The following is a 57,671-nucleotide window of genomic DNA, read 5'->3' as shown; positions in this document are numbered from 1 at the left end:
GGGCTGCCTGGCCAGCGCTGCAGCGCTTGCCGGCTTTGCGAGCGCTGCCGCTGCTGGGCGCCCTGTGGGGCGGCCTGCTGCTGGTCGGTGCGGCGGCCGGTGGCGATGACCTCTGGCAACCCTTGCGTCCGTTCACTGGCGGGGCAACGCCGGTGGCCATGCAACCTGCCGAAGACACCTTCACCACGGTCAGCAGCCCTGAAGCGCTGCAACGTGAGCTGGACGCCGCCAAGGCCCGTGGCCAGTGGGTGATGCTCGATTACTATGCCGATTGGTGCGTCTCGTGCAAGGTCATGGAGAAGCACGTGTTCGCCCGCAGTGAGGTACAGGCCAGTCTTGCTGATGTGCACCTGCTGCGCCTGGACGTGACCGCCGACTCGCCTGCCAGCCGCGCTCTGTTGCAGCGCTACCAGGTGCCCGGCCCGCCCAGCATCATCTGGCTGGGCCCGGAGGGTGAAGAACGCCGCGCCCGGCGTATCACCGGCGAGGTGGATGCGGCCGCATTCCTGCAACACTGGGCCCTGACCAGGAGCCAAGGCTGATGCTGACGGTAACCCTCGGGCCATTGACCATGGCCCTCAATCACCTGTTGATGCTGGCCGCGCTGGGCATCGCCAGCCTGGTCGGCTGGTGGGTTGCCCGCCGTGGCGGTGAAAGCCCGGAGTCGGCGCTGTTCAACCTGTTCCTGGTCGGCCTGCTGTGCGCTCGGCTGGGCTTCGTCCTGGCCTACTGGTCGATGTACCGCGATGACTTGCTGCAGGTCATCGACATCCGCGACGGTGGCTTCCTGCTCTGGTCGGGCCTTGTCGGCATCGTGCTCGCCACCCTGTGGCAGGGTTGGCGCCACCCCGGGCTACGCCGCCCGCTAGGCTGGGCACTCTTCAGTGGCGCCCTGTTCTGGGGCCTGGCCAGCCTGGGCAGCCATCTTTACAGCAAAGGTACCGAGCTGCCCGAGCTGAGCCTGCGCAATGCCAGCGGGCAATCGGTCGCGCTGCACAGCTACCGGGGCAAGCCGCTGGTCATCAACATCTGGGCCACCTGGTGCCCACCGTGCCGACGGGAAATGCCCGTGTTGCAACAGGCTCAGGGCGAGTACCCGCACGTGACCTTCCTGTTCGTCAACCAGGGCGAAACCCCTGAAAACGTGAGCACGTTCCTCGCCACCACCGGGTTGAGCCTGACCCATGTGCTGTTCGACGGTACCGGCCTGCTGGCCCAGCGGGTCGGGTCGATGGCCCTGCCCACCACACTGTTCTACGACGCCGAAGGGCGGCTGATCGGCAGCCACCTGGGCGAGCTGTCCCGGGCCAGCCTGCGCCACGCCCTGGAACCTTTCCAACGGGCCGCCGCGCCCGCCCCTGCCGCACAAGGAAACTGACATGCGATTGACTGCCCTGCTGCCCCTGTCCCTGGCCCTGCTGGCCGCCCCGCTGGTGCAAGCCGATGAGCTGCCCAAGGCGATCCAGCAACTGCAAGCCAAGGGCGCCGTGATCAAGGGCAGTTTCGATGCGCCCAACGGCCTGCGCGGCTATGCCGCCGAGTACCAGAACAACGGCATCGCCCTGTACCTCACGCCTGATGGCAAACATGTGCTGGTCGGCAGCCTGTTCGATGAACAAGGCCAGGACCTCAGTGCCGAGCCGCTGGAAAAGCTGGTGTACGGCCCCATGTCCAAGGCCATCTGGGCGAAACTGGAAAAGACCAGCTGGATCGCTGACGGCAAAGCCGATGCATCGCGCAAGGTCTACCTGTTCAGCGACCCCAACTGCCCGTACTGCAACATGTTCTGGCAGCAGGCGCGGCCGTGGGTAGAGTCGGGCAAGGTGCAGCTGCGCCATATCATGGTCGGCATCATCCGCGAGGACAGCCCGGGCAAGTCGGCGGCACTGCTGGCCGCCAAGGACCCAGCCAAAGCGCTGGAACAGCATGAGAAAGCCGGCAAGGCCAGTACCCTGAAAGCGCTGGACAAAGTGCCAGAGGCGGTGCAGCAGAAACTGGCGGCGAACCTGGCCTTGATGGAAGAAATGGGCTTGCAGGCCACGCCGGCGATCTTCTATCAGGATGAGCAAGGTAACCTGCAAAGCCAGCAAGGGGCGCCGCGGCCGGAGATGTTGGGGAAGATTCTCGGTAAGCGCTGAATGATCAGCCGGCTATATCGGCCTCATCGCCGGCAAGCCGGCTCCCACAGGTATTCCACTGCGCCCATGAGCCGTGTTGTACCTGTGGGCCGGCTTGCCGACGAAATGGGCGCCCAGCGCCCCCGTTTTCCTACATCCCTTCGAGTTCGGCCATAAGGTCACTGAGCCGCTCGACCTTGCCCTCATCCAGCGCAGTGCCCTGCAGCCCACGCACATACTCAGCCAGCTCTTCGACCGTACCGCACTCGAACATCGCCCGCCGTGGGACGTTGAACTGCAAATCGTTGCATCCGCGATGCAATCTGCACGGCAACAGCAAATGCGTGTTTCTTAACTCTCGGCATCTCCTACACATCTCGAAGCACTCATCTTGTGCCTCCTGCCATTAAACGCCGCCTCGCCCCAGCAATCATTTAAAATCAAAACCAAAACACCAAAGAAACTTCTTAAATCAAAGAAATCTTTTTCACATCTAAGAAAAAGAAATTTATTACATGAAATTCAGAAATAACACCACAAAAATAAAGCCTCAGACCTAAGCAAGAAAAGAGTTAAGAACCGTCCTACAGCAATACATTCAATTAAACAAACAAGAAAATCGTAAAGTACTCATCCACCCCCAACAACTCATTGACACAGGTCCGCCAACCTTCTACACCTCTACACGCCCGCACATTTCGGCAACTATAAAAACAAGGAAATATCATGGAAATTCATGGAGGCGGGTGTAATGAGGGTAGTGGTGGCTCCGGTGGTAGCGAAGGTGACGCTATTGACTCCAACGCTTCAGCGACCCTTTAACTAAAACGCGGGCGTGTGGGCGATCTGTTCACGGGCGCCCGCCCCTTGCAGTTGGGGCAACATGAAAACAGTCAGAATTTGCAACTACGAAACTCTCAACTTAGAAGCAGAACCCTTATACATCTGCAAGTATTTATCACCCAACCTGTTCCTCCACATGAATAACGCACATTATCTAAATCTGGAAAGCAGGTACTCCATGCTTTTCCGCAATGACGTTATTGCCAGCCAATTATCTCACATGGTGCCATTCCCATGAAAATGCACTTAACCATCCTCTCACTCAACCCAAGAATAGTAGTCAACATCACAAGAATATTGATCACAGAACACGCAAGGGAACCCACAGCACTTTTATGGTCAGCCATTGCGCCGTGCATACTATTCGTGATCACAACGCAGCAACATCATGCGCCTGGCGCGCCCCCTCCATCTTATACCGGCTCGGCCGCATGGTTCTTTTCATACATTTCCGCAAGCGTCGCTTTTTTTGGGTTCAGCTTTTACTTGATCGGCCGAAGAGAAAGTGGCTTTATTCGATCATTCATTTATCAGCGCGATGCAATTAGGCGTTTCCTGATCGCACACTTCTGCAGCTACTCAATAATTAGCGTTGGCTATGCCTTCCTTTTCTACCTCGCAACCAAACCTCTATACGGCCACTACTCACTGATCGAGCTATCGCGTTTATTGGCATCTTTTTACACTAGCTACCTCTTCTTTACCTGCATCGGACTCGGCATCGCTGCATTGCCAATTAAATTCAGCACTTCCAGCACACTATTTTCGCTGATGTCATTTCTTATGTTGATTTCTGGATATACAGGCGCAGTGCAAGGTCCGGCTACCCCGCACTCGCTGACGCTGCTCAATCCGCTGTACTTGAGCACCAAGCTATTTAACAACGAACTCTCATTGCTCAACAGTTTTTCGGCAGCGCTGGTGTCGGCACTGATCGCACTCTACCTCACAGGACGATATTTCAGAGTCCAGCCCATATGGAGCCGCTATTAAATGACCCTCTTAAAAATAGAAAACCTGAGCTTTCGCCATGACAACAAAACCATCATTGACAACCTGACACTCTCTATCAGAAAGGGCGAAATGCTAGGCCTATTAGGTTGCAACGGTGCCGGCAAAACAACACTCTTCGATCTCATTTGCGGAATAAAAAACGCCACGCACGGCAACATTATCAACCGTTCCCAGCGACCCGCCTATCTCACCCAAATTATTACGCCCCCACCTTTACTACGAATGGGCGAAATCGGCCAACTCATCTGCAACCTTAACTCAAACACACCACCCACTCACTCCGAAATAGTTGCAAGATTAAATCAATGGTCGCCATCACTGTCCAAGCGATATGCTGACATCTCCCCCAAAAAAGCCTCCACGTGCAGTTATGGAGAAATACGCAGCTTTTTTGCCTTAACATTGCTGCTTCTGAACAACGACTTGATCATTCTCGATGAGCCCACCGCGGGCTTAGACCCTGAATTTCGACATTACATATGGCTGGGCATCAACCATGCATGCCTAGAAGGTGCAAGCGTCCTCATTTCTTCGCATTACACAGAAGAGATCACAACCAATTGCCACCGCTTTTACATGCTGGCTAACAGACAAGTCGAAGCATTCAGCAGTGGAGAAGCGTTCATGGCTCGCCACCGCGCTACGTCGCTTGATGAAGCGTTCGTCAATGCCTCATTGTGATAACGTCAACCGCGAAAAGGGGCGCTAAGCGCCCCCGTACCCGTCACAACCCCTCCAGCTCCGCCATCAGATCACTCAGCCGCTCGACCTTGCCCTCATCCAGCGCAGTGCCCTGCAGCCCGCGCACATACTCAGCCAGCTCTTCGACCGTACCGCACTCGAACATCGCCCGCAGGGGCACGTTCAGCCGCAGCTGTTTCTGCACCCGCGAGGCAATCTGCGTTGCCAGAAGCGAATGCCCGCCCAGCTCGAAGAAGTTGTCGTGCACCCCTACCCGCTCGGCTTTGAGCACGTCGGCCCAGATACCGGCAAGCACGCCCTCCAGTTCGTCGCGCGGCGCCAGGTATGCCTGACTGTGCTGGCCGCCGATCTCAATGACCGGCAGGGCCTTGCGGTCTAGCTTGCCGTTGGCATTGTGCGGCAGGCTGTCGAACCAGGCCCAGTGCAGCGGCACCATGTAGTCCGGCAGGTCGGCGCGCAGGCGTTGCTTGACCTGCTCCAGCAGCACGGCGTCAGCCACGACACCCTGATGGGCGACCAGGTAACCGACCAGATGCTTGCCGTTGACCCCGTCCTGCACGCCAACCGCGGCATCGCGGATTTCGACCTGCTCGTGCAGGCGGGCTTCGATTTCACCCAGCTCGATGCGGTAGCCGCGGATCTTCACCTGGTGGTCGATACGGCCGACATATTCGAGCACACCGTCCGGGCGCTGACGTGCCAGGTCGCCGGTTCGGTACAGACGCTCGCCCGGCGCGCCGTGCGGGTGCGGGATGAACGCCAGCGCAGTGCGCACCGGGTCACCGACGTAGCCACGGCCCACCCCGGTACCGGCAACACACAGCTCGCCCACCGCGCCCAACGGCACCAGCGCTTGATCCTCGCCATAGAGGTACAGGCGGTTGTTGTCGGTTGGTGTACCAATCGGCAGGTAGCTGCCCCGGGTCGAGGCAAGGTCGACGCGGAAGAACGCCACATCATCGGAACACTCTGCCGGGCCATAGGCGTTGACCAGGCCGATGTGCGGGTAGCGCTGCAGCCATTGCGCAGCGAGTTCCGGCGGCATGGCTTCGCCAGTTGGCAGCATCCAGCGCAGGCCATCGAGCGCCTGGTGATCGCTGGCCAGCATGCCCTGGATCAGCGACGGTACGCTTTCCAGCACAGTGATGCCAGTGGCCTGCACATGGGCCAGCAAGCCCTGCGGATCGTGCGCGATGGCGTTGGGTACGATCTCGACCCTGCCCCCGAACAAGGGCGCAGCGAGGAACTGCCATACCGAGATATCGAAGCTCTGCGAGGCGGTCTGGGCGATCACATCATGCTCGCTCAGTGCCAGGTAAGGCACCTTGCTCAGCTGGTTGTTGAGCATGCCGCGCTGCTCGACCATTACCCCTTTGGGCAACCCGGTGGAGCCTGAGGTGTAGATGACATAGGCGAGGTTGCCCGGCCCACTGTGGATGCCGGGGTTGTGGCTGGCACTATTGCTCGCCTGGATGTCCTCCCACACCAACAGGTGCGGCCGCGCCACGCCCGTCAGTGTGTCGAGCAACTGGCGGGCTTGCTCGGCACAGGCTGCGCTGCACACCAGAACGGGTGTGCGGCTGAGCTCGACGATGCGCTGCAGGCGCGCCGATGGCAGGCCTGGGTCCAGCGGCAGGTAGCCCGCGCCCGCCTTGAAACTGCCAACGATCATGCCAAGCAGCGGCAGGCCGCGCTCGGCCAGCAGCGCGACCGGCTGATCGATGGCGACCCCCGCTGCGACCAGCGCATGGCCCAGGCGGTTGGCCGCCAGGTTCAGCCCGGCGTAGTCGTAGCTCGCCTCCAGGCAACGGGCCACGGTGCGTTCAGGGTGCGCAGCCACCTGCGCCTCGAACTGCGCAACGTAGCTCTGCTCCAGCGCGTAGGCATGCTCGGTGCGGTTGCAGTCCTCGAGCAGGAAGCGCTGTTCATCGTCACCCAGCAGTGGCAGCTCGCTTACCTGCCCTTCAAAACCCTGCACCAGGGCCAGCAGCAAGCGCTTGAACTCGGCCAGCAGACGTTCGACGGTGGGGAAGTCGAAGTAGCGCTGGTCGAACGACAGGTGCAGCCCCAGGTCGTCGCCTGGGTAGCACACCGCGGTCAACGGGAAGTTAGTGTGGGTACGGCCCGAATCGGAGCTGGCGTTCAGGTGCTGGGCATGGTCGAGCACGGCGGTTTCCACCGGTGCGTTCTCGAACACGAACAAGCTGTTGAACAGCGGCTGGCCCTTGGGCAGTTCGCTGCACGCCTGGATCGTCACCAGTGGCAGGTACTCGTACTCGCGCAGCTCCATGTTGCGCTCCAGCAGGCTTTGCAGCCACTGGCGCACACTGCATCGCTGGCCTGGTTCGGGCAGTTGTACCCGCAGGGCGATACTGTTGATGAACAGGCCCACGGTGCGTTGCATCTGCGGCATGCTCACCGGGCGCCCAGCCACGGTGACGCCGAAGGCCACGTCGCGATCACCGCTGTAGCGCGCCAGCACCAGCGCCCAAGCCGCCTGGGCAAAGGTATTGATGGTCAACTGGTGAGCCTGGGCCAGCTCGCGCAGGCGTACGCCGTCGCTGACCGCCAGGCGTGTGTGGCAGTCGCCGACCACCATGCCGTCACCGGCATGATCGTTGCGCAACGGGCGGTCGCTGGGCAGCGCCGTGGCGCGTTCGAAACCGGCGAGGTTGGCCTGCCACCAGCCACGGGCATCATCCAGGTCCTGGCGTTGCAGCCAGCCGATGTAGTCGCGGTAGCGCGGTGGCACCGGCAACTGGGCCTGACGCCCGTCGCCCAACGCCTGGTAGATCTCGAAGAAGTCGTTCATCAGCAGCGAGCGGCACCAGGCATCGATGAGGATGTGGTGGTTGCTCATCATGAACCAGTAGCGTTGCTCGTCGACCCGTACCAGGCGCAGGTGGAACGGTGCTTCGCGCAGCAGTTCGAAACCGGCCTCGCGCTCCTGCTTGTGCAGCGCTTGCAGGCGCTGTTCCTGGGTCGTCTCGTCAAGGCCGCGCCAGTCCTGATAGTCCACCGGCGTATGGCCCGGTTTGTGGATGATCTGCAGCATTGCTTCGCCCGCGTTCCAGCAGAACGACGCGCGCAGCGCCTCATGGCGCGCGACCACGGCCTGCCAGGCCACGGCGAAGCGCTGCGGGTCAAGGGCGCTGTTGATGCGGTAGCGGTCCTGCATGTAATAGATGCCAGTGCCCGGCTCCAGCAACGTGTGCAACAACAGGCCCTCCTGCATCGGCGTCAGCGGATACACGTCCTCGATGTGGGCGGCGGGAACCGGCAGCGCGTCGATCTGCTCCTGGCTCAGGTGAGCCAACGGGAAGTCAGACGGGGTAAAGCTGCCGTTGCCATCGACCAGGCAGTGAGCGACCACGGCCAGCAGCTCCTGGCGATACGCTTCGGCCAATCGTGCAATGGTCTGCTCGTCGAAGCGCTCGGTGCTGTAGGTCCAGCGCAGCTGCAACGCCCCGCCGTAAACCTGGCCGTCGACGCTGAGCCAGTTTGGCAGCGGCGCTTCCAGGTCATGGGCCAGGCCCGCAGGTGCGTCCAGTGGCTGGAACAAGGCAGCGGCGTCGAACTGCTGGTCGAACTGGCCCAGGTAGTTGAAGGTAATCCGCGCCTGCGGCAGTGCCGCCATGCGTTCACGCCCGGTTTCGTCAGCCAGGTAGCGCAGCACGCCATAGCCCTGCCCCTTGTGGGGGACCTGACGCAGTTGTTCCTTGATCCGCTTGATAGACGTGGCACGCGCGCCCTCGTCCTGGCCCGTGTGCGGGCTCAAGCGTACTGGGTAGGCGCTGGTGAACCAGCCGACACTGCGGGTCAGGTCCATATCCTCGAACAGGCCGTCGCGGCCATGGCCTTCGAGCTGCACCAACACTTCATCGTCGCCGGTCCAGCGGCACAGGGTGCGCGCCAGGGCGGTCAGCAGCAGATCGTTGACCTGGGTGTGGTAGGCCGCCGGAGCCTGCTGCAGCAACTGGCGGGTCTGGTCCACGTCCAGGCCGATGGTCAGGGTATTGGCATGCCGGTGCAGGTTGCCACCTTGCGTGTGATCACAGGGCAGTTCGTGGCGCACGTTGCCCAGTTGCCCCTCCCACCAGCTGAGCTCGTCACGCAGCGAATCGCTGCCGGCATAGCTGGCCAGGCGCGCGGCCCAGTCGGCCAGGGCATGGGTCTTGGCTGCCAGCGGCTGGCCACGGTACAGCGCCTGCAGGTCTTCGAGCAGTACACGCCAGGACACGCCGTCGACCACCAGGTGATGAATCGCCAACAACAGGCGCTGGGCGCCTTCGCCGTCACTGACCAGCAAGGCACGCAGCAACGGGCCGCGCTCCAGGTCGAGGCTACGTTGTACGTCGGTGTACAGCGCCTGGCAGTCATCGAGGTCGGCCACCGTGGCGGTCCACAGCAACTGCTCGCTGGCGGGTGCGGCGAAGTCGCCCTGCCAGCGGCCATTGGCCTGGGTGAAACGCAGGCGCAGGCTGTCATGGTGCGCCACCAATGCGGCCAGAGCCGGTTCCAGGGTGGCTGCAGCCAGCGGCTGGCGTGCCTCCAGCAGCACAGCCTGGTTCCAGTGCTGGGGGTGGGTGACGTCACTGTCGAAGAACCAGTGCTGGATCGGCGTCAGGCCGCTGTGCCCCTGACGCAGGCCTTGTTCGATGGCGCTCGGTGCCTCGCTACGGCTGACCACGGCAGCCAGGGTCTGGATGGTCTGGTGCTGGAACAGGTCACGTGGGGTGAACTGCAGGCCAAGCTGACGGGCCCGGCTGACCACCTGGATGGACAAAATCGAATCGCCACCCAGCTCGAAGAAATTGTCCTGCACGCCCACCTGGGAAACGTTGAGCACATCGCGCCATACCTGCGCCAGTTGCACCTCCAGGGGGTTGCCCGGCGCCTGGTAGTGTTGGCGCGCCTGCTCAAGATCCGGCAGCGGCAAGGCCCGGCGATCGAGCTTGCCGTTGCCCATCAGCGGCAGGCTGCCCAACAGCACCAGGTGTGCCGGCACCATGTAGTCCGGCAGGTGCTGGCGGGCATCGGCCTTGACCGCTTCACGCAGGCGGGCCTGGGCCTGGCTGTCGGCGCCGGCCTGTTTGCACACCAGGTAACCCACCAGTTGCTTGCCACCGGGCAGGTCCAGGGCCAGCACCACCGCCTCGTCGACATCGGCATGTTCCTGCAGGCGGCTTTCGATTTCGCCCAGTTCGATGCGGAAGCCGCGGATCTTCACCTGCTGGTCGGCACGGCCGACGTACTCCACCAAGCCGTCGGCGCGCAGGCGCACCAGGTCGCCGGTACGGTACAGGCGCCCACCGTCGTGGCTGAACGGGTCGGCGACAAAGCGTTCGGCACTTAACCCGGGGCGGTCGTGGTAACCCTGAGCCAGGCCGGCACCGCCGACATACAATTCACCGATGCCACCTTGCGGCAGCAAGGCCAGGTCGTCGTCGAGGATATAGGCGCTGCGCGCCCCGATCACCCTGCCGATCGGCACACTGCCCGCGTCGCCGGGCAAGGTGTCCGGGGCCTGGCAGGCCAGTGGCATGACCACCGTCTCGGTCGGGCCATAGGCGTTGAAGCACTGCTGCGGGGCAAAGGCCTGTCGGATCCGTTGCAGGTGCTCGCCCGTCAGCGCTTCACCGCCAGTGATCACCAAGCGCACTGGCAACTGCTGGCCTTGCCCTGCCAGGTACTGGGCCAGCTGGCTGCCGTAGCTTGGGGTGAAGCCCAGGATGCTCACCCGTTGCTCGCGCACCAGTTGGCAGATGTCCTCGGCGCCCCATTGGCCCTGGGCACGCAATACCACGCGGGCACCACAGAGCAAGGGCACCAGCAAGCGTTCGCTGGCAGCGTCGAAGTTGATCGAATAGAAATGCAGTTCGCAGTCGTCACTGCGCATGCCGAAGGACGCAATCACCGCCTGGCAATGCATGGCGATTTCACCGTGGCTGACCACCACGCCCTTGGGTTTGCCGGTGGACCCGGAGGTATAGATCAGGTAGGCCTGGTGCTGCGGCAGGTTGAGGTTGTCCAGCGGTGCATCGCTGTACGCCGACAGGCTGTTGGCATCGTCCTCCAGGCTCCAGCGCGCCACTCCCTCGGGCAGTTCGCCGAGTGTGTCGAGCAACGTGCGCTGGCTAAGCAGCAGGCCGATGCGGCTGTCCTCGATCATGTAGCGCAGGCGATCGAGTGGGTATTCCGGGTCCAGTGGCACGTAGGCGCCACCGGCCTTGAGAATGGCCAGCAGGCCGACGACCATTTCCAGCGAGCGCTCCAGGGCCAGGCCCACCCGCACCTGCGGGCCCACACCGCGCTCGCGCAAGGCACGGGCCAGGCGGTTGGCCTGTTGATCAAGCTCGGCGTAGCTCAGGTGCTGGCCTGCAAAGGTCAATGCACCGGCGTGCGGCGTGCGCGCGGCCTGGGCGGCAAACAGGCCATGCAGGGTGTGGTCGAGGGCGACGTTGTGCTCGCCCTGCAACTGGCTGACCAATGCCTGCTGTTCGGCGTCGGCCAGCATCGGCAGTTCACACAGGCGTTGCTGCGGGTCGTCGAGCAGGCCCGCCAGCAACTGCTGCCAATGCTCGGCCATACGCGCGATACGCGGCTCGTCGAACAGGTCGCGGCTGTAGGTCAGGCAGCACCCCAGGCGGCCGTCGAGGTCGGTCACCTCCAGGTACAGGTCGAACTTGGTGGCGCTGGCATCGTTGACCAGGTAATCCACCTGCATGCCGGCCAGTTCACGGCTTTGCTGGAAGGCCCAGCGCTGAACGTTGCACATTACCTGGAACAACGGGTTGTAAGCGCTGCTGCGGGGCGGTTGCAGGGCCTCGACCAGCTGGTCGAACGGCAGGTCCTGATGCGACTGAGCTTCGATGGCAGCCTGGCGTACCTGCTCGAGCAAGGTGGCAGCGGTCATCTGTCCGTCCAGCTCGCAGCGCAGGACCTGGGTGTTGAGGAAGGCGCCGATCAGCCCTTCGCTTTCCGGGCGGATGCGGTTGGCCACCGGCGCGCCGATGCGCAGGTCGCGCTGGCCGCTGTAGCGGTGCAGCAACGCGGCCAGGGTGGCGGTCATGGTCATGAACAGGGTCAGCCCGCGCTGGCTGTTGAACGCGTGCACGCGGGCGGCCAGTGCCGGGTCGAGGTCGAAACGGAACAACTCGCCCCGGTGGCTCTGAACGGCCGGGCGTGGACGGTCAGCGGGCAGGGCCAGCACCGGGTGTTCATCGCCCAGGCGAGCCTTCCAGTAGGCCAGCTGTCGCGCGCCCTCGCCGCTTTCCAACCACTGCCGTTGCCATACGCTGTAGTCCAGGTACTGCACCGGCAGCGGTGCCAACGGTGACTCACGGTCGTCGACGAAGGCTTCGTACAGCTCCCCCAGTTCGCGGGCGAAGATATCCATCGCCCAGCCTTCGGTAACAATGTGGTGCAGGGTCAGCACGAAGTAATGTTCGCGCTCCTGGGCCTTGACCAGGCAGGCGCGCAGCAGCGGGCCGCGCTCCAGGTCGAACGGCTGGTGCGCCTGCGCATCAGCCAACTGCTGCAGGCGCTGCTGGCGGCTATCGGCTGGCAAGGCGCTGAAGTCCTGCCAGTCCAGCTGCACGGTACTGTCGTCGGCCACGCACTGGTACGGCACACCGTCGATGGCAGGGAACGTAGTACGCAGGGTTTCGTGGCGCACGATCAAGGCTTGAAGCGCGCGTTCGAAGGCATCCACGTGCAACGTGCCGCGCAGGCGCGCCATGCCGCCGACATTGTAGGCCGGGCTGTCCGGCTCCATCTGCCAGAGGAACCACATGCGCTGCTGCGAATACGACAGGGGGACTGCCTGGCGGCGGTCGACCCGGGCGATCTCGCCTTGCAGGTTGTGCTCACCGGCCTCGCGGATGCGTGCGATCTCGGCACAGAAGGCGGCCAGTTCACTGGCCTCGAACAGCACCTTCAACGGCAGCTCGACATCGCACGCCTGGCGGGTACGCGAAACGATCTGGGTGGCCAGCAGCGAGTGGCCGCCCAAGGCGAAAAAGTCGTCGTGCAGGCCCACGCGCGGCAGGTTGAGTACCTCCCGCCAGATGGCCGCAACCTGCTGCTGCAGCGCAGTCTGTGGCTCGATATGCTCACGCTGGTGCCAGACCGGCGCAGGCAGCGCCTTGCGATCGACCTTGCCGCTGGGCCCCAGGGGCATGTGGGCCAGAGCAATCAACTGCGCCGGTACCATATAAGCGGGCAGCCGCTCGGTCAGGTTGGCCAGCAGCGTATCGGCCTGCGCGGGGCCGCTGTAGTAGCCGACCAGTTGCGCTCCGACGCCATCCTGGTGGATCAGCACCAGCGCCTGCTCGACACCCGGCTGGCCAAGCAGGCAGGCCTGGACCTCTTCAGGTTCGACACGGAAACCACGCACTTTCACCTGCTGGTCGAGGCGACCCAGGTATTCCAGGGCTTCGGCCTGCACGTGCCAGCGCGCGCGATCGCCACTGCGGTACAGGCGTTCGCCATTACCGTCCGGCTGGGGCACGAAGCGCTCAGCGGTGAGGCCTGGGCGGCCCAGGTAGCCACGGGCCAGGCCCGCACCGCCCAGGTACAACTCACCCGGCACGCCGGGGGCGGCCAGCGCCAGCTCGGTGTCGAGCACTCGACAGGTCACGTTGCCCAGCGGGCGGCCGATCGGCGAACGCACGCCGTCCTCGGCCCGGCAGTGCCAATGGGTGACGTTGATGGCGGTTTCGGTCGGGCCATAGCGGTTATGCAACTGCACCTGCGGCAGCCGTTGCAGCACACGGTCGCGCAGGCTGGCCGACAGGGCCTCGCCACCCGAGAACAGCCTTCGCAAGCTGGTGCAGCCGGCGCAAAGGGGCTCTTGCACGAATACCTGCAACAGCGGCGGCACGAAGTGCAGCGTGGTCACCCCATGCGCTTGCACCAGCGCGGCGATACGCTGCGGGTCGCGGTGTTCGCCGGCGCCGGCCAGCACCAGCTTACAGCCGGTGATCAACGGCCAGAAGCACTCCCACACCGACACGTCGAAGCTGATCGGCGCCTTCTGCATCAATACATCGCTGTCATCCAGCGCATAGGTGGCCTGCATCCACTGCAGGCGCTCGGCCAGGGCCGCGTGGGTATTGCCCACGCCCTTGGGCTGGCCGGTAGAGCCGGAGGTGTAGATCACGTAGGCCAGGTTGTCACCGTGCAGGTGCAGGCCGGGTGCGTGGCTGGGCCAGCTGTCCAGGTGCAACTGGTCAAGGGCAATGGCGCTGACACCCTCAACCTGCGGCAAGGCGGCGAGGTTGCTGCTGTTGCTCAGCAGCAGGCCGGCTTGGCAATCGCGCAGCATATAGGTCAGGCGCTCGGCCGGGTAGTCAACGTCCAGCGGCACATAGGCGCCACCGGCCTTGAGAATGGCCAGCAGGCCGATCAGCAACTGCGGCGAGCGCTCTACGGCGATGGCCACGCACGTGTCGGGGCCGACACCTTTGTCTCGCAGGTAATGAGCCAGGCGATTGGCCTGCTGGTGCAATTCGGCGTAATCGAGGCTGCCGCCGTCCCATGCCAGGGCGATGCGCGCTGGCGTCTGCCGTGCCTGTTCGTTGAGTTGCTCGACCACCAGGCGCTGCGGTCTTGGCGCAGGGGCCTGCCCCCAGGCCACCAGGTGCCGACGGCCTTGCTCATCGAGCAAATCAACATCGCCCAGGGCCAGCTGTGGTTGCACGCACACCTGTTCGAGCAAGGCCAGCAAGTGCTGGGCCAGGCGCTTGACGGTGCTGCCTTCGAACAGCTCGGCCGCATAGTCGAACGCCAGGCTCAGGCGGCCCTGGTGGTCTTCTTCGCTGTGCAACTGCAGGTCGAACTTGGCTTCCCGGCTGTGCCATGGCAGCTCCTCGGCGAGCAAGCCCGGCAGGCGGCGCAGGGCCGAAAGGTCGCGTTGCTGGTGGTTGAACATGACCTGGAACAGGCCCTGTTCGCGTGCACCGGGCAACGCTTCGAGCAGTTGTTCGAAAGGCAAGTCCTGGTTGGCCTGGGCCTCAAGAGTGGCCTGGCGTACCTGGGCCAGCAGGTGCGCGAACGGCAGGCGGCCATTGACGTGCGCACGCAGCACCTGGGTGTTGATGAAGAAACCGACCATGCCTTGGGTTTCCTGGCGCGGGCGGTTGGCGTTGGGCACACCGACGCGGATGTCGGCCTGCCCGGTGTAACGGTGCAGCAAGCCTTGCCAGGCCGCCAGCAACACCATGAACAGGCTGGCATTTTGCTCGCCCGCCAGGCCATTGAGGGCCTCGGTCAATGTGGCCGGTACTTTCACGGTCAACCGTGCGGCGCGGTTTTCATGCTGGCTGGAACGCGGGTGATCAGGGTGCAGGTCGAGCACCGGCAGGTCATCGCCCAGGCGGCCTGTCCAGTACGCCAGTTGCCGTGCGCTTTCGCCTTCGGTCAGCCACTGGCGCTGCCAGGCACCATAGTCGGCATAGCCCAGCGGCAGCGCCGCAAGAGACGCCTGGAGGCCTTGGCATCGGGCGGCATATAGCTTGGCGAACTCATCGAGCAAAATGTTCAGCGACCAGCCATCAGCCACGATGTGGTGCAACGTCACCCACAACTGGTGGTCATCGTCATCCAGGCGCACCAGGGTCACCCTCAGCAGCGGGCCTTGGGTCAGGTCGAACGGTTGCTGTGCGTGCGCTTCGCGGCGGGCGGCGACGTCGGTGGCTGGCACTCCTTCCAGGTCCAGACGGTGCAGGGTGAACGGCAGTGCGGGCAGAATGCGCTGCAGGGCCTGGCCGTCATCTTCGCTGAACACCGTGCGCAGCGACTCGTGGCGTGCTACCAGCGCCTGGAACGCGGCGTCCAGCGCCGCCGGGTCCAGCTCGCCGCGCAGGTGCAGGCCGGCAGGAATGTTATAGGCCGCCGATTGCGGCTCCAGTTGCCACAGCAGCCAGAGGCGGTTCTGCGCCAGCGACTGAGGCAACGCCTGGCCACGGCCAAGCGAAGCGATTGCAGTGCTCTGGCCCCCGCCTTGGGCGGTGATTGCCGCCACAGCGGCACTGTATTCGGCCAAGGTCGGTGCTTCGAACAAGGTGCGCAGGCTCAGGTTGATACCCAGTTCATCTGCCAGGCGTGCGGTGACCTGGGTGGCGGCGATGGAGTTGCCGCCCAGCAGCAGGAAGTGGTCGTGCGCGGCAACCGATTCGGCCTTGAGTACTTCGCGCCAGACGGCGGCGATGCGGGCCTGCAGGCCATCGCCCACACCGGTGGCATCGGCCGGCTCAGCGGCTGTGGGAAAACGCGCGCAGCAATCCAGGCTGCCATCGTTCATCCGCAGGCGGCAGGCCGAGCGCTGCAACTTGCCGCTGGAGGTCTTGGGCAATGCGCCCGGGTTGAGCAACAGGACTACCGCCGGCGCCTGGCGGCAGGCATCAGCGATGACTTGGCGCAGGGTCTTGATCAGCGCCTCGGGCTGGACCGTCTTCTGCACGTTGCGGCTGATTTCCACCGCAACCCCAATCCCCTCCTCGCCCTGATCGTCGACAGCAAATACTGCCACACGGCCTTTGCGTAGCAGCTCGACTTCACGCTCCAGGGTTTTTTCCAGGTCTTGGGGGTAGAGGTTCTGACCGCGCACGATCAGCATGTCCTTCAGGCGCCCGGTAACGAACACCTCGCCTTCGCGCATGAAGCCCAAGTCCCCCGTCCGCAGCCAGGTCTGACCTTCCATCTCGACGAACGTCTGCGCGCTGGCCTCTGGGTTACGCCAGTAACCCAGGGCGATGCTCGGCCCGGCGGCCCAGATCTCGCCCACCTGGTTATCCCCCAGCACCTGCCGATGCTGCGGTTCGACAATACGTACCGCATGCCCCGGCTGGGGGAAGCCGCAGCTCATCAGCACACTGCCCTTGCCGGCTTCTGCGCGGTTGGCGGCGAAGGCTTCGCCGTCCAGCTCCAGCGCACCGATGCCCTGGCCTCGGCGGCTGCCGCTGACGAACAGGGTGGCTTCGGCCAGGCCATAGCTGGCGAAGAAACTGCTGGGTGCAAAGCCGCAGGCGGCAAATTTTTCGGCGAAGGTGTCGAGGCTGTCCTGGCGGATCGGTTCGGAGCCGGAATAGGCCACGCGCCAGTGGCTCAGATCAAGGCCCGCCAAGGCTGCCTCACTGACCCGCTCGCTGCACAGGCGATAGGCAAAATCTGGCCCGCCGCTGATGGTGCCGCCATACTCGCTGATCGCCTGCAGCCAGCGCAGGGGCCGGGCGAGGAAGTAGCCTGGCGACATCAGCACGCACGGCACACCGCTGAAAATCGGCTGAAGCAGCCCGCCGATCAGCCCCATGTCGTGGTACAGGGGGAGCCAGCTGACGATGACGTCATCGGGATTGAGATCGATACCGAATCCGTGCCGGATCAACTGCTCGTTGGCAACCAGGTTGCCGTGGCTGACTTGCACGCCTTTGGGCAACGCGGTGGAGCCGGAGGTGTACTGCAAGAAGGCAATGTCATCGCCCGCCAGGGCAGGCTCCTGCCAGGCACTGGCCAACGCCAGGTCAAGGCCATCGACCGCCAGCAGTTCGGGGGCGCTTTCGCGGGCCAGGGCTTCCAGGCCCTGCAAGCTGTCGTGCAGCGCCGACACCGTCAGCAGCAGGCGCGGTTCGGCGTCGTCGATGATCGACAACAGGCGCTCCTGGTGATGCTGGCGCGAGGACTCTGGCGGATAGGCCGGCACGGCTATGACACCGGCATACAGGCAACCGAAGAATGCCGCCACGTAGTCCGGGCCACTGGGAAACAGCAGCACCGCGCGATCGCCGAACCCAGCCCGGGCCTGCAAGGCCGCGGCGATGGTGCGCGCGCGCATGTCCAGGTCCCGATAGCTGAGCACCGCCTGCTCGCCGGGGGCATCGGCCAGAAAGCGCAAGGCGATGCGGTCCGGGGTCTGCGCGGCTCGTTGCATCAAGGCCTGGACCAGCGAGAGCGGGAGTTCGAAGGCGTCCGTCATGGGGTGTTCCTGCCAGTGTCTGGGTAAGTCGGCCCGGCTGCCCCGCGCACGGTTGGCGGGCAGCGTTCAGGAGCCGGATGTACACAGGGGAACGGATGGGCAGGGCAAGAAATTACCGTGTAGCCGGGTGATCCCGCAGGCAAGGGCGTTGCACCTTCATCGCCCGCCGCCCCCCTCTTCCCAGGCAAGCCGACGGCGCCCGCTTAGAACTGAAACTAATGGATACTCATTAACTTTCGTATTTGACAATCATTATCATTCTGAATAGTTTGTCGCACGTCGTAGGAAGCTTCCCTGTCCGGGGTGCTCCTATTCCCCCCCGAGACAAGGTGATTTCCATGGCGGAACAACTATCCACAAGTAAGTGCGATTCACCATTACTCCAAGCATTCGTCGACAACCGCAGCATCCTGGTCAAGATCGCAGCCCGCATTACTGGCTGCCGCTCCCGTGCCGAGGATGTGGTGCAGGACGCCTTCTTCCGGCTCAGCGCAGCCCCGCAGATCACCTCGTCGTTCAAGGCCCAGCTCAGCTACCTGTTCCAGATCGTGCGCAATCTGGCCATCGACCATTACCGCAAACAGGCGATGGAGCTGAAGTACTCCGGCAGCGAGGAGGAAGGCCTGAACGTCGTCATCCCGAACGCCTCTCCCGAAGCCACGCACATCAACCTGGCAGCCCTTGAGCACATTGCCGAGGCGCTGAACGAACTGCCGCAGCGTACCCGTTACGCCTTCGAGATGTACCGCCTGCACGGTGTGCCGCAGAAGGACATTGCCAAGGAGCTGGGGGTATCGCCGACACTGGTCAACTTCATGATCCGTGACGCGCTGGTTCACTGCCGCAAGACGGCCAGCCGGCAGGCCTGATCGTCCTGCACGGCCTCTTCATTCGCGGGAAAACCCGCTCGTACAGGCCTTCACCGCATCGCTGCAGTGCGGGCCTGGATGAGCGGGTTTACCCGCGAAGGAGCCCATTCGATAGATCAGACCAGCCTGCAACGGTCGAAAAACCGCTCCCGCCCCAGAATCATCAGCGCTGCACGCTTGTGCGGGAAATCGAATTCCTTGTCGCAATGGAAGCACTGGTCATGCATGTAGCCGATCATCTTGCCATTGTCGGCACGCGGTTCGGCAACCACCCGCTGGGTGCGAGGGTCATCCAGGAACAAGTAGTGCACCAGCGCTGACAACCAGCTGGCGACCTTGTGCGGGCCGCGGTGCATCTCTTCCCCGACCAGCATATGGATGCCGCGGTCATAGTCATCTGCCGGGTAAAACGGCGCGATGCGATCTTCCTTGGCCCAATAAGCCTCGAAATAAGCGAACGGCTGATCATCGAAGCAGCCGATCAAGGTCACGGTGTGCGGGTCGGCCTCGAGCTTCGTCAGGTATTCACGGTGCTGCTCCAGTGAGCCGCCCTCCTGCCAGAACTTCTCCACACGCGGGTTGTTCTGCCAGCGGTTGAAGCGCTCCAGGTCCTGATCGATTTCCAGGGTGCGTAACGAAACCCAGCTACCCAGGCGTGCATCGAAGCGCCGGTACACCTCGCCACGTGGCTTGGGCGCGCGGCGAGGGTGGCGCTTGCCATTGCTGATCTGCATCTGCTGCGGATAGGCATCGCCGACCGGCTGGCCGAGCCAGGGCTGTGGCAACTGCCAGAACACCGTGCGCTCGCACAGGTACACGCCGGGCTGCTCGGTGATGAGCAACAGGCCACTGGCGAGGGTTTCAGGGACTGCCTCTGGCAGGTGCCAGGCCAGACGCTGGCGGGCCGGGTCACGCGACAGCAGCCAATAGCAGGCCGCCCACAGGGCCTGTTGCGGGCGCTCGGGGCAAAGGCGCTGAAGGTGCACTGCCAAGGTTTCTGCAGGTTCCAGGCGCACCTGGATCAACGGCTGGCCCTCAAGGGTAAGGCTCAACCAACAATCGCCCTCTTCGGCAGCCAAGCTGCGCCAGCGTGGCGGTGAAAGGGGCTGCGAAGCGGCATCGAACGGCATGGGCAGTGCTCACGGCAAATGAAAGAAAGGCTCACTCCGGAAAACGTGGTCGCCACCAGGGAATTTAGTCGTGAGGCGCTTCGACGGTGATTCGGTAGGGCTGGAAGATACGGCTCAGCTCACCCGTATCGCGCAGGTAACGTAGCAGCGCGGCAAATCGCTGGCCACTGATGGGCGCATCAGGGCGCAACAACGCGTAGTGGTGGTAGACCTGGTCAATGCGCGTCGAAGCGATCAACTGGTTGAGGCTGGCCGGGTTGCGCAGCAGAAAGTCGCTGAGGTACGAGCGGGTGACCAGCGCGATGTCGGCGCGACCGACCTGGACCATCAGCAAATTGCTGTCATGGGAATAGGTCAGCGTTGCGTTGTAGGTGCTGCGCAGGTATTTCGGGTCCGGATTAAAGCCGGCAAACGCGTAGTGATAGCCATTGAACAAGGCCAGCCGCTTGCCGGCCAGGTCGTCGAAGTAGTGCTGATCGCGGCCATCGATCTTCCTGGCCACAAACACTTCGGCGTCTTCCAGGCCCATGTCCACTGCCTGGTGGGGAATGTGCTGCCAGCCCCACTCAGGGTTTTCGAAGATGGCCATGTCGGTGCGGCCTTGCTGCAAGTCGCCAAAACGCCGCTGAATGGACGTGGGCACCAGCACGAAGCGGTAATCGGGCTGCAAGCGGTTCAATGCCTCGACCAGTTGAGGCAACAAGCCAGTATCAGCGCCTTGTTCAGGGCGCACGGTGTACGGTGGAAAGTGCGCGGCGCCAATCTTTACCTCGATGGCGTCACCAGCCCATGCCGGCACCGCCAGCCATACTGCGGCCAGCAACAACAAGGTGGACAGAGCCTTCAGGCCGGGCGCTGGGGTCAAGACGGACACTCATCACGGTTCTTACCTGGATGCGTCTAAGCTAGGCGTTTTCCCGGCAGGGTACAACCGCTGGTTATGCCAAAGTGAGGGCATTTTGCCAGGGGATGCCGTGTGCCCGCACATTGGCTACGCTGCTCTAGCATGTATGGCGAGGGAGCCTGGTATGGGCCACTGGTTGGTGATCGACCTGGAAGCCACCACCGATGACGGTGGCTGGCCGGTCACGGAGATGGAAATCATTGAAATCGGCGCCAGCCTGGTGACCCGCGAAGGCCGCGAAGTGGACCACTTCCAGCGCTTCGTGCGGCCCCGGCGACGGCCACAACTGACGCCATTCTGTCGCGAGCTGACGCACATCAGCCAGGCCAACGTCGACAGCGCCGCGGCGTTCCCCGAAGTGTGGGCGCGCTTCGAGCGCTGGCTTGGCCACCACCGCGGGCAGTTGCAGGCCTGGGTCAGCTGGGGCGACTACGATCGCCAGCAACTGCTGCAGGAATGGCAACACCATCACGTCGACAGCCTGTTGCGCCAGCTGCCGCACATCAACCTCAAGCAGCGTTTTGCCAAGGCCCGCCACTTGCAGCGCCCGGCGGGCCTCAACGGCGCCCTGCAGTTGGCCGGGATGCACTTTTGCGGGCAGCAGCACCGGGCCCTTGAAGATGCGCGCAATACGGCACGGCTGCTGCCGCTGAGCCTGCCGAGCCCGTGAACCCAGGGCCGTGAAAGCAGATGACGGGGCGGATGGGCTTGGGCATACTGGCCAGCCCTTTTTCACCCCCTCTTTTTCTGGAGTCGCCCTATGTTCAAGGTCAACGAGTACTTCGATGGCACCGTCAAGTCGATCGCCTTCGAAGGCAGTGAAGGTCCGGCTACCGTCGGCGTCATGGCACCGGGCGAATACGAGTTCGGCACTGCCAAGCGCGAAATCATGCACGTGGTGTCCGGTGCACTGACCGTGAAGCTGCCAGGCAGCGACAACTGGGAAACCTTCCATGCAGGCGACAAGTTCAATGTTGCCGCCGACAGCAAGTTCCAACTCAAAGTCGCGGTAGACACCGCTTACCTGTGCGAGTACCGCGACTAAGCGATTGCCTGCACCGGCCCTATCGCCGGCACGCCAGCGCCCGCAGGGCATGACCTGTGTGAGCGCCGGCTTGTCAGCGATGAGGGCAGCACTATTTCAACAGGAAACCCGCCACCTGCTCAGCCGCCGCCTGCAGATGCTGTTCATGGCTGAACCCCGACGCCTTCAGCGGCTTCAGGTCATGATCCCCTGACACCAGCCAGCTCACCTCAATCGACGGTGACAATGCATACCCCTGCACCGCCTCCCGATTCCCCAGTGCATCCCGCTCGCCCTGCACGATCAATGTGGGTGTCTGCAAGCCTGCCAGGTGCTCGACCCGCGGTTTTTCCGGTTTGCCCACTGCATAGAAGGGATACCCCAGGCATACCAGCGCATCGGCGCCGAGTTCGTCGGCCAACAGGCTGGCCATGCGTCCGCCCATCGACTTGCCACCCACCGCCAGCCTGCCCGCGACCAAAGGTCGCACCTGCCGGTACACATCGCGCCAGCATTCCAATAGCACCTTCTGCGGATTGGGCGGCCGCTTGCCGCCACTGACCCTGCGTTCGGCCATGTAAGGGAATTCGAAACGAACCACCCCTACCCCAAGCGCCGCCAGCCTTTGCGCCATCTCGTTCATGAACCCACTGTCCATCGGCGCGCCTGCACCATGGGCCAGGATCAGACACGCGCAAGGGGCATCGCTGCCCTGATTCTGTGGAAGATCGCAGTGCAAGCCTGGGACATTTCTGATCTTCGCCCATTGATCCCCGTCAATACCGGCACATTGCCCATTACTCATGCTTGCCTCGCTGTATAGCCTGCCAAATAAACCGTGGATGGGAACCCATACATGAACACAACCAGCAGTACCGCCTATAACTACAAGGTGGTCCGCCAATTCGCCATCATGACGGTGGTGTGGGGAATCGTCGGGATGGGGCTCGGCGTCTTCATCGCCGCCCAGCTCGCCTGGCCTTCCCTGAACTTCGACCTCCCCTGGACCAGCTTCGGCCGCCTGCGACCCCTGCATACCAATGCGGTGATCTTCGCCTTCGGCGGCTGCGCCCTGTTCGCCACCTCCTATTATTCGGTGCAACGCACCTGCCAGACCACCCTGTTTTCACCGAGGTTGGCCGCGTTCACCTTCTGGGGCTGGCAACTGGTGATCCTGCTCGCGGCCATCAGCCTGCCGCTGGGGTACACCAGCTCCAAGGAATACGCCGAGCTGGAATGGCCGATCGACATCCTGATCACCATCGTCTGGGTCTGCTACGCCATCGTGTTCTTCGGCACGCTGATGAAACGCAACACCAAGCATATCTATGTCGGCAACTGGTTCTTCGGCGCGTTCATCCTGACCGTGGCGATGCTGCACATCGTCAACAACCTGGAGCTGCCGGTCAGCCTGACCAAGTCGTACTCCATCTACGCCGGGGCTACCGATGCGATGGTGCAGTGGTGGTACGGCCACAACGCGGTGGGCTTCTTCCTCACCGCTGGCTTCCTGGGGATGATGTACTACTACGTGCCCAAGCAAGCCGAACGCCCGGTGTATTCCTATCGGCTGTCGATCGTCCACTTCTGGGCACTGATCACCCTGTACATCTGGGCCGGCCCGCACCACCTGCACTACACCGCGCTGCCCGACTGGGCACAGTCGCTGGGCATGGTGATGTCGTTGATTCTGCTGGCACCGAGCTGGGGCGGCATGATCAACGGCATGATGACCCTGTCCGGTGCCTGGCATAAGTTGCGCAGCGACCCGATCCTGCGCTTCCTCGTCGTCTCGCTGGCGTTCTACGGCATGTCCACGTTCGAAGGCCCGATGATGGCCATCAAGACGGTCAACGCCCTGTCCCACTACACCGACTGGACCATTGGCCACGTACACGCCGGCGCCCTCGGCTGGGTGGCGATGATCTCCATCGGCGCGCTGTACCACACCATCCCGAAAGTGTTCGGCCAAGAGCGCATGTACAGCCTGGGCCTGATCAACGCGCACTTCTGGCTGGCGACCATCGGCACCGTGCTGTACATCGCCTCGATGTGGGTCAACGGCATCGCCCAGGGCCTGATGTGGCGCGCGGTCAACAGTGACGGCACGCTCACCTACTCGTTCGTGGAAACCCTGGTAGCCAGCCACCCTGGCTTCATTGTGCGCTTCGTTGGTGGTGCGATCTTCCTCAGTGGCATGTTCCTGATGGCCTGGAACACCTGGCGCACCGTGCGTGCCCCGGCCATCGATGCCGCCCCTGCCAACGCGCAACTGGCCTGAGGAGACCTGCCTGATGAAACATGAAGTCATCGAGAAAAACGTCGGCCTGCTGGCCCTGCTGATGGTGTTTGCCGTCAGCATCGGCGGCCTGACGCAGATCGTCCCGCTGTTCTTCCAGGACGTGACCAACAAGCCGGTCGAAGGCATGAAGCCTTACACCGCGCTGCAACTGGAAGGCCGTGACATCTACATCCGCGAAGGCTGCGTGGGCTGCCACTCACAGATGATCCGACCGTTCCGCGCCGAGACCGAGCGCTATGGCCACTACTCCGTGGCCGGTGAAAGCGTGTGGGACCACCCGTTCCTGTGGGGGTCCAAACGCACCGGGCCGGACCTTGCCCGGGTAGGTGGGCGTTACTCCGACGACTGGCACCGTGCGCACCTGTACAACCCGCGCAACGTGGTACCGGAGTCGAAGATGCCGTCCTACCCGTGGCTGGTGGCCCAGCAGGTCGACAACAGCCACACCGACATCAAGATGCGCACCTTGCGCACCCTTGGCGTGCCCTACACCGACGAGGACATTGCCGGTGCCCGCGACGCGGTCAAGGGCAAGACCGAGATGGACGCCCTGGTGGCCTACCTGCAGGTGCTCGGCACCGCGATCAAGAACAAGAGGTAAGTGCGATGGAACTGGACATCGGCATGATCCGCGGCCTGGGCACCCTGGTAGTGATGATCGCCTTCATCGGCCTCTCGCTCTGGGTGTTCAACCGCCGCCGCGACCGTGATTTCGCCGAAGCGCGCCTGCTGCCCTTCGTCGACGACCGCCTGCCCCCTGCCGGGCAGGACACTGCCAAGAGGCCCGTTTTGAGGAACGTAAGTCAATGACTACCTTCTGGAGTACCTACATCAGCGTACTGACCATCGGCAGCCTGATCGGCCTGACCTGGCTGCTGCTGTCGACCCGCAAGGGCCAGAGCAACAGCACCACCGACCAGACCATGGGCCACAGCTTCGATGGCATCGAGGAGTACGACAACCCATTGCCCAAGTGGTGGTTCTGGCTGTTCGTCGGCACCTTGGTGTTCTCGGTGGGCTACCTGATCCTTTACCCGGGCCTGGGCAACTGGAAAGGCATCCTGCCTGGTTACGAAAACGGCTGGACCGGCGCCAACGAGTGGCAGAAGGAAATGGACAAGGCTGACGCCAAGTTCGGCCCGATCTTCGCCAAGTACGCCGCCATGCCAGTCGAGGAGGTGGCCAAGGACCCTCAGGCATTGAAGATGGGCAGCCGCCTGTTCGCTTCCAACTGCTCGGTATGCCACGGCTCCGACGCCAAGGGCGCCTACGGCTTCCCCAACCTGACCGACAACGACTGGCGTTGGGGCGGCGACCCCGAGACCATCAAGGCGTCGATCATGAATGGCCGCCACGGTGTGATGCCCGCGTGGGCCGAGGTAATTGGCGAGCAAGGCGTGGCGGACGTCGCGGCCTATGTACTGACCAACCTCGACGGACGCAGCCTGCCCGAAGGGGTCAAAGCCGACGTGGCCAAAGGCAAGGAGATCTTCGCCGGCAACTGCGTGGCCTGCCACGGGCCTGAGGGCAATGGCACACCCGCCATGGGAGCGCCCAACCTCAACCATCCGCAGGCGTTCATCTACGGCTCGAGTTTTGCCCAGCTGCAGCAGACCATTCGCTACGGCCGCCAAGGGCAGATGCCGGCCCAGGCGGACATTCAGGGCAATGACAAGGTCCACCTGCTGGCGGCCTATGTCTATAGCCTGTCGCAAAGCGCTGAAACCGTAACGGCCGAGTAACACCCCGGGGCCGCTGCGCGGCCCCACCCCTCCTTGCACCCCCTCCGAACAGAACTAAGCTTGTTGCCTCAGTGGGCTTCGCTGCCAGTCCAGCGAAGCAGACGCGGCGCATAGCCTGACGCCGCCCGCAAAAAAGCTTGACCGTTCGATCAGAAAAATACGAAAAACGGTACACATTACAAATATTTATTTGTGTACAATCGCCCGAACCCTATTGCTGCGGGACACCGGCAAAAGGGCCCGGACACGGGTCGGCGCAGGACGCCTGCGTTGCCATAACCCTGGTGGTTATCGATACTGGCGCCGATTTTTCAACCAACAAGAACTCCAAAACCGTGGAACCTTAGAATGAGCACTGCAATCAGTCCGACTGCTTATAACTATAAGGTCGTCCGCCAGTTCGCCATCATGACGGTGGTCTGGGGGATCCTTGGCATGGGCCTCGGCGTCTTCATCGCCTCGCAGCTGGTGTGGCCGCAACTGAACCTGGACCTGCCCTGGACCAGCTTCGGCCGCTTGCGCCCACTGCATACCAACTTGGTCATCTTCGCCTTCGGCGGCTGTGCATTGTTCGGCACCAGCTACTACGTGGTGCAGCGAACCTGCCAGACCCGGCTGATCTCCGACAGCATGGCCGCCTTCACCTTCTGGGGCTGGCAGGCGGTGATCCTCGGGGCATTGATCACCCTGCCGATGGGCTACACCACCACCAAGGAATACGCGGAGCTGGAATGGCCGATCGCGATCCTGCTGGCCATCGTCTGGGTCACCTACGCACTGGTGTTCTTCGGCACCATCGTCAAACGCAAGACCAAGCACATCTACGTCGGCAACTGGTTCTACGGTGCCTTCATCGTGGTCACCGCGATGCTGCACATCGTCAACCACATCTCGCTGCCGGTGAGCCTGTTCAAATCGTACTCGGCCTATTCCGGCGCCACCGACGCCATGATCCAGTGGTGGTATGGCCACAACGCCGTGGGCTTCTTCCTCACCACCGGCTTCCTGGGGATGATGTACTACTTCGTGCCCAAGCAGGCCGAACGGCCGATCTATTCCTATCGCCTGTCGATCGTTCACTTCTGGGCGCTGATCACCCTCTACATCTGGGCCGGCCCGCACCACTTGCACTACACCGCACTGCCCGACTGGGCACAGTCGCTGGGCATGGTGATGTCGATCATCCTCCTGGCGCCAAGCTGGGGCGGCATGATCAACGGCATGATGACCTTGTCCGGTGCCTGGCATAAGCTGCGCACCGACCCGATCCTGCGCTTCCTCGTCGTCTCGCTGGCGTTCTATGGCATGTCCACCTTCGAAGGCCCGATGATGGCCATCAAGACCGTGAACTCACTGTCGCACTACACCGACTGGACCATTGGCCACGTGCATGCCGGCGCGCTCGGCTGGGTCGCCATGATCTCGATTGGCGCTGTGTACCACATGATCCCTCGCCTGTACGGCCGCGTGCAGATGCACAGCGTCGGCCTGATCAACGCGCACTTCTGGCTGGCAACCATCGGCACCGTGCTGTACATCGCCTCGATGTGGGTCAACGGCATTACTCAAGGCCTGATGTGGCGCGCCATCAACGATGACGGCACGCTCACCTATTCCTTCGTCGAAGCGCTGCAAGCCAGCCACCCGGGCTATATCGTCCGCGCGCTGGGCGGTGCGTTCTTCGCCTCCGGCATGCTGCTGATGGCCTACAACGTGTTGCGCACCGTACGCGCCGCCAACCCCGTGGAAGCAGATGAAGCGGCCAAGATCGTCGTCGTGGGAGCGCACTGATGAAGCATGAAGTCGTCGAGAAGAACATAGGCCTGCTGGCCTTCTTCATGGTCATCGCCGTCAGCATCGGTGGCCTGACCCAGATCGTCCCGCTGTTTTTCCAGGACGTAACCAATAAACCTGTCGAAGGCATGAAGCCGCGCACTGCGCTGGAACTCGAAGGCCGAGACATCTACATCCGCGAAGGTTGCGTGGGCTGCCACTCACAGATGATCCGCCCGTTCCGCGCCGAGACCGAGCGCTATGGCCACTACTCGGTGGCCGGTGAAAGCGTGTGGGACCACCCGTTCCTGTGGGGCTCCAAGCGAACCGGGCCGGACCTTGCCCGCGTAGGTGGGCGCTACTCCGACGACTGGCACCGTGCGCACCTGTACAACCCGCGCAACGTGGTACCGGAATCGAAGATGCCGTCCTACCCGTGGCTGGTGGAAAACAAGCTCGACGGCAAAGACACCGCGAAGAAAATGCAAGTGCTGCGCACCCTCGGCGTGCCCTACACCGACGCCGACATCGCCGGCGCCCGCGACGCGGTCAAGGGCAAGACCGAAATGGACGCCATCGTCGCGTACCTGCAGGGTCTTGGCACCCTCATCAAGAGCAAACGGTGACGCTGATGGATATCGGGATGATTCGCGGCCTGGGCACCGTGGTGGTGATGGTGGCGTTCGTGGGCCTGGCGCTGTGGGTCTTCAACCCACGGCGCAAGCGGGAGTTCGACGAGGCGACCCAGTTGCCCTTCGCCGATGATCCCGAGGCCAAAAAGCACGTCGAGCAAGCGCAAGCAAAAGCTGCTGGGAGCAAACAACAATGACAACCTTCTGGAGTCTGTACGTCACCGTCCTGACCCTGGGCACCATCTTCGCCCTGACCTGGCTGCTGCTGTCGACCCGCAAGGGCCAGCGTGAAGAGGTGACCGACGAAACCGTGGGGCATGCCTTCGATGGCATTGAGGAGTACGACAACCCCTTGCCAAAATGGTGGTTCTGGCTGTTCGTCGGCACCATCGTCTTCGCCTTGGGCTATCTGGTGCTGTACCCGGGGCTGGGCAACTGGAAAGGCATGTTACCGGGCTATTCGTACCTGGATAACGACAAGCAGACCGAGTTCACCAACGGTCAGTCTGGCTGGACCGGTGTGCACGAGTGGGAAAAAGAGATGGCCAAGGCCGATGCCCGCTTCGGGCCGATCTTCGCCAAGTTTGCCGCCATGCCCATCGAAGAGGTGGCCAAGGACCCGCAAGCCCTGAAGATGGGCGCGCGCCTGTTCGCCTCCAACTGCTCGGTGTGCCATGGTTCCGATGCCAAGGGCGCCTATGGCTTCCCCAACCTGACCGACAACGACTGGCGCTGGGGCGGCGAACCGGAAACCATCAAGACCACCATCATGGGCGGGCGCCATGGCGTGATGCCAGCCTGGTCGGAAGTGATCGGTGAGCAAGGCGTGGCCGATGTCGCGGCCTTCGTGCTCAGCAAACTCGATGGCCGTACCCTGCCTGAAGGCACCAAGGCCGATGCCGAGAACGGGCAGAAAATCTTCGCTGCCAACTGCGTGGCCTGCCATGGGCCGGAAGGCAAGGGTACGCCGGCAATGGGCGCGCCGAACCTGACCCATCCGCAGGCGTTCATCTATGGGTCGAGCTTCGCCCAGCTGCAGCAGACCATCCGTTATGGTCGCCAAGGGCAGATGCCAGCGCAGGAGCAGCTGCAGGGTAACGACAAGGTGCATCTGCTAGCGGCCTATGTGTACAGCCTGTCGCATCAGCAGCAGGAGCCTGAAAAGGCTGAGTAAGGCAGGCCAGGCCTCTTCGCGGGGCAAGCCCGCTCCCACAGTACTGCACAGGTCATGGGGCAACACCTGTGGGAGCGGGCTTGCCCCGTGAAGAGGCCGGCAAATGCACCCGCTGCTGACCTGGATCAATTGACACCCGCCATAACACGATTCACTCCACGAACCCAATGCGACAAAAGGTCGCAGTGCGACCCCAGCGTGCCATCACCGGCGTATCATGGATCGCAGCGCGCGTGCAGAACGCGCGAGACTGCGGCCGGCACGCACTGGCCGCGGCATTTCTCCACCGCCGTGGGACTTGATGATGAGCAAGCAAATTCCGGTACATGACGTCACCCCGCCTGCCAGCAAAGGGAAGGATTCCGTCGACCTCTACGCCTCTCGCGAGAAAATCTACACCCGCGCGTTCACTGGTTTGTTCCGCAGGCTGCGGATGGTGGGTGGGGCTGTGCTGTTCCTGCTGTACTTCGGGACCGTATGGCTGAACTGGGGCGGCCACCAGGCCGTGTGGTGGAACCTGCCAGAGCGCAAGTTCTACATCTTCGGCGCCACCATCTGGCCACAAGACTTCATCCTGCTGTCAGGCATTCTCATCGTCGCCGCGTTTGGCCTGTTCTTCATCACCGTGTTCGCCGGCCGCGTGTGGTGCGGCTATACCTGCCCGCAAAGCGTGTGGACCTGGATTTTCATGTGGTGCGAAAAAGTCACCGAAGGCGACCGCAACCAGCGCATGAAGCTCGACCGAGCGCCCATGAGCGGCAACAAGTTCCTGCGCAAGTTCGTCAAACACAGCCTATGGCTACTGATCGGCTTCGTTACCGGCATGACCTTCGTTGGCTATTTTTCGCCGATCCGCGAACTGGTCATCGAATTCTTCACTGGCCAGGCCGATGGCTGGGCCTACTTCTGGGTCGGCTTCTTTACCCTGGCCACTTACGGCAACGCCGGCTGGCTGCGTGAGCAGGTGTGCGTGTACATGTGCCCCTATGCGCGCTTCCAGAGCGTGATGTTCGACAAGGACACCCTGATCGTGTCCTACGACCCGCGCCGCGGCGAAACCCGTGGCCCGCGCAAGAAAGACCTCGACTACAAGGCCAAGGGCCTGGGCGACTGTATCGACTGCACCATGTGTGTGCAGGTCTGCCCCACCGGCATCGACATCCGCGACGGCCTGCAGATCGAATGCATCGGCTGCGCTGCCTGCATCGACGCCTGCGACAGCATCATGGACAAGATGAACTACCCCAAAGGGTTGATCAGCTATACCACCGAGCACAACCTGTCCGGGCAGAAAACCCACATGCTGCGCCCACGCCTGATCGGCTATGCACTGGTCCTGCTGGTCATGATCGGCGCCCTTGTCACCGCCTTCGCCACCCGCTCGCTGGTCGGTTTCGACGTGAGCAAGGACCGAGTGCTGTACCGCGAGAATGCCCAGGGCCGGATCGAGAACGTCTACAGCCTCAAGGTGATGAACAAGGACCAGCGCGACCATGTCTATGTGCTCGACGCCGCCGGCCTGCCGGACCTGCGCCTGGAAGGCCAGCGCGAAATCCGCGTGGCCGCCGGCGATATCGTCAGCCTGCCGGTACAGCTGTCGGTCGCGCCGGAGAAACTGCCCTCGACCACCAACGAAATCACCTTCATCCTCAAGAGCGCCGACGACAGCGCTACCGAGGTAGAAGCCAAGAGCCGCTTCATCGGCCCACAGATCCGCTAAGAGAGAACACCCACAATGACTGCCGCCACCGCCACCAGCCCCTGGTACAAGCACCTCTGGCCCTGGATCATCATCGGCATCCTGACCACCTCGGTATGCCTGAGCCTGACCATGGTCAGCATTGCTGTGCGCAACCCGGACAACCTGGTCAACGACAACTACTACGAGGCCGGCAAGGGGATCAACCGTTCGCTCGACCGCGAACTGCTCGCCCAGACCCTCAACCTCAAGGCCAGCGTGCACCTTGATGAACTGACCGGCGAAGTGGACCTGCGCCTGACCGGCAACAGCGACCCGCAAACCCTGGAGTTGAACCTGATTTCGCCGACCCAGCCGGACAAGGATCGCAAGGTGCAACTGAGCCGTGCCGAAGCGGGGCGGTATGTCGGCCAATTGGACGACAAGGTCGAGGGGCGGCGTTTCGTCGAATTGCTGGGCAGCCAGCAGGGGCAAGTGTGGCGGCTGTTCGAAGAGGAGAAGGTCGAGCATGGCGTGGCCTTGCAGCTGGGTGATGAAGCGCTGCAAGGTGCCGAGCACCAATAGCCGCATCACCTTCGTACCTGTGGGAGCGGCTTGCCGCGCTAAGGGGCCAGACCAACATAGGGTGTTGCCTGAATTGACCCCGTCGCGGGACAAGCCCGCTCCCACAGGACCCGTTCCTCTCAGCCCATGCGTGCTCGCCTTATGACCCAGCCCATCCCCTGCTACCACTGCGCCCTGCCCGTCCCCGCCGGCAGCCGCTTCACCGCCGTGGTCCTTGGCGAGCCCCGGCAGTTTTGCTGCCCCGGTTGCCAGGCGGTGGCCGAAGCCATCGTGGCCGGCGGCCTGGCGCATTACTACCAGCACCGCAGTGACAGCAGCGCCAACCCTGAGGCCCTGCCCAGACAGTTGCAGGACGAGCTGGCCCTCTACGACCGCAGCGACGTGCAGCAAACCTTCGTCCACCATGCCGGCGCGCTGGCCGAGGCCACTCTGCTGGTCGAAGGTATCAGCTGCGCGGCTTGTGGCTGGCTGATCGAAAAGCACCTGCGTAACCTGCCCGGCGTGGCCGACGCGCGCCTGAACCTGTCCAACCACCGGCTGCTGCTCAGTTGGCACGACAACCAACTGCCGCTGTCCAGGCTGCTGGCCGAGTTACGGCAGATAGGCTATGCCGCCCACCCGTATCAGCCTGACCAGGCCGCCGAACAACTGGCCCGCGAGAACCGCAGTGCCTTGCGCCGCCTCGGGGTGGCGGGGCTACTGTGGTTCCAGGCCATGATGGCGACCATGGCCACCTGGCCGGAATTCAACATCGACCTGTCGCCTGAGCTGCACACCATTCTGCGCTGGGTGGCGCTGTTTCTGACCATTCCTATTGTGTTCTACAGCTGCGCGCCGTTCTTCAAGGGCGCCGCACGTGACCTGCGTACCCGCCACCTGACAATGGACGTGTCGGTTTCGCTGGCCATCGCATTGGCCTTCGGCGCGGGCATCTGGACTGCAGTCACTGGCAGTGGCGAGCTGTATTTCGACACCGTGGGCATGTTCGCGCTGTTTCTGCTCACGGGCCGTTACCTGGAGCGCCGCGCACGTGAGCGCACCGCGGCGGCCACCGCGCAACTGGTCAACCTGCTGCCCGCCTCGTGCCTGCGCCTGGGAGCCCTAGGCCAGGTCGAACGCATCCTGCTTGGCGAACTGCAATGCGGCGACACCGTACAGGTGCTGCCCGGCGCAGTCATCCCGGCCGATGGGCGCATTGTCGAAGGGCGCTCCAGCGTCGACGAATCGTTGCTGACCGGTGAATACCTGCCCCAGCCGCGCCGGGTTGGCGAACGCGTGACCGGCGGCACACTGAACGTGGAAAGTACCCTGCATGTGCAGGTCGAGGCGCTGGGCCATGATTCGCGCCTGTCGGCCATCGTCCGTCTGCTGGAGCGCGCTCAGACCGAGAAGCCGCGCCTGGCGGAAATCGCCGACCGGGCATCGCAATGGTTCCTGTTGTTCAGCCTGCTGGCGGCGCTGGTCATTGGCCTGTGGTGGTGGCACCTGGACCCGACACGGGCGTTCTGGATCGTCCTGGCAATGTTGGTGGCGACCTGCCCTTGCGCCTTGTCGCTGGCCACCCCCACCGCCCTGACCGCCGCCACGGGCACCCTGCACAAGCTCGGCCTGCTGGTCACCCGCGGTCATGTGCTGGAGGGCCTGAACCAGATCGACACGGTCATTTTCGACAAGACCGGCACCCTCACAGAGGGCCGCTTGGCTCTGCGCAGTATCCGCCAGGTCGGAGCCCTGCCCGCCGACCGTTGCCTGGCGCTGGCTGCCGCACTCGAGAACCGCTCTGAACACCCGATTGCGCGTGCCTTCGGCCGCGCGGCCGCGCCCGCAGAAGACGTGCAGACAATCCCTGGGCTGGGCCTGGAAGGTGTGGTCGATGGCCAGCGCCTGCGCATTGGCCAGGCTACGTTCGTCTGCGCCCTCAGCGGCACGCCAACCCCCGGCGTGCCGGAGCCGCGCGGCCAGTGGCTGTTGCTAGGCGACCGCCAAGGCCCATTGGCCTGGTTCGGCCTGGACGACCGCCTGCGCGAAGACGCGCCTGCCCTGCTCGCAGCCTGCAAGGCACGTGGCTGGCGCACCCTGCTGCTGTCGGGCGACAGTTCGCCGATGGTCGCCGAAGTGGCCGCACAACTGGGTATCGACCAGGCGATCGGCGGCCTGCGTCCGGACGATAAGCTGGACAGGCTCAAGGCGCTGCAAAATGCCGGACGCAAGGTGCTGATGCTTGGCGATGGAGTCAATGACGTGCCCGTGCTGGCCGCTGCCGACATCAGCATCGCCATGGGCAGCGCTACCGACCTGGCCAAGACCTGCGCCGATGCCGTGCTGTTGTCCAACCGCCTGCAGGCGCTGGTGCAAGCCTTTGACCTGGCCCGTCGCACCCGCCGCAACATCCTCGAGAACCTGCTATGGGCGACGCTGTATAATGGCCTCATGTTGCCGTTCGCCGCGCTCGGCTGGATCACCCCGGTATGGGCAGCCATCGGCATGTCGGTCAGTTCGCTGATCGTGGTGCTCAACGCCTTGCGCCTGACCCGCCTGCCCGTAAAAGCAGGCAAGCCCGCGGCGGGCTTGGCGCCATACGGAAGGAAGACGCCATGCCCGCCCTCTATATAATGATCCCGGCCGCCCTGCTGCTTGTCGGGGTCGCCGTCTACATCTTCTTCTGGGCAGTGGACAGCGGCCAATACGACGACCTGGACAGCCCTGCCCACAGCATCCTGTTCGATGATCAAGACCCACGCCACCAGGCCGCAGTCAAGAACGAAGAAGCAGGCTCCGAAAACGCCCCATCCGCACACAAGGAACAACCGCCCCGTGCCTGACCTACTGCCCCTGCTCGGCTCGGCACTGGTGCTCGGCCTGCTCGGCGGCGGCCATTGCCTGGGCATGTGTGGCGGGCTGATGGGCGCGCTGACCCTGGCCATCCCGCCCGAACAACGCGCCCGCCGCGTGCGCCTGCTGCTGGCGTACAACCTGGGGCGAGTGCTCAGCTACGCCTGCGCCGGCCTGCTGCTGGGCCTGGCCGGCTGGGCCGTGGCCAGCGGCCCGGCTGCCCTGGCGCTGCGCGTGGCAGCCGCCCTGCTGTTGATCGCCATGGGGTTGTATCTGGCGGGCTGGTGGAGCGGGCTTACGCGCATCGAGGCGCTGGGCAGGGGGCTGTGGCGGCACATCCAGCCCGTGGCTTCGCGCTTGTTGCCGGTTTCCAGCCTGCCACGGGCGCTGCTGCTTGGCGCGCTGTGGGGCTGGCTGCCGTGCGGGCTGGTCTACAGCACCTTGCTGTGGGCAGCCAGCCAAGGGCAGGCGGGGTACAGCGCAGCGCTGATGCTGGCGTTCGGGCTGGGCACCTGGCCGGTGTTGCTGGCCACGGGGTTGGCGGCAGAGCGCGTGAATGCGCTGTTGCGACGGCGCAGCGTGCGGATGGCCGGTGGCCTGCTGGTGATCCTGTTCGGGCTCTGGACCTTGCCCGGGCCTCACCAGCACTGGTTGATGGGGCATTGACAGGGGCTGCGCAGCCCAAGCTGCTCTTGATACAAATCAACACAGTTTCCTACAGACAGCCATAGACTCCGGTGCACTGCTGCTCTTTCCGGGGACCGCCCACATGCTCGAAGATCTACGCTGGGATGCCGACCTGATCCGCCGCTACGATCTGGCCGGCCCACGCTACACCTCCTACCCCACCGCTGTGCAACTGCACAGCGAAGTGGGCTCGTTCGACCTGCTCCATGCCCTGCGCGAAAGCCGCCGCGCCGTGCGCCCGCTGTCTTTGTACGTGCACGTGCCGTTCTGCGCCAACATCTGCTACTACTGCGCTTGCAACAAGGTCATCACCAAGGACCGTGGCCGCGCCGCGCCTTACCTGCAGCGCCTGGAGCAGGAAATTCAGCTCATCGCCTGCCACCTTGACCCCAAACAACGTGTTGAACAGCTGCATTTCGGCGGCGGCACGCCAACCTTTCTCAGCCATGTGGAACTGCGCCAGTTGATGGCCACCCTGCGCCAGCACTTCAACCTGCTGGACGACGATTCTGGCGATTACGGCATCGAAATCGACCCGCGCGAGGCAGACTGGTCGACCATGGGCCTGCTGCGCGAACTGGGCTTCAACCGCGTAAGCCTCGGCGTCCAGGACCTGGACCCGGCGGTGCAACGTGCGGTCAACCGCCTGCAGAGCCTGGAGCAGACCCGCACCCTGATCGAAGCGGCGCGCACCTTGCAATTCCGCTCGGTCAACCTGGACCTGATCTACGGCTTGCCCAAACAGACGCCAGAAGGTTTCGCCCGCACTGTGGAAGAAGTGATCCGCCTGCAACCGGACCGCCTGTCGGTGTTCAACTACGCCCACCTGCCCGAACGCTTCATGCCGCAACGGCGCATCGACACCAGCGAGCTGCCGGGCCCGGCTGCAAAACTGGACATGCTCCGCGCAACCATCGAGCAGCTGACGGGCGCCGGCTACCGCTACATCGGCATGGACCATTTCGCCCTGCCCGATGACGAGCTGGCCATCGCCCAGGAAGAAGGCACCCTGCAACGCAACTTCCAGGGTTACACCACCCATGGCCACTGCGACCTGATTGGCCTAGGGGTATCGGCCATCAGCCAGATCGGCGACCTGTACTGCCAGAACAGCAGCGACCTGAACACCTATCAGAACGCACTCTCCAGCGCCCAACTGGCAACCCAGCGCGGCCTACTGTGTAACCACGACGACCGCCTGCGACGGGCAGTGATCCAGCAGCTGATCTGCCATTTCGAGCTGGATTTCGAGCCCATCGAGGAAGCCTTCACCCTTGATTTTCGCGGTTACTTCAACGACCTGTGGCCACAGTTGCAGACCATGCAACGCGATGGCCTGATCAGGCTCGACGACCAGGGCATACGTATTCTGCCGGCCGGCCGCCTCCTGGCCCGTTCAGTGTGCATGGTGTTCGACGCCTACCTGGCGATGCACAACCGCCAGCGCTTCTCGCGTGTCATCTAGCCGAGCACGTCGATAAACCGCATGGACAAGCGTCCTTGTCGGGCACACTATGGGCCAGAACAGCCCCCCGGCAGCCTTTAGCTGAGGGCCGGCCAGCTCGCACCACCCTAGCGACGCTGGCCTACACCCTATGCCGTAGGTTACCCTTACGTCTTATGTGTGCTTTCCCACAAGGATCGATTCAAATGTCCGAGCCAGTCAAACTGCGCCCACACAACCAGGCCCATTGCAAGGATTGCAGCCTGGCCCCCCTGTGCCTGCCTCTTTCGCTCAACCTGGAAGACATGGATGCACTGGATGAAATCGTCAAACGTGGACGGCCGCTGAAAAAAGGCGAGTTCCTGTTCCGCCAGGGTGACAATTTCGGCTCGGTTTACGCGGTACGCTCCGGCGCCCTCAAGACCTTCAGCCTGAGCGACAGCGGCGAGGAGCAGATCACCGGCTTCCACCTGCCCAGCGAACTGGTGGGCCTGTCGGGCATGGACACTGAGGCCTACCCGGTATCGGCACAGGCCCAGGAGACCACGTCGGTGTGCGAAATCCCCTTCGAGCGCCTCGACGAGCTATCGGTGCAGTTGCCGCAACTGCGCCGCCAACTGATGCGGGTCATGAGCCGTGAGATCCGCGATGACCAGCAAATGATGCTGCTGCTGTCGAAGAAAACCGCCGACGAACGCATTGCGACGTTCCTCGTCAATCTGTCTGCACGCTTCCGCGCCCGCGGCTATTCGGCCAACCAGTTCCGCTTGAGCATGTCGCGCAACGAGATCGGCAACTACCTGGGCCTGGCGGTTGAAACCGTGTCACGAGTATTCACCCGCTTCCAACAGAACGGGCTGATCCGCGCCGAGGGCAAGGAAGTGCACATCCTGGACCCCATCCAGCTGTGCGCACTGGCCGGTGGTGCGTTGGAGGCCTGAAAGCCTGCGCGAAAAGGTATACTGGCGCATTCGTTTCCCCAGGATTACTCGCCACATGCACAGCGACGCCTTCGACCTCAAAGCCCTGATTCGCCCGGTAGCGGACTTCCCCAAACCGGGCGTGATCTTTCGCGATATCACCCCGCTGTTCCAGTCGCCGCGCGGGCTGCGCTACGTCGCCGACCAGTTCATCGAGCGGTATGTCGAAGCTGAGTTCAGCCACATCGGCGCCATGGATGCACGCGGGTTCCTGATCGGCTCGATCATCGCTCACCAGCTGAACAAGCCGCTGATCCTGTTCCGCAAACAGGGCAAGCTGCCGGCCGATGTGCTGTCGGAGGGTTACCAGACCGAATACGGCGAAGCCTTCCTGGAAGTGCATGCCGACAGCCTGTGCGACGGTGATTCGGTGCTGATCTTCGATGACCTGATTGCGACGGGCGGCACGTTGCTGGCAGCGGTCAACCTGGTGCGCCGCACCGGTGCCCAGGTCTTCGAGGCGGCGTCGATCATCGATTTGCCAGAGCTGGACGGCTCACGCCGGCTGCGTGCGGCGGGGGTGCCGACCTTCTGCCTGACCGAATTCTCGCTCAGCGAGTACTGAGTCAGCTCCAGGGACGCAAGATCAGAGGGAAATCGGCCTGCGCCCGGCGAAGGCATGCGCCAGGGTGCCGCCATCGACCAGCTCCAACTCGCCACCCAACGGTACACCGTGGGCGATCCGCGAGGCGGCCAAGCCCTTCTGCGCCAGTAACTGAGCGATGTAATGGGCCGTCGCCTCCCCTTCCACCGTCGGGTTGGTTGCCAGGATCACCTCGGTAAAGCTGCCTTGTTCGTCAATCCGCGCCATCAGTTGCGGCACCCCGATCGCCTCAGGCCCTAGGCCATCCAGCGGCGACAGATGCCCCTTGAGCACGAAGTAGCGGCCTCGGTAGCCGGTCTGTTCCACCGCGTACACGTCCATCGGCCCTTCCACCACGCACAGCTGAGTGTCGTCACGCCGCGGGTCGGCGCACTGCGGGCACAGCTCCTGCTCGGTCAGGGTACGGCACTGACGGCAGTGCCCAACCCCCTCCATGGCCTGGCTGAGCGCCTGGGCCAGGCGCAGGCCGCCACTGCGGTCCCGCTCTAGCAGTTGCAGAGCCATGCGCTGGGCGGTTTTCTGACCGACACCCGGGAGGGTGCGCAAGGCGTCGATCAGTTGACGGATCAAGGGGCTGAAGCTCATGTGTGCAGGCCTGCCAGTTCGGGAAACAGAATGAACAAGGGAGCAACGACCACACGGCCGTTACTCCCCATTTGAAGCAAAGGATCGATCAGAACGGCATTTTGAAGCCCGGCGGCAGTTGCATGCCGGCGGTCATGCTGCCCATCTTGTCCTGGCTGTTCTGCTCGACCTTGCGAACAGCGTCGTTAAGGGCCGCAGCGATCAGGTCCTCGAGCACTTCCTTGTCGTCTTCGTCGGTCGACATCAGGCTTTGATCGATGCTGACGCGCTTGACGTCGTGACGACCTGTCATCACCACGCTCACCAGGCCGCCACCGGCTTGGCCGGTTACTTCAGCGTTGGCCAGCTCTTCCTGCATCTTGGCCATCTTTTCCTGCATCTGCTGGGCCTGCTTCATCAGGCCGGCCATGCCACCTTTCATCATGGGGGTATACCTCGATTGGGTCATGTGATGCGGCCTGGCAAAGGGCCGGCCGCATGGTTATGCATTACTGTCCCTGGCTGACCAGGGCCTCTACAGGTTCAATAGTATCCTGCCGCACCGTAGCACCGAACTGCTTGATCATTTGCTGGATCAACGGATCCTGCTCAATCGAGGCCACTGCGTCCTGCTGACGCTCGGCACGCTTGCGTGCTGCCGCCTGGGCCGGGGTTTCCTGTTCGGGGAGGATCAGCTCGATCCGCAGGTTCAGCGTGCGCCCCAGGTGCTGGTTGAGCGCTTCGTTCAGGCGGCGTTGCTGGGTGGCGTTGAACAGCGCGCCCTGGCCCGGGTCCAGGTGCAGCAGCCAGTCGTCACCGTCTGCAGCCATCAACGTACAGTTTGCAGCGATGTTGCCTGTCATACCGGACACAGGCAACTGTGGGAATAATTCCAGCCATTGCAGGGCCAGGCCAGTGGCAGGCTTCGCGGCAGGCAAGTGCTCGGGCGCGGCGACGGGCGGTTCTTCCTGCACGTGCTCGGCCAGTTCGTCCAGGTAGCTGAAGCCCACCGGATCGCTGTCACCGATGTAATAGTCCTCATCCATCGGCGGCTCATCGTCACGGTCCATGCCCGCCGGGGAGTAGGCGGACGGATCGAACGGTGGCTCGTCGTGGGCAGGTTCGGCAGCTTGTGGCACCGGTGCAGGGTCGGGCTTCGCAGTGGCGGGCGCGGGCTCAGTAATGGGCTCTTCCCACGGCAGGTCGACTACTTCAGCAACCGCTTCCGGCGCAGGTTCTGCTGGCTCTGGCTCTGGCTCTGGAACAGCCTCGACCGCCGCTTCGGCCTCTGCGACAACCTCCGCCGGAGCAACGGCTGCCACGGCGACCGGCGGCACGGCAGCAACAACCGGCGCTTCAGCGACCGCCGCTGGCGCTGCCACCGGGTTTGCAGGATCAGCTGTGGCCTGGCTGATCCCCACCGGCTTTAGCACCGGCTTCGGCGCATCGTCGGTATCGGCCGGGCGGAACGCCAGCATGCGCAGCAGGACCATCTCGAAGCCGCCCCGCGGGTCCGGTGCCAATGGCAGGTCGCGGCGGCCGATCAGCCCCATCTGGTAGTAGAACTGTACATCCTCGGCCGGCAGGGCGGACGCCAGCGCCAATACCCGGTCGCGGTCGCCCTGGCCATTGTCCACCGCATCAGGCAATGCCTGGGCGATAGCCACACGGTGCAGCACATTGAGCATCTCGGCCAGTACGCCACTCCAGTCTGGCCCTTGCTCTGCAAGGTTGCGCACGGCCTCGAGCAACGCCCGCGCATCGCCCTCCAGCAACGCTTGCAGCACCCCATAGACCTGGCCGTGATCGAGGCTGCCGAGCATGGCCCGCACGTCGGCGGCCATCACTTTGCCTTCGCCAAAGGCAATAGCCTGGTCGGTCAGGCTCATGGCATCGCGCATCGACCCATCGGCAGCGCGACCGAGCAGCCACAGCGCGTCGGGTTCGAACGGCACGTTTTCGGCCGTCAGTACATGGCTCAGGTGCTCGACCACACGCTCCGGGCTCATGTTCTTCAGCGAGAACTGCAGGCAACGCGACAGGATGGTGGCCGGCAGCTTCTGCGGGTCGGTGGTGGCGAGGATGAACTTAACGTAGGGCGGTGGCTCTTCCAGCGTCTTGAGCAAGGCGTTGAACGAGTGCGTGGACAGCATGTGCACTTCGTCGATCAGGTAAACCTTGAAGCGCCCGCGGCTCGGTGCGTACTGCACGTTATCGAGCAGCTCGCGGGTGTCCTCGACCTTGGTCCGGCTGGCAGCGTCGATCTCGATCAGGTCGACGAAGCGGCCCTCGTCGATCTCCCGGCACACCGAACACGTACCGCAGGGCGTGGAGGTAATGCCCGTCTCACAGTTGAGGCATTTGGCGATGATCCGCGCAATGGTGGTCTTGCCCACGCCGCGCGTACCAGTGAACAGGTAGGCATGGTGCAGGCGCTGGTTGTCCAAGGCATTGATCAAGGCCTTGAGCACATGGGCCTGGCCGACCATTTCGCGGAACGAGCGCGGACGCCATTTACGTGCAAGAACCTGATAACTCATCGAAAAACCATCGCAGCCTGATCGAGCGGAAGATCGCTAATGCTAGCGGAGCGGGGGCAAAATTGCACCCTGCAAGGTTCGGCTAAGCTAAGGAACTGGCGCATGCCGTTCAGGGAGAATGAGCCTTGCGAAGACTGCTGGCCCTGCTGATGCTGTGCAACACCCAAAGCCTGGCCGACCAGCCCGTGCTGCGGTTTTCCGTCGCCGAGAGCTGGAGCATGCCGCTGATGCGCGTGGCGGACGAGCAGCCGGTTGAAGGGCTGCTGTTCGACCTGATGCAAGCCATGGCCCGCGAAGTCGGCGCCCGCGCCGAATACCATGTGCTGCCCCGCCTGCGCCTGCAGCAGGCCATGGATGACGGCGACGTCGATGTGCGCTGTTATGTAAGCCCCCAGTGGTTCAACGATCGGCCGGGGCGGTTCGCCTGGAGCATACCGCTGTTTCGCCTGCGGGATGTACTGGTCGGGCAGCCGAACGACCAACCTACCCGCCCGGAGCAACTGCCGCTGCAGGCCATTGGTACGGTACTGGGTTACACCTACACCACGCTGGACCCTCTGTTCGAGCGTGGGCAATTACGCCGTGAAGACAGCCGCAGCCAGGAGCTGGCGCTGCAGAAGCTGCAGATTGGGCGCTATCGGCATGCGGTGAGCAACGAGCTGTCGCTGCAGTGGTTTAACCAGCGGTTACCCACTGGCCAGCGGCTGCAAGTGCTGGCGGTGCTGGAACAGCAGGCGCTGGGGTGCATGGTGCGAAATGATCCGTCGGTGCCGACCCAAGGGGTGTTGCGGGCATTGGTTCGCATGAAGGAATCAGGGGAGATCGAGCGAATCACGCGGCGCTATGGGGCTGCGGTTTATTCAGGTGAGGTTTCGGGGGTCAAGCCTTGATCGGGGCCCCGCCTTGAGATGTAGGACAATCAAAGAGGTGTCGACAGGGTGCGGAGTCAGACATGCTGACCACCGTTAACATGAATTTCCGCGCCATTTACATAAGAAGCACCGCTTGTGCAAAGGAAGTAGACGAGCGAAGCAACTTCTTCAGGTTTGCCCAGCCGGCTCATCGGCACCAGACGCTCGACGATATCCGCAGTGCCTTCGGACAGTATCGAGGTTTCGATTTCCCCAGGGGCGATCGCGTTGACCCTTATGCCCTGCCGGCCAAAATCAAAGGCCATTTCGCGAGTCAGGGCGCACAGTGCAGCTTTGGATGTGGAATAGGCAACACCTGCAAACGGGTGCACCCGGGACCCGGCAATAGAGGTCACGTTGATGATGCTGCCTTTTGCAGCGCTCAACTCCTCAAACAGCCCGCGGGCAAGCAGGGCCGTGGAAAACAGGTTGACATTGAAGACCTTGATCCAGGTTGCATAGTCGGACTGCAGTACACCAAGGCGCGCCCCCTCAGGCCCCTTGGGTGAAATCCCGGCATTGTTTACCAATGCATCCAGGCGCCCACCCAGTTTAGCTTTGATGACTGCCAGGCTGTCGTTGACGCTGTCGATATCCTCCAGATCAAGATGAAAGTGGTTGAGCAAACCCTCGGCCCACGGGCATTCAGCAGCCCAATCCTGGCGAGACGCGGTGAAGATCCTCCACCCAGCGGCGTGGAAGTGTTTGACGGTGGCATGGCCAATGCCACGACTGGCACCGGTCAACAGCAGTGTCTTTTCGCTCATACCTGCATTTACCTGGTAAAAGTTTCGCGTGGACGACTCAGCGATCTAGGTCAAGAAGGCGACGAACCTCACGTGTCGGAGGCGCCATGGCTGTTAACTCTAAGTCGGACGACCTGTGGCGGAAACGACATATTTCCCTCGTTACCCGTCACAGGATGGCAATGCCCGTGCATGGCCGCCAACGGCCCGCCGGAGGCAATATCAGGGCCGGTCCCACCCACCTCCCAACGCTCTGACCAGGTTCACTGTGGCAATGGCCTGCGTGCCGGTCAGGCGGCTCAGTTGCAGCTCGGTTTGCAAGACCTGACGCTGAGCATCGATAACGTCCAGATAGCTGATCTGCCCCTCTTCATACTGAGTCCTGGAAAGGCGTTCTGTACGTATTGACGCTGCAACCGCATCGCGTTGGTTACGCTTCTGATCACTGAGCAACCTCAGATCCGCGAGGTTGTCCTCTACCTCTCTGAATGCCACCAGTACCTGTTCCCGATACTTGGCAACCTGCTCGTCGTATCGAGCCCGCGCAGAGGCAAGGCCTGCTTTTCTGCGACCACCATCAAAGAGTGGCAAGGTCAGGGCAGTTCCGGTAAGTGGACCTAATAGAAAAGACCGCGTTGACCAGTCGAACAGATTCCCCAGTGACGACGCCTCGAATCCGGCGGCGGCATTCAGATCAAGCCGCGGGAAGAATGCTGACCTTGCCAGCCCGATCTGGGCATTGGCCGCCGCCATGGCTTTTTCGGCAGCGGCAATATCGGGACGGCGTTCTAGCAGAGCTGATGGTAGTCCGACAGGCACCTGAGTCTCGATGGGCTCTATCGGCGACTCAGGGAATTTGAAGTCGGCAGGCGCTTTACCCAGCAACACCGCAAGGCTGTGCTCTGAGGTTGCCCGAAGCCGTGCGACCCCTACCGAGTTCGCCCTCGCGCTCGCTAACTCGTTGCGCGCCCGGGACAAGTCAAGTTCGTTTATGTCGCCTTCCTTGAACCGCCCCTCTACCAACTTCAGGGTGTTTTCACGCAAGGTGACTGTGCGCCGAAACAATCGAAGTTGATTGTCGTACTCACGCAGTTCGAAATATTGCTTGGCCACGTCAGCCTGCAGGGTTAGCAGCACAGAATGATAAAGCGCCTCGTTCTGGGCTTGATCAGCCAGCGCGACATTCACGTGTGAATCCACCCTGCCGAACAGGTCTACCTCATAGGAAGCGGTCGCCTGCGCCCGCCAAAGCGTCTGCGCCGACCCACGTGCATCGTCGGACAACGACTGTGAGGCTGGAGAGCTGCGTTCACGCGTAGCACCAAACCCTGCATCGATGGACGGGAACCACCCCGCTCGGGCTGACTGGGTCAATGCTCTCGATTGCCGGACCCGTGCGGCAGCCGCCCTAAGGTTCTGGTTAGCCTCTGCGGCTTGCCGCTCAAGGTCGTTCAGCACCGGATCGCCAAACGCCAACCACCATTGCCCTCGGTGTTCGGCCTCCGCCGGTTCAGCGTTTTTCCAAGCGCTGCGGTTGACGCTCGGTGCCTGCTTGCGGGTCGCCGAGGCCTCCTTGAAGGCCTGCGGAGTCGGCACATCAGGACGGGAGTATGTCGGCTCCACAGAGCAGGCTGTCAGCAGCGTTAGCACCGCTGAGGCAATTAGCAGCCTTGAACTGCACAGTTGGGGTAGTTGGCTCATTGCGTGGCTCCGATCATGCGTCCAATGCTTGCGTTGTCAGGTGAGGTGCGTCTTTCTGAGCCACATGTACTTTGCCGCCTGCCAACGTGCGCAGGACCACATAGAAGACAGGTGTCAGGACAAGGCCGAACAGGGTTACGCCCAACATGCCGAAGAAAACCGAGACGCCCATGGCCTGGCGCATTTCTGAGCCGGCGCCAGAGGAAAATACCAGGGGAACCACCCCCATGATGAAGGCGATCGATGTCATGAGAATCGGCCGCAGGCGCAGGCGGCTCGCTTCAATGGCGGCCTCCAACGGCGTAAAACCGTCGTGCTCCAGCTCTCTGGCGAACTCGACTATCAAAATGGCGTTCTTCGATGCCAGGGCGACCAGGACCATCAACCCGATCTGGGTAAAGATGTTGTTGTCCCCCTGCGTGAGCCATACCCCTGTAAGTGCGCACAGTATGCTCATGGGGACGATCAGGATGACTGCCAAAGGCAGTGTCAGGCTTTCGTAGAGTGCGGCCAGCACGAGGAATACGAGCAGCACGCTGATTGGGAATACCCACATACCGGCGTTACCTGCCAACACCTTCTGGTAAGTCAGGTCAGTCCACTCGAATTTTACCCCTTGCGGCAATACCTCGGCTGCAATGCGTTCTGCTGCTACCTGGGCCTGGCCGGACGAATAGCCTGGCGCCGGGCCGCCGTTGATATCTGCCGCTGTATAGCCGTTGTATCGCACCACCATGTCCGGCCCATAGGTCGGGGTGATGCGAACCAGAGAAGACAAAGGCACCATTTCTCCACGGTCGTTTCTGGTTTTCAGCTGAAGAATGTCATCCGCGCGCTGACGAAACGGTGCGTCGGCCTGCACACGTACCTGGTACACCCGGCCAAAACTATTGAAGTCATTCACGTACAAGGAGCCAAGGTATACCTGCATGGTCTTGAACACATCGGTAACCGACACGCCCAGCTGCTTGGCTTTCACTCGGTCCAATTCAACGTTCAACTGGGGGAAGTTGATTTGATAGTTGGTCAGTGAGCCACCAAGCTCGGGGGTAACCGCCGCCTTGGCCACGAATGCCTGAGCGGCGTCGTTGAGCGCCTCGTACCCCAGGCTACCCTGGTCCTCCAGTTGCATCTTGAAGCCGCCCAGTGTGCCCAGGCCGAGTATTGGCGGCGGTGGAAAGGCTGCAACGTAGGCACCTTTGATAAGGGCGAACTTCTGGTTGAGGGACTCGACGATGGCCGCGGCCGACTCATCTTTGCCGGTACGCTCGCTCAGGGGTTTGAGGGGGACGAAGACGATCCCTGCGCTGGAACTGTTCATGAATCCGTTGACGGACATTCCAGGGAACCCGACTGCATGAGCTGCGCCCGGCTGCTGCATGACGATTTCGCTCATCTGGCGAATCACTTCTTCCGTGCGGTCAAGAGAGGCGCCATTGGGGAGCTGGGCGATGGTGACCAAGTATTCCTTGTCCTGCATCGGAAGGAAGCCTGCGGGCACACTATTGCCCACGACCACTGTGAGCCCCAGAAGCCCCACATAAACGAGCAGCATGCTGCCTTTGCGTTTAAGTACGCCTGTTACACCCTTCGAGTAGTGCTCCGAACCGCGACTGAAAGCCTTGTTGAATACTCGAAAAAAGCCGCCCAGTACGTTGTTCATCCCTCGAGTCAACGCATCCTGCTTTGCACCGTGGCTACGCAAAAGCAGTGCACTGAGGGCTGGAGACAGGGTGAGCGAGTTAAAGGCTGAGATCACCGTCGAAATCGCAATGGTCATCGCAAACTGCTGATAGAACTGCCCCGTGAGGCCGCTCATGAATGCCAATGGCACAAACACTGCGACCAACGTGAGAGCGATTGCAATGATAGGGCCGCTGACCTCCTGCATGGCTTTGTACGTGGCCGCTCTGGGCGTCAGTCCCCCGGCGATATTCCTTTCCACGTTTTCGACCACAACGATGGCATCGTCGACGACGATACCAATAGCGAGCACCATTCCGAAAAGCGACAGGGCATTGATCGAGAAACCGAAGGCCAGCAAAAGCGCGAAGGTACCCACGATTGATACCGGTACGGCCAGCAAAGGGATGATCGCTGTACGCCATGACTGGAGGAACACAATGACGACCACAACCACCAGTGCGATGGCTTCGAGCAGTGTTTCTATAACCGCCTGAATGCTCGACTTCACGAAGCGCGTGGGGTCGTAGATCAGCCTGTAGTCCAGGCCAGGAGGGAAGTCAGCGCTGAGCTCCTTGAGTGTTGCGCGGATTTGATCGGAGATCTCAAGTGCGTTAGCGCCAGGCAATTGGTAGACGGCAAGGGACACGGCGGGCTTGTTGTCCAGCAGCGCACGTAAACCGTATTCAGCCGCAGAAAGCTCCACCCTGGCGACATCTCGCAGATGAGTCACTGCACCGTTTGGGCCTGTTTTAAGAACGATGTCACGGAACTCGTCGACCGTCTTCAGGCGCCCCTGGGCATTGATTGTCAACTGGACCGCAGTACCTGGCGAAGAAGGCGCAGCACCGACGGCTCCTGCGGCAACCTGGATGTTCTGCTCCTGGATGGAGGTGACGATCTCAGTGGCGGTGAGGTTTCGCTGTGCGACCTTCTGCGGGTCGAGCCATACGCGCATTGCGTAGTCCCCCGACCCCCACATGTCGACACGGCCAACACCGGATATTCGCTCAAATCGTGTTTTGACGTTCCGTACACCGTAGTTTCTCAAGTACGTTGTATCGTACCGATCATTCGGCGATACCAGGTGCAGGAACAGCACCAGTGCAGAAGAGCTTTTGAGGGTAGTGACACCCAGTCGTTGAACCTCTTCGGGCAACCGTGGCAATGCTTGGTTGACGCGGTTCTGAACCAACTGGGTCGCCAAGTCAGGGTCGGTTCCTAACGCAAACGTTACGGTTATAGTCAGGTTGCCATCACTGTTTGCCTGGGACTGCATATACAACATATTTTCAACGCCGTTGATCTTTTCCTCCAGCGGCGCAGCAACGGTTTCGGCAATGACCTTTGGGTTCGCCCCGGGGTACTGCACACTGACCGTGACCGAAGGTGGGACGACTTCCGGGTACTCGGCAATCGGCAATCGAAATATTGCGATCAACCCTGCAAGCAGGATCACCACGGAAAGTACGCCCGCAAAGATCGGACGATCAATGAAGAACTTGGATATGTTCATGAGTGACTCTTTGAGTGAGCGCTACTACTTTCAGCGCTGCTTGAACTTCAACAATGAAAACAAAGCGCTGCGTTACCACCCGTTCGCTGGCCAACCGAGCCCGCTCAGGTGGGTTGAGACAGGGTAAATATGAAACCGGGGGTCAATGAATGTTGCTCGCCTGTGCGCTACCACGGGAAACTATCTTCCCTGATACCTGCTCCCCTGGACGAACTCGCTGAATACCACCCACCACTACCCGCTCGCCTTCTTCGAGCCCGGACGTAATAATCCGCTCGTTGCCTTGCAGGTTCCCCAGCGCCACCGGGCGATAAGCGATGTGGTCATCCTTATCTACAACCAGGACGAACCGCTTGTCCTGATCGGTGCCAATAGCGGCGTCATCAATGAGCAAGGCTGGGTACGGTTCACTGCCGCCAACTTTTACACGCGCGTATAACCCCGGAACCATACTGCCATCCGAGTTGTCAAACCGCGCCCGCATGCGAATGGTGCCCGATGTCGTATCGAGTTGGTTATCCACGGATTGGATAACGCCACGGCGCGAGTACCCAGTCTCATCTGCAAGTCCCAGATCAACGGGGACGTTACCGTTGTGGCCCTGCCGACTGAGGTATTTGAGATAGGTCTGCTCGTCAGCATTGAACTCCGCATACATGGGGTTGACCGAAACGAGAGTGGTCAGCGGTGCGGCGCCTGCCCCGGCATTCACAATATTGCCGAGTGTCAATTCCGCTCGCGATACACGGCCGGCAATTGGAGCGGTTATCTGGGTATGGCCGAGGTCAATTTTAGCGGCATCCAGCGCCGCTTCAGCTGTTTTAAGGTTGGCGCTAGCCTCCAGGGCCGCATTGTTTTTCTCGTCGTAGTCACGTTTGGCGATTGCATTTTCGCCGATGAGGCGCTGCGCCCTTTCCCAGTCGCTTTTCGTGTATGCGGCGCGAGCCCGCGCGGCGGCAACCTGGCCCTTGGCTCGTTCGACCTGTGCCTGGTAGGGACGTGGGTCGATGACAAATAGCGTGTCCCCTTTTTTAACCATTTGCCCATCATGTATGTTGACAAGCGTAATGGTTCCCGCAACCAGCGGCCTGACCTCAACCTTTTCCACTGCTGCCAACCGGCCAGAATAGACTTGCCAGTCGGTGACTGTTTCTTTTTTAACGACTGCGATATCGACCTCCTGCAGGGGTGACGGGCCTTCCTGTGCTACCGCCCGTGCTGAATGATCGACAACGCCATAGGCAATGATGCCTGAGATAAAAATAAAACCTACCGAATAAACTGCCAGCCTGGCATGGGATTTTGAATTCGAACTCATAATTGCTCCGGAATTAATTCTGCCTCAGCCCAACCCTTGTTTAACTGTCGAGGTGCAGTAGCCAATGACCGTGAGGTATTCAGCCTCGACGTGCTTTGAGCGCCTAGGCACTCTCCACTACGAGCGGTTTCGCGTTGCGCTCGGCACGCATCCATCGCACTGTAAAAACAGCAGACACAACGATGAGCGGCAAGACGACTGCATTCATGTTTTTCCAACCCATTAGCTGCAAGACCGGGCCGGCGGCTAACGTGGCGAATGCTGTAAACGTATATTGAAAAAGCTCTGCAACACCCTGCACCTTGGCCTTTTCACAGGCAGCGTATGAGGAAGTCAGCAAGGTTGTGCCGCCCACAAACATGAAGTTCCAGCCGACCCCTAAACACAGAAGGGCCATGTAGAACGCGACCAAGCTAGTCGAAAAATTCGCGATCACTGCGCATGCTGCGCACAGCGCCATGCCAAGAAACAAAATAGGCGGCAGCCCCAATAGCGCTATCAGGCGCCCAGCAAAAAGTGAGGGGGCATACATACCCACTAAATGCCATTGAATAATGCTCGCGCCATCACTGATCGAGTGCTGATTGGCGACCGCAGCCAGGGGGGTAGCGGTCATGATGAACATCATCACCACGCCGCCGATAACGTTATTGGCGAGTGCCGCCAATGAAACAGGCTGCGTCAATATCGTGCGTAATTTACGGGGAGACTGTTCGTGGCCTGGCAACACCAATGGCTCTGGAGGCGCATCCCGGTACCCGAGCCAAAGCAATGCCGCAGAGGCCAGGCCTAGTAGCCCTACCATCAGGTACGAACCTGCGAACAACGCAGGGAGCAAATCTGTGCTCCAACTCGCTAACAAAGGCCCGAGCAACGCGGCAATCACGCCGCCTGCAAGCACCAACGAGATAGCGCGGGCCTTGCGACCGTTGGGTTCCGAGTCTGTAGCCGCCAACCGGTAGTACTGGGCGAACGCCTGAAAAACCCCTACAGCCGCGGTCCCGATGCAAAACAACCAAAAAGAACCCAGGAATACCGCCCATACGGAGACCAATCCTCCGATCGAACCGATAAGCGCCCCGAGCACAAACCCCCGCCGTCTACCCACCTTCTGCATGAGGGTAGAGGCGAAATAAGTCGCTATCGCCCCCGCTACGGTGATCAGCGCAAAGGGCAAGGTCGCCAGGGATTTATCGGGCGCCAGTTCATATCCAGTTAAACCGGTCAATGTGAGATCGATTGCAATGGCCGCCGTGAATAGTCCTTGGGCGAGTGCCAGTACGACCACGTTCGAATGGCGTGACGCGTTTCCACACGCTGGATTGTCACTCGATGAATTCGATGTGTTCATCGTGTCCGCCCCCAGGCAAGACGGCTCAAGCTGTGCGCCCTTACAACCATGACGACTCTCCTGTTGAAATCCGGAGCATTTTCTACGTCGCTTTTGGTGGGAGAAAGGACTTAGTTCCCTCCTTTCAGGCCATCAACCTGAGCCAGAGTGACTGTGACGTTTTTTGAGGGTTTTTTGTACTTTCCGCCATTCAGTTTTTCTTGCATCATTTGGAACCGGCAGTAACAAACCAGGCAAAAGGGCACTGAACGGACACGGACATTCCGGGCAGGATCTACGCTTTTCGAGAAGGTAACCCCATGCGCGACATCGCTTTCCTGATCTTTCCCGAATTCCAGATTCTGGATCTGGGCGGGCCCCTGAGCGCTTTTGAAGTAGCGAAAGAAATTGCAGCGCCCGATCCTTACCGTTGCTCGGTGGTTTCCTTGTCGGGCGGCCCTGTGATGAGCTCGTCTGGCCTGGAAGTAAAGAGTCAGAAGATCAGGTCGACCCCGTACGATACGTTGATCGTGGTCGGCGGTAAGGCGTTTTCCAAACCCTATGAGCTCCCGCGGGTGTCGGACCACCTCGCCAATGCCGCCGCGAAAGGTACCCGGCGAATCGCGAGTGTTTGCACTGGTGCGTTTCTATTGGCGTCGGCGGGACTGTTGGACGGTCGACGGGCGACAACCCACTGGAGGCAGACCGCCCGACTGCAGCGCAACTTCCCCAAGGTGCGGGTGCAGCCCAATCATATATTTACAAAGGATGGTGGGATCTGGACCTCCGCTGGCATCTCAGCGGGCATCGATCTGGCGCTGGCCATGATCGAGGAGGATCTGGGAAGTACTGTTTCCCATGAAGTCGCCCGAGCCATGGTCGTGTACCACCGGCGGCCCGGAGGGCAATCACAATTTTCCGCCATGGCCGATATGGAGCCCACGACGGACCGCATGAGAGAGGTGCTTTCCTACATGCGGGAGCATCTGAGCGAACAACTATCAACTGAGCACTTGGCGTCAATTGCCTGCCTTAGCTTGCGTCAGTTCGGCCGAGCTTTTCTTCTGGAAACGGGGGAAACACCGGCTAAAGCGGTGGAACGTTTACGTGTCGAGGCCGCAAGGCTGCGTGTCGAGCGCGGGGCAGAACCCATCGAGCTGATAGCACACGCGGTCGGCTTCAAGGACCCTGAACGGATGCGCAGAGCCTTTATCAGGGTTATCGGGCACCCCCCTCAAAGCATCCGGCGGCAGGCCGTGCATCAGGGCGCTAATGCTCATGGGCGTGAGGCTGAGGTGTCTTGACTCACAGCCGTATGCCGGCGGGAGTTCAGGAAGAAAGCAGAACAACGTCTGCCGCAGAAGAGGCAGGGATTTTCAAACCCCAGAAATGGAGGCGGCCCCACCAGCCACACCCCGGCACTCGATGTTCCCGCTATGGCTGCTCCCTTCCGGGCCTGACCAGGTTAACGGGTAATCAATGCGGGGGGACCGATGGGGCCACCACTACGCGGCTCGCTAAGCAGCGAGCCGCGCCATTGTACCCGTCTGGGGCGAAGTTACAACCTTTGGGTTAGAAAAAGTCATCATTTCTCAATGACTTGTCCAGCTGCAGCAGGCCAGGTCCGCTACCGAAGCCCTTTTCAAATGCTAATGCCCTGCGCGCTCAGGAAGCCGATGAACGCATCCTCATCCAGTACCTTCACCCCCAGCTCGCTGGCCTTGGCCAACTTGGAACCGGCGCCAGGCCCCGCGACCACGCAATGAGTCTTGCCGGAAACCGACCCGGCCACCTTGGCGCCCAGGCGCTCGAGCTTCTCTTTGGCACTATCACGGCTCATGCGCTCCAGGGTGCCGGTGAGCACCCAGGTCTGGCCAGCCAGGGGCAAGCCTTCGGCGGTTTTCTTCTCGCTGCTCCAGTGCATGCCGAATGCCAGTAACTGGGCCTCGATGGCGCGCGCCAGTTTCTGGTTGGCCTCGTCCTTGAAGAATTCGCGCACCGCGTCGGCCTGCTTGGCCGCCAGGGCCTGGCGCAGGTCGATACCGTCTGCCGCGATGATCTTGTCCAGGCTGTCGAGCTTGGCCACCAGCTTTTCCGCACCGGTAGGCCCCACCGAGGCGATGTCGAGCTTGGCGATCATCCCGGCCAGGGTGGTGCTGGCTGCGAACTCGGCAGCCAGCTCACCCTCGTCCTGCAACTGCATGCCGCTGGCCAGCAACTGCTCGATGACGGTGCGGTTGTGCTCGTCTTCGAAGAAGTTGTGAATTTCGTACGCCACCTCCAGGCCAATGTCCGGCAGGTAGGTCAGCACCTGCGGCAGCGCCTGCTGCACGCGCGCCAGGCTGCCTAGCGAGCGCGCCAGGACCTTGGCGGTCTCCTCGCCCACGTCCGGGATGCCCAAGGCGTAGATGAAGCGCGCCAGGCTCGGGCGCTTGCTGGCTTCAATGGCATCCAGCAGCTTCTTGCTGGAGACTTCGGCAAAGCCTTCAAGGCCGACGATCTGGTCGAACTCCAGTTTGTAGAGGTCCGCTGGCGAGCCGATCAGGCCCTCGTCCACCAGTTGCTCCACGCTCTTCTCGCCCAGGCCGTCGATGTCCATGGCACGCCGCGACACATAGTGAATGATCGCCTGCTTGAGCTGAGCACCGCAGGCCAGGCGGCCGACGCAGCGGTACACCGCGCCCTCGCTGGTGGTTTCCTTGCCCTTGCTGCGCTTGACCAACTGGGTGCGCTCGACTTGCGAACCGCACACCGGGCACTCGCTTGGCACCTGCACCGGACGGGCATCTTCGGGGCGGCGCTCGAGCACCACCTGCATCACCTGGGGGATGACATCACCGGCACGGCGAATGATCACTGTGTCGCCAATGCGCAGGCCCAAGCGGGCGATTTCGTCCATGTTGTGCAAGGTGGCGTTGGAAACGGTCACGCCAGCCACTTTTACCGGCCTGAGGCGCGCGACTGGCGTGACTGCCCCGGTACGGCCGACCTGGAACTCGACATCCAGCACCTCGGTGAGTTCTTCCATGGCCGGGAACTTGTGGGCGATGGCCCAGCGTGGCTCGCGTGCACGGAAGCCCAGCTCGCGCTGGGCGGCCAGGCTGTTGACCTTGAACACCACACCGTCAATCTCGTACGGCAGGCTGTTGCGCCGCTCGCCGATGTCGCGGTAGTAGGCCAGACACTCTTCGATACCGGCGGCGTGCTTGAGCTCGCGGCTGATGGGCAGACCCCAGGCCTTGAGCTGTTCCAGGATGCCGATGTGGCTGTCGCCAATGCTGGCAGAGACTTGCCCTACGCCATAGCAGCAGAATTCCAGAGGGCGGCTGGCGGTGATTTTCGAATCCAGCTGGCGCAGGCTGCCGGCGGCGGCGTTGCGCGGATTGGCGAAAGTCTTACCGCCGGCCTCGGCCTGGGCCGCGTTGAGGCGGTCGAAGCCGGCCTTGCTCATGAACACCTCGCCGCGCACTTCGAGCACCGCGGGCCAGCCGGTGCCCTGTAGCTTGAGCGGGATATTGCGCACCGTGCGCACGTTGGCACTGATGTCCTCGCCGGTGGTGCCATCGCCGCGGGTGGCGCCCTGCACCAGCTGGCCGTCGCGGTACAACAGGCTTACCGCCAGGCCGTCCAGCTTGGGTTCGCAGCTGTAATCGACCGCGCCGGGCTGGTCGAGGCTGCCCTCAACGCGACGGCCAAACTCGCGCAGGTCGGCTTCCTCGAAGGCGTTGCCCAAACTGAGCATCGGCACTTCGTGGCGTACCTGGCTGAACGCGGCCAGGGCGGTTCCGCCGACGCGCTGGGTTGGCGAATCTGGCGTGACCAGGTGCGGATGCTCGGCCTCGAGGGCCTTGAGCTCATTGAACAGACGGTCGTATTCGGCGTCGGGCACGCTGGGTTCGTCGAGCACGTAGTAACGGTAATTGTGCTGGTCGAGCTCGGCGCGCAGGGCGTGGATTCGGGATTCGGCGTTCATTCTCAGGTTCTCTTGCAAAGCAAAAAGAGCAGCCTGGGGGATGCGGCAGCCTCAGGTATTTTCAGATGGCCTGTTCCTGCCCTTTCGCGGATTTGCTCGCGAAAGGGCAGGAACAGGCCATCTGAAAATACCTGGACCGACCAGCACACCCCACAGGCTGCTCTCTGGCTTGGATCTGTCTATCAGCGCTTCTGGGTCAGCGCACGACGCTCGAACTCGACGATACGCTGGCGGTAGTGTTCGATGGTCTGGGCGGTCAGCACGCTCCGCTGGTCATCCTTGAGCTCGCCATTGAGTTCATGGGCCAGCTTGCGCGCCGCAGCAACCATGACATCAAAGGCCTGCTTCGGATGGCGCGGGCCCGGCAGGCCAAGGAAGAAGCTCACCGCACGGGTGCTGAAGTGGTCGATGTCATCCAGGTCGAAGATACCGGGCTTGACCGCGTTGGCCATGGAGAACAGCACTTCGCCATGACCGGCCATGCTCTCGTGGCGGTGGAAGATGTCCATCTCGCCAAAACGCAGGCCGCTTTCGAGAATGTTCTGCAGCAGCGCCGGCCCCTTGAACCCGCCTTCGTCTCGGGAGATCACGCTGATTACCAGCACTTCCTCGACCGGTGGCAGCTCCTTGGTGGCATTGCCGGTGGCGGCGAAGCCGCTGCTGCGGCTGGTGTCCGCAGCAAAATCATCGTCGGCGTCGGCGAACAGGTCCGGCTCACGCGGCTCTGCCGCCAGGTTCAGGTCACCCTGCTGCTGCACTTCAGCCGCGCGCTTGCCGCGCTTGCTGGCCTTGGCCGGCTTCGGCTCGCGCTCACGTTCGCGCACAGGTGCGCTCAGCGACGGCAGGTCGCTTTCGTCCAGTTCAGGCTCCTTCTGGGTGTCCAGCACCCGCGACGGGCCGAGCACTTCAGCGCTGCCTTCTTCGTCCGGCAGGTTGGAGTAACTGCGATCCAGACGGAATTTCAACTTGCCTTTTCCGCCGCGCATGCGGCGCCAGCCGTCGAAAAGAATACCGGCGATGACAATGATGCCGATGACGATCAGCCACTCGCGCAGACCGATTTCCATGTAATCCCGTGCCTCTATAAAAATATGCTTGAAAACAAAGGCTTTAAAGCCCTTTAACACGTGGCGCCAACTCTATGTTCTGACAGGCGTTTTACCCACGCAAAAAACGAGTGACATTAAGCTAGCACGACCAAAGACAACTTTACACCGTCTGTCGCACATGACAGGGGGATTTCCCTACGCAAAGCGCCCTATCTTCGCTCATCAGGCGTCGACCATGGCCAGTGCCTCCTCCACATCAACTGCAACAAGACGTGAACAGCCGGGTTCGTGCATGGTCACCCCCATCAGTTGATCCGCCATTTCCATGGCGATCTTGTTATGGGTGATGTAAATGAACTGCACACTCTCACTCATTTCCTTGACCAGGCGGGCGTACCGCCCGACGTTGGCATCGTCCAGCGGCGCATCGACCTCGTCGAGCATGCAGAACGGTGCGGGGTTCAACTTGAAGATGGCAAACACCAGCGCCAGGGCGGTCAGTGCCTTCTCGCCGCCGGACAGCAAATGGATGGTGCTGTTCTTCTTGCCCGGCGGGCGTGCCATGATCGTCACCCCTGTATCGAGTAAATCTTCGCCCGTCAGTTCCAGATAAGCGCTGCCACCACCGAAAACTTTTGGGAAAAGTGCCTGTAATCCGGCATTTATCTGATCAAAGGTATCCTTGAAGCGGTTGCGGGTTTCCTTGTCGATCTTGCGGATGACGTTTTCCAGGGTCTCCAGCGCCTCGACCAAATCGGCATCCTGAGCGTCCAGGTAGCGCTTGCGCTCGGACTGCTGCTCGTATTCCTCGATCGCCGCCAGGTTGATCGCCCCCAGCCGCTGGATGCGGGCCTCCACCTGCTCGAGCGCCTGCTCGGTACCCTGCTCGCTGGCGTCAGCCTCAACGGTGGCAAGCACACCCTGCAAATCGTAGCCGTCGGCCAGCAATTGTTCCTGCAACGTCTTGCGGCGCACATCCAGGCCCTGGCATTCCAGGCGCATCTGCTCCAGCTGGCCGCGCAGCAACTGGGCCTGTTGCTCAGCCTGGGTACGGCGCTTTTCGGCGTCGCGCAGGGCGCGGTCGGCTTCATCCATGTGCAGGCGCGCCTGGCGCATTTCCTCGTCGACGCTCATGCGCCGTTCCAGCAGTTCTTCGAGCTTCAGGCGCAGCTCTTCCAGCGGTGCTTCGCCCTCCTCCAGGTTCAGGCTCAGCTGCTCCTGGCGCTCGCTCAGGCGTGCAGCCTGCTGCTCCAGGCGCTCCAGGGCCTGGCGGGTGGAGTCGTGCTGGGCGCGCAGCGAGCCCAGGCGTACGGCCAACTGGTGGGCGTGGTCCTTGTGTTGGCGGGCTTGCTGGCGGATACGATCAAGGCCTTCGCGCAAGGTATCGCGGCGGGCCATCAACTGCTCGCGCTGCTCAGTGTCCTGGGCCATCAGGTCCAGCGCCTCTTGCAGCAGCAGGCGCGCCTCGCCCAGCTGCTCATGCTCCAGCGCGCGCTGCTCCTGGAGTTCGCCCAGTTCTTCCTGCAGCCGACTGCGACGCAACGCGACCTGCTCGGCGCGGGCGCGGGCAGCGCTAAGGCTGGCGTTCAACTCGCCATGCTGGCGGCTTTCCTCCTGCGCCCGTCGGCGCAGCACTTCACGCTGCTCTTCCAGGCCCAGTTGCTGCTCACGCAGCACTTGCAGCTGTGCTTCAAGCTGTTCCAGCGCGGCTTCCAGCTCCAGTTGCTCCTGGCCGAGGCGCTCGATTTCCTGGCCACGGGCAAGCACGCCCCCTTGGGCCTCGCCACCCCGGCTCACGCGCAAGAAGTGCCGACCGACCCAATAGCCATCGCGGCTTACCAGGCTCTGCCCCTCACCCAGCGCAGCACGTTGCGCCAAGGCCTGGGCAAGGTCTTCGACTGGCCGGATCTGGCCCAGCCAAGGCGCCAGGTCGGTGCGCCCTTCGACCTTGTCGAGCAGGCTGCCGGGCGGGTGTGCTGCTGTGTCGGCCGGCAGCAGCAAGCGCAGTTCGCCTTGCTCCAGGTTGCTGAAATCCAGGCCGGCTAACTCATCCACCAGCACGGCCTGCAAATCGGCGCCAAGCACGGTTTCCACCGCAAGCTCCCAGCCCGGCGCCACACGCAGCGCTTGCGCCAGGCGCGGCCGCTGCTCGAGGCCTTGGCCGCGCAGCCAGTCAGCGGCGCCTGCGCCGGGCTCCAGGGCTGCCTGCTGCAGTGCCTCCAGGGAGGCCAGACGGCCGCCCAGGCGCTGCAGCTCGCCCTGCTGTTGCTGCTGGGCCTGGGTGGCCTGCTGCAGCGCTTCGCGCACGGTGTCCAACTGCTCGACCAC

The 57,671-nt window shown here is 62.3% G+C and carries 41 protein-coding genes, 1 other RNA gene and 1 pseudogene (2 of these 43 cut by a window edge); 26 read left to right on the top strand and 17 right to left on the bottom strand.

Annotation, left to right across the window (positions count from 1 at the left end):
- The 3 genes in view from dsbD to dsbG are tightly spaced (at most 1 nt apart) and all read left to right on the top strand, a layout consistent with a single transcriptional unit that may run on beyond the window.
- On the top strand, nt 1-542 hold the final stretch of the coding sequence (dsbD, locus tag L6D80_RS01935) for a protein-disulfide reductase DsbD (RefSeq protein ID WP_176512505.1). Its footprint begins 1,171 nt before the window's first position; the window shows 542 of its 1,713 coding nt (coding positions 1,172-1,713); its start codon lies off the left edge, out of view; it ends in the stop codon at nt 540-542.
- Nucleotides 542-1,378: a TlpA disulfide reductase family protein gene (locus L6D80_RS01930; protein ID WP_054899945.1), complete on the top strand. Its 837-nt coding sequence runs from the start codon at nt 542-544 to the stop codon at nt 1,376-1,378. The genes dsbD and L6D80_RS01930 overlap by 1 nt, the downstream gene beginning before the upstream one ends.
- A 1-nt stretch (nt 1,379) precedes the next feature.
- Entirely contained in the window at nt 1,380-2,138 is a 759-nt protein-coding gene (gene dsbG, locus L6D80_RS01925) for a thiol:disulfide interchange protein DsbG (protein WP_176512504.1), read from the top strand.
- Nucleotides 2,139-2,268: 130 nt separating this feature from the next.
- Here the strand turns inward: dsbG and L6D80_RS01920 are convergent.
- Nucleotides 2,269-2,452: pseudogene (locus tag L6D80_RS01920) on the bottom strand (phosphopantetheine-binding protein); the annotation flags it as partial.
- Nucleotides 2,453-3,194: 742 nt separating this feature from the next.
- Between L6D80_RS01920 and L6D80_RS01915 the strand changes: the two are divergent.
- Both L6D80_RS01915 and L6D80_RS01910 read left to right on the top strand, forming a co-directional pair.
- Nucleotides 3,195-3,953 carry a hypothetical protein gene (locus L6D80_RS01915; protein ID WP_176512502.1) on the top strand — a complete coding sequence of 253 codons (759 nt, stop codon included), beginning with the start codon at nt 3,195-3,197 and terminating at the stop codon, nt 3,951-3,953.
- Nucleotides 3,954-4,655: an ATP-binding cassette domain-containing protein gene (locus L6D80_RS01910; RefSeq protein WP_176512501.1), complete on the top strand. Its 702-nt coding sequence runs from the start codon at nt 3,954-3,956 to the stop codon at nt 4,653-4,655.
- A 43-nt stretch (nt 4,656-4,698) separates the two neighbouring features.
- Here L6D80_RS01910 and L6D80_RS01905 read toward each other — a convergent pair whose 3' ends face one another.
- Nucleotides 4,699-17,652, bottom strand: coding sequence for a non-ribosomal peptide synthetase (locus tag L6D80_RS01905; RefSeq protein ID WP_176512500.1), 12,954 nt, complete (start codon nt 17,650-17,652; stop codon nt 4,699-4,701).
- Between the two features lie 338 nt (nt 17,653-17,990).
- On the opposite strand from L6D80_RS01905, the gene L6D80_RS01900 reads away from it, so the two are divergent.
- Nucleotides 17,991-18,521, top strand: a complete 531-nt coding sequence (locus tag L6D80_RS01900) for an RNA polymerase factor sigma-70 (RefSeq protein WP_054884092.1) — start codon at nt 17,991-17,993, stop codon at nt 18,519-18,521.
- Between the two features lie 116 nt (nt 18,522-18,637).
- Here L6D80_RS01900 and L6D80_RS01895 read toward each other — a convergent pair whose 3' ends face one another.
- Together L6D80_RS01895 and L6D80_RS01890 are read right to left on the bottom strand one after the other, a co-directional pair.
- Nucleotides 18,638-19,651, bottom strand: a complete 1,014-nt coding sequence (locus L6D80_RS01895; RefSeq protein WP_054899948.1) for a GNAT family N-acetyltransferase — start codon at nt 19,649-19,651, stop codon at nt 18,638-18,640.
- Nucleotides 19,652-19,715: 64 nt separating this feature from the next.
- Complete coding sequence (locus L6D80_RS01890) at nt 19,716-20,516, bottom strand: substrate-binding periplasmic protein (RefSeq protein ID WP_176512499.1); 801 nt, start codon at nt 20,514-20,516, stop codon at nt 19,716-19,718.
- A gap of 163 nt (nt 20,517-20,679) precedes the next feature.
- Here L6D80_RS01890 and L6D80_RS01885 point away from each other — a divergent pair, with 163 nt between their 5' ends.
- On the top strand, nt 20,680-21,225 hold the full coding sequence (locus L6D80_RS01885) for a 3'-5' exonuclease (RefSeq protein WP_054899950.1): 546 nt from the start codon (nt 20,680-20,682) through the stop codon (nt 21,223-21,225).
- A gap of 90 nt (nt 21,226-21,315) precedes the next feature.
- Nucleotides 21,316-21,600 (top strand): pyrimidine/purine nucleoside phosphorylase, encoded by a 285-nt coding sequence (gene ppnP / locus L6D80_RS01880; RefSeq protein ID WP_054899951.1) that lies wholly within the window; start codon nt 21,316-21,318, stop codon nt 21,598-21,600.
- Between the two features lie 91 nt (nt 21,601-21,691).
- Here the strand turns inward: ppnP and L6D80_RS01875 are convergent, their stop codons facing one another.
- Nucleotides 21,692-22,384 carry an alpha/beta family hydrolase gene (locus L6D80_RS01875; RefSeq protein WP_054899952.1) on the bottom strand — a complete coding sequence of 231 codons (693 nt, stop codon included), beginning with the start codon at nt 22,382-22,384 and terminating at the stop codon, nt 21,692-21,694.
- A 51-nt stretch (nt 22,385-22,435) separates the two neighbouring features.
- On the opposite strand from L6D80_RS01875, the gene ccoN (L6D80_RS01870) reads away from it, so the two are divergent.
- The 16 genes from ccoN (L6D80_RS01870) (at nt 22,436) to L6D80_RS01795 (ending at nt 37,973) form a co-directional block, all read left to right on the top strand.
- Nucleotides 22,436-23,860: a cytochrome-c oxidase, cbb3-type subunit I gene (gene ccoN / locus L6D80_RS01870; protein WP_176512498.1), complete on the top strand. Its 1,425-nt coding sequence runs from the start codon at nt 22,436-22,438 to the stop codon at nt 23,858-23,860.
- A 13-nt stretch (nt 23,861-23,873) separates the two neighbouring features.
- Nucleotides 23,874-24,482: a cytochrome-c oxidase, cbb3-type subunit II gene (gene ccoO / locus L6D80_RS01865; protein WP_054900114.1), complete on the top strand. Its 609-nt coding sequence runs from the start codon at nt 23,874-23,876 to the stop codon at nt 24,480-24,482.
- Between the two features lie 5 nt (nt 24,483-24,487).
- Nucleotides 24,488-24,691, top strand: coding sequence for a cbb3-type cytochrome oxidase subunit 3 (locus tag L6D80_RS01860; protein WP_054899954.1), 204 nt, complete (start codon nt 24,488-24,490; stop codon nt 24,689-24,691).
- Nucleotides 24,688-25,623 (top strand): cytochrome-c oxidase, cbb3-type subunit III, encoded by a 936-nt coding sequence (ccoP, locus tag L6D80_RS01855; RefSeq protein ID WP_054899955.1) that lies wholly within the window; start codon nt 24,688-24,690, stop codon nt 25,621-25,623. The genes L6D80_RS01860 and ccoP (L6D80_RS01855) overlap by 4 nt, the downstream gene beginning before the upstream one ends.
- Nucleotides 25,624-25,971: 348 nt before the next feature.
- Complete coding sequence (gene ccoN, locus L6D80_RS01850; protein ID WP_054899956.1) at nt 25,972-27,414, top strand: cytochrome-c oxidase, cbb3-type subunit I; 1,443 nt, start codon at nt 25,972-25,974, stop codon at nt 27,412-27,414.
- Nucleotides 27,414-28,022 carry a cytochrome-c oxidase, cbb3-type subunit II gene (ccoO, locus tag L6D80_RS01845; RefSeq protein WP_054899957.1) on the top strand — a complete coding sequence of 203 codons (609 nt, stop codon included), beginning with the start codon at nt 27,414-27,416 and terminating at the stop codon, nt 28,020-28,022. The genes ccoN (L6D80_RS01850) and ccoO (L6D80_RS01845) overlap by 1 nt, the downstream gene beginning before the upstream one ends.
- Nucleotides 28,023-28,027: 5 nt before the next feature.
- The gene (locus L6D80_RS01840; RefSeq protein WP_043273373.1) at nt 28,028-28,225 is read left to right on the top strand and encodes a CcoQ/FixQ family Cbb3-type cytochrome c oxidase assembly chaperone; all 198 of its coding nucleotides are present in this window, start codon (nt 28,028-28,030) and stop codon (nt 28,223-28,225) included.
- Nucleotides 28,222-29,202: a cytochrome-c oxidase, cbb3-type subunit III gene (gene ccoP, locus L6D80_RS01835; RefSeq protein ID WP_054899958.1), complete on the top strand. Its 981-nt coding sequence runs from the start codon at nt 28,222-28,224 to the stop codon at nt 29,200-29,202. The genes L6D80_RS01840 and ccoP (L6D80_RS01835) overlap by 4 nt, the downstream gene beginning before the upstream one ends.
- A 304-nt stretch (nt 29,203-29,506) precedes the next feature.
- On the top strand, nt 29,507-30,922 hold the full coding sequence (gene ccoG / locus L6D80_RS01830) for a cytochrome c oxidase accessory protein CcoG (RefSeq protein ID WP_176512497.1): 1,416 nt from the start codon (nt 29,507-29,509) through the stop codon (nt 30,920-30,922).
- A gap of 15 nt (nt 30,923-30,937) precedes the next feature.
- Nucleotides 30,938-31,465 carry a FixH family protein gene (locus L6D80_RS01825; RefSeq protein WP_054899960.1) on the top strand — a complete coding sequence of 176 codons (528 nt, stop codon included), beginning with the start codon at nt 30,938-30,940 and terminating at the stop codon, nt 31,463-31,465.
- A gap of 141 nt (nt 31,466-31,606) precedes the next feature.
- The gene (locus L6D80_RS01820; protein WP_054899961.1) at nt 31,607-34,078 is read left to right on the top strand and encodes a heavy metal translocating P-type ATPase; all 2,472 of its coding nucleotides are present in this window, start codon (nt 31,607-31,609) and stop codon (nt 34,076-34,078) included.
- Nucleotides 34,060-34,287: a cbb3-type cytochrome oxidase assembly protein CcoS gene (ccoS, locus tag L6D80_RS01815; RefSeq protein ID WP_054899962.1), complete on the top strand. Its 228-nt coding sequence runs from the start codon at nt 34,060-34,062 to the stop codon at nt 34,285-34,287. The genes L6D80_RS01820 and ccoS overlap by 19 nt, the downstream gene beginning before the upstream one ends.
- Complete coding sequence (locus L6D80_RS01810) at nt 34,280-34,963, top strand: sulfite exporter TauE/SafE family protein (protein WP_176512496.1); 684 nt, start codon at nt 34,280-34,282, stop codon at nt 34,961-34,963. Before ccoS ends, L6D80_RS01810 begins: the two co-directional genes overlap by 8 nt.
- A 103-nt stretch (nt 34,964-35,066) precedes the next feature.
- Entirely contained in the window at nt 35,067-36,449 is a 1,383-nt protein-coding gene (gene hemN, locus L6D80_RS01805) for an oxygen-independent coproporphyrinogen III oxidase (RefSeq protein ID WP_176512495.1), read from the top strand.
- 185 nt (nt 36,450-36,634) lie between these two features.
- Complete coding sequence (gene fnrA, locus L6D80_RS01800; RefSeq protein ID WP_054899965.1) at nt 36,635-37,369, top strand: Crp/Fnr family transcriptional regulator FnrA; 735 nt, start codon at nt 36,635-36,637, stop codon at nt 37,367-37,369.
- A gap of 55 nt (nt 37,370-37,424) precedes the next feature.
- Nucleotides 37,425-37,973, top strand: coding sequence for an adenine phosphoribosyltransferase (locus L6D80_RS01795; RefSeq protein WP_054899966.1), 549 nt, complete (start codon nt 37,425-37,427; stop codon nt 37,971-37,973).
- Between the two features lie 21 nt (nt 37,974-37,994).
- On the opposite strand, the gene recR is transcribed toward L6D80_RS01795, so the two are convergent.
- From recR to dnaX, 3 genes are all read right to left on the bottom strand, one after another.
- Nucleotides 37,995-38,597, bottom strand: coding sequence for a recombination mediator RecR (gene recR, locus L6D80_RS01790; protein ID WP_054899967.1), 603 nt, complete (start codon nt 38,595-38,597; stop codon nt 37,995-37,997).
- A gap of 88 nt (nt 38,598-38,685) precedes the next feature.
- Nucleotides 38,686-39,021, bottom strand: a complete 336-nt coding sequence (locus tag L6D80_RS01785; RefSeq protein WP_054899968.1) for a YbaB/EbfC family nucleoid-associated protein — start codon at nt 39,019-39,021, stop codon at nt 38,686-38,688.
- Nucleotides 39,022-39,085: 64 nt separating this feature from the next.
- Entirely contained in the window at nt 39,086-41,116 is a 2,031-nt protein-coding gene (dnaX, locus tag L6D80_RS01780; RefSeq protein WP_176512494.1) for a DNA polymerase III subunit gamma/tau, read from the bottom strand.
- Between the two features lie 125 nt (nt 41,117-41,241).
- Here dnaX and L6D80_RS01775 point away from each other — a divergent pair, with 125 nt between their 5' ends.
- Nucleotides 41,242-42,006: a substrate-binding periplasmic protein gene (locus L6D80_RS01775; protein WP_054899970.1), complete on the top strand. Its 765-nt coding sequence runs from the start codon at nt 41,242-41,244 to the stop codon at nt 42,004-42,006.
- A 56-nt stretch (nt 42,007-42,062) separates the two neighbouring features.
- Here L6D80_RS01775 and L6D80_RS01770 read toward each other — a convergent pair whose 3' ends face one another.
- From L6D80_RS01770 to L6D80_RS01750, 5 genes are all read right to left on the bottom strand, one after another.
- On the bottom strand, nt 42,063-42,794 hold the full coding sequence (locus L6D80_RS01770) for an SDR family NAD(P)-dependent oxidoreductase (protein ID WP_176512493.1): 732 nt from the start codon (nt 42,792-42,794) through the stop codon (nt 42,063-42,065).
- A gap of 201 nt (nt 42,795-42,995) precedes the next feature.
- On the bottom strand, nt 42,996-44,474 hold the full coding sequence (locus tag L6D80_RS01765) for an efflux transporter outer membrane subunit (protein ID WP_176512492.1): 1,479 nt from the start codon (nt 44,472-44,474) through the stop codon (nt 42,996-42,998).
- A 13-nt stretch (nt 44,475-44,487) separates the two neighbouring features.
- The gene (locus L6D80_RS01760; RefSeq protein WP_176512491.1) at nt 44,488-47,673 is read right to left on the bottom strand and encodes an efflux RND transporter permease subunit; all 3,186 of its coding nucleotides are present in this window, start codon (nt 47,671-47,673) and stop codon (nt 44,488-44,490) included.
- Between the two features lie 142 nt (nt 47,674-47,815).
- Nucleotides 47,816-48,991, bottom strand: coding sequence for an efflux RND transporter periplasmic adaptor subunit (locus L6D80_RS01755; RefSeq protein WP_054899974.1), 1,176 nt, complete (start codon nt 48,989-48,991; stop codon nt 47,816-47,818).
- A 103-nt stretch (nt 48,992-49,094) separates the two neighbouring features.
- Entirely contained in the window at nt 49,095-50,342 is a 1,248-nt protein-coding gene (locus L6D80_RS01750) for an MFS transporter (protein WP_176512490.1), read from the bottom strand.
- 299 nt (nt 50,343-50,641) lie between these two features.
- Between L6D80_RS01750 and L6D80_RS01745 the strand changes: the two genes are divergently transcribed.
- A complete protein-coding gene (locus tag L6D80_RS01745; protein WP_176512489.1) occupies nt 50,642-51,625 on the top strand; it encodes a GlxA family transcriptional regulator in 984 nt (327 codons plus the stop codon).
- A gap of 95 nt (nt 51,626-51,720) precedes the next feature.
- Here L6D80_RS01745 and ffs read toward each other — a convergent pair.
- The 4 genes from ffs to smc form a co-directional block, all read right to left on the bottom strand.
- An RNA gene (gene ffs, locus L6D80_RS01740) (signal recognition particle sRNA small type) lies at nt 51,721-51,817 on the bottom strand.
- Nucleotides 51,818-51,963: 146 nt separating this feature from the next.
- Nucleotides 51,964-54,294 (bottom strand): NAD-dependent DNA ligase LigA, encoded by a 2,331-nt coding sequence (ligA, locus tag L6D80_RS01735; RefSeq protein ID WP_176512488.1) that lies wholly within the window; start codon nt 54,292-54,294, stop codon nt 51,964-51,966.
- A 182-nt stretch (nt 54,295-54,476) separates the two neighbouring features.
- Nucleotides 54,477-55,361 (bottom strand): cell division protein ZipA, encoded by an 885-nt coding sequence (gene zipA / locus L6D80_RS01730; protein ID WP_176514359.1) that lies wholly within the window; start codon nt 55,359-55,361, stop codon nt 54,477-54,479.
- Between the two features lie 204 nt (nt 55,362-55,565).
- Nucleotides 55,566-57,671: the 3' portion of a chromosome segregation protein SMC gene (smc, locus tag L6D80_RS01725; protein ID WP_176514361.1), read on the bottom strand. Its footprint extends 1,383 nt past the window's final position; 2,106 of the gene's 3,489 nt are visible here — the last part of the coding sequence; its start codon lies off the right edge, out of view — the gene reads right to left on this strand; the stop codon is at nt 55,566-55,568.

Source organism: Pseudomonas ceruminis (genome assembly GCF_021602025.1).
Classification (GTDB): Bacteria; Pseudomonadota; Gammaproteobacteria; order Pseudomonadales; family Pseudomonadaceae; genus Aquipseudomonas; species Aquipseudomonas ceruminis.
The sequence above is the reverse complement of the archived record's forward strand: the minus strand, read 5'-3'. Positions and strand labels throughout refer to the sequence as shown.

Coding starts and splice junctions, on each gene's coding strand:
- L6D80_RS01930 (WP_054899945.1), top strand. CDS start 542: ATGCTGACGGTAACCCTCGGGCCATTGACCATGGCCCTCAATCACCTG.
- dsbG (WP_176512504.1), top strand. CDS start 1,380: ATGCGATTGACTGCCCTGCTGCCCCTGTCCCTGGCCCTGCTGGCCGCC.
- L6D80_RS01915 (WP_176512502.1), top strand. CDS start 3,195: ATGAAAATGCACTTAACCATCCTCTCACTCAACCCAAGAATAGTAGTC.
- L6D80_RS01910 (WP_176512501.1), top strand. CDS start 3,954: ATGACCCTCTTAAAAATAGAAAACCTGAGCTTTCGCCATGACAACAAA.
- L6D80_RS01905 (WP_176512500.1), bottom strand. CDS start 17,652: ATGACGGACGCCTTCGAACTCCCGCTCTCGCTGGTCCAGGCCTTGATG.
- L6D80_RS01900 (WP_054884092.1), top strand. CDS start 17,991: ATGGCGGAACAACTATCCACAAGTAAGTGCGATTCACCATTACTCCAA.
- L6D80_RS01895 (WP_054899948.1), bottom strand. CDS start 19,651: ATGCCGTTCGATGCCGCTTCGCAGCCCCTTTCACCGCCACGCTGGCGC.
- L6D80_RS01885 (WP_054899950.1), top strand. CDS start 20,680: ATGGGCCACTGGTTGGTGATCGACCTGGAAGCCACCACCGATGACGGT.
- ppnP (WP_054899951.1), top strand. CDS start 21,316: ATGTTCAAGGTCAACGAGTACTTCGATGGCACCGTCAAGTCGATCGCC.
- L6D80_RS01875 (WP_054899952.1), bottom strand. CDS start 22,384: ATGAGTAATGGGCAATGTGCCGGTATTGACGGGGATCAATGGGCGAAG.
- ccoN (WP_176512498.1), top strand. CDS start 22,436: ATGAACACAACCAGCAGTACCGCCTATAACTACAAGGTGGTCCGCCAA.
- ccoO (WP_054900114.1), top strand. CDS start 23,874: ATGAAACATGAAGTCATCGAGAAAAACGTCGGCCTGCTGGCCCTGCTG.
- L6D80_RS01860 (WP_054899954.1), top strand. CDS start 24,488: ATGGAACTGGACATCGGCATGATCCGCGGCCTGGGCACCCTGGTAGTG.
- ccoP (WP_054899955.1), top strand. CDS start 24,688: ATGACTACCTTCTGGAGTACCTACATCAGCGTACTGACCATCGGCAGC.
- ccoN (WP_054899956.1), top strand. CDS start 25,972: ATGAGCACTGCAATCAGTCCGACTGCTTATAACTATAAGGTCGTCCGC.
- ccoO (WP_054899957.1), top strand. CDS start 27,414: ATGAAGCATGAAGTCGTCGAGAAGAACATAGGCCTGCTGGCCTTCTTC.
- L6D80_RS01840 (WP_043273373.1), top strand. CDS start 28,028: ATGGATATCGGGATGATTCGCGGCCTGGGCACCGTGGTGGTGATGGTG.
- ccoP (WP_054899958.1), top strand. CDS start 28,222: ATGACAACCTTCTGGAGTCTGTACGTCACCGTCCTGACCCTGGGCACC.
- ccoG (WP_176512497.1), top strand. CDS start 29,507: ATGAGCAAGCAAATTCCGGTACATGACGTCACCCCGCCTGCCAGCAAA.
- L6D80_RS01825 (WP_054899960.1), top strand. CDS start 30,938: ATGACTGCCGCCACCGCCACCAGCCCCTGGTACAAGCACCTCTGGCCC.
- L6D80_RS01820 (WP_054899961.1), top strand. CDS start 31,607: ATGACCCAGCCCATCCCCTGCTACCACTGCGCCCTGCCCGTCCCCGCC.
- ccoS (WP_054899962.1), top strand. CDS start 34,060: ATGCCCGCCCTCTATATAATGATCCCGGCCGCCCTGCTGCTTGTCGGG.
- hemN (WP_176512495.1), top strand. CDS start 35,067: ATGCTCGAAGATCTACGCTGGGATGCCGACCTGATCCGCCGCTACGAT.
- fnrA (WP_054899965.1), top strand. CDS start 36,635: ATGTCCGAGCCAGTCAAACTGCGCCCACACAACCAGGCCCATTGCAAG.
- L6D80_RS01795 (WP_054899966.1), top strand. CDS start 37,425: ATGCACAGCGACGCCTTCGACCTCAAAGCCCTGATTCGCCCGGTAGCG.
- recR (WP_054899967.1), bottom strand. CDS start 38,597: ATGAGCTTCAGCCCCTTGATCCGTCAACTGATCGACGCCTTGCGCACC.
- L6D80_RS01785 (WP_054899968.1), bottom strand. CDS start 39,021: ATGATGAAAGGTGGCATGGCCGGCCTGATGAAGCAGGCCCAGCAGATG.
- dnaX (WP_176512494.1), bottom strand. CDS start 41,116: ATGAGTTATCAGGTTCTTGCACGTAAATGGCGTCCGCGCTCGTTCCGC.
- L6D80_RS01770 (WP_176512493.1), bottom strand. CDS start 42,794: ATGAGCGAAAAGACACTGCTGTTGACCGGTGCCAGTCGTGGCATTGGC.
- L6D80_RS01765 (WP_176512492.1), bottom strand. CDS start 44,474: ATGAGCCAACTACCCCAACTGTGCAGTTCAAGGCTGCTAATTGCCTCA.
- L6D80_RS01760 (WP_176512491.1), bottom strand. CDS start 47,673: ATGAACATATCCAAGTTCTTCATTGATCGTCCGATCTTTGCGGGCGTA.
- L6D80_RS01755 (WP_054899974.1), bottom strand. CDS start 48,991: ATGAGTTCGAATTCAAAATCCCATGCCAGGCTGGCAGTTTATTCGGTA.
- L6D80_RS01750 (WP_176512490.1), bottom strand. CDS start 50,342: ATGAACACATCGAATTCATCGAGTGACAATCCAGCGTGTGGAAACGCG.
- L6D80_RS01745 (WP_176512489.1), top strand. CDS start 50,642: ATGCGCGACATCGCTTTCCTGATCTTTCCCGAATTCCAGATTCTGGAT.
- ligA (WP_176512488.1), bottom strand. CDS start 54,294: ATGAACGCCGAATCCCGAATCCACGCCCTGCGCGCCGAGCTCGACCAG.
- zipA (WP_176514359.1), bottom strand. CDS start 55,361: ATGGAAATCGGTCTGCGCGAGTGGCTGATCGTCATCGGCATCATTGTC.